Consider the following 52,365-nt stretch of genomic DNA (forward strand, 5'->3'; position numbering starts at 1 on the left):
TCCCTCCCCCGCTCCGCGCCCCTGGTACCGCCGCCGACGGGTCCTGGCGTCCATCGCCGTCGTCGGCGCCCTGGTCGCCGCATTGCGCAGCACGTCGGCCCTGTCGGGCGAACGCTCCTCCGAGGCGGGCGCCTCCCGCACCCCCGGCTCGCGGACGACCGCCACCGGCGCACCCCACCGTTCGGCGACGTCGGCCACCACGTCCCCCTCCCTTTCCCGGAGCTCCGCCCCGCCCGCCACCGGCAGCGGTCCCACCACGGCTGCGAAGCAGACCACCGGCCTGCCCCTCACATGGAGCACCGACTCCCTGGTCTGGGACAAGGGCTGCGGCCACGACTACGTCATCGCCAAGCCGCCCGCTCAGGTACCTGCGCCGCCGGTGGAGCAGGATGCCCGGGCGTGGGCGGCGGCGCAGGGCGCGGTGCACGGGCAGCAGACGAGGGTGCAGATCTCGGTGCAGGGGCGGTCGTCCGCGGCCGTGGTCCTCGAGGCGCTCCACGTCCGCATCGTCAGCCGCGGCAACCCGGCCGCCGGGAGTGCGTACGCCATGGGCCAGGGCTGCGGGAGCGACCTCACGCCCCGCCGCTTCACCGTGAACCTCGACGTCGACCGGCCCGTCACCCGTCCGAAGGACGGCGCCGACGGTGAACACGTCGTCCCGGCCGCGCATTTCCCGTACCGCGTCTCTGCCGAGGACCCGGAAGTGCTGCTGGTCGACGCGATGACACGGACCCACGACGCCCGCTGGTACCTCGAACTCGACTGGTCCTCCCAGGGCCGCACCGGCACGATCCGCATCGACGACCACGGCCGCCCGTTCCGCACCACCGGCATCACGGCGATGCCGCACTACTGGTACGGCACGAACGACGCAGGCCGGCGTGCCTGGGTCCCCTACGACGGTTAGCGCTGTGACCGCATGGGTTCCCCGGGTCGTCAGCCGCAGTAGTCGCCGGACTTGGTGTCCGGGCCGGTGCCGGCGGTCGCGGCGAGGCGGACGCCGAGGAGACGCCCGGCGGAGTTCACCGTCACCTGAAGCGACGTCACGGCCCGCATGCTGTCGTCACGGTAGGGGTACGTCACGGTCCACATCCCGCCCGCGCCGTCGTCGGCACGGTCCACCGCGGGCCGCTTCGTGTCGGCCGTGGGGTAGTGCAGGGCCACGTACCGGTCCGCGGACCGCTCGGCGGCCGCCGCGTCGTGCACCGACCAGGAGGAGCCCGGGATGGGCTTCCCGACCGCCGCGGCCTCGGTCCGGGGGCCCGTCGACACGTCGACGCGGAACCGGTCCGGGTCGGGCCAGCTCATGAAGGCGACCCCGCTCGGTGCCAGCTCCGCCCACACCTCCTCGTTCACGCCGTCGATCCCGCACGGAGTGGTGTCCTGGACCCGGACGATCCTGACGTCGTCGCCCAGCGCCTTGCGCACCGCCTGCCCGATCACCGCCTGCTGTTCCGCCGACGCCTGCCTGCTCGGCTCGGCGTGGTCGACGACCCGCACGTCGACGACGGTCGTCAGCACGAGGGCCACGGCCAGGAACCCCGCGCCGGTGGCGGCCTGGAGCCCGCGGTGGCGCGTGGGCCAGGGCGAGAGCCGCGTACCGGCGAGGCGCAGCGACAGGACCCCGATGCCCGCGCCCACGACGGCGCCCACCACGTTGGTGGTGAAGTCACTGGTGTCGCAGTAACGGCCGATGACGGGAAGGCAGGCCTGGACGGTCTCGATCCCGCACGCCAGGAGGACGGACAGCAGCACAGGGGGCACCGGGCGGCGGGCCGCCCGCACACCGAAGAAGCCGATCGGCACGAACAGGGCGACGTTCATCCACCCCTGGGCCGTCCCGAACGCCTCCCACACGTCCTTGCTCACCGTGCATTTCACCGCGCCTGTACCGACGGGTCTGAGCCAAAGCGTCAGGAACAAGGCGGCCGTCGTGGTGGCCGCCCATGCCCCGTAGGTCCAGGGCCGGTCGGAACGGCCACGCAGGGCGACCGAGACGACTCCCAGCACGGCCGCGGAGACCAGGGTGACGAGGAGGAGGTACAACATGTGCCCTCCGAAGACGAGAGCGAACAATGCCGTGCCTTTCGAGCGCGAGGAGATCAGCCGACGGCGCGCGAATCGCGGCGCGTCGGCGATCACCATGGCTCCCGCAGGTCATGACCCCTGGTTCAACTCATGACCAAGCTGTAACAGCCCGCCCCTGCCGGCCCGGAAGATCACCGGTACAGGCTCCGGCCCGGCGTTCGGTCCTCCGGTTGAACGCCGTCTCCCACGGCTACGGCGTGGGCTCGGTCCCTTCCGGAAAACCCAACGCATCGAGGAGTGTGTCGAAGAGGTCCTCGACGAAGGTCCCCTCCGAGCGCAGTACCTCCTCGATCCGGGACTGCGGTGCCACGGCCGGGATGCCCGCCGCTGCGGCCCAGGCGAGAGCGCCTTCGGCGTCGGAAGGAACCTCCGCGTCGAGTTCCGCGCGTGTGCGGCTCACGGCCTCGTCGAACTCGGGAGTGTCCACCCACAGGAGCTGGTCCTCCAGGTCCTCGGGTTCCTCGGTGACGAGTGCCGCAGCAATGTGCAGGTTGAGCCACGCCTGCCAACGTCGCCCGTCGGTCCCCAGCCCCGTCACCAGGGCGACGCTGCTGTCGGATACGGACGCCACGCAGGCCGGTGCGCCGGTCCACTCGACGAGGGCGGGCAGATCGCCGTCCTCCCAGATCCCATCGTCGAACTGGAGGGTCTGCCAACCACCCGCTCGCGGCCACCACTCGTGCACCGCGTCCTTCAGCTCCCGGTCGATGCCGTCGAACACGGGCGCTTCCAGCAGCGGACGCTTGCTGCGGGCAAAGAGCAGGTGCCCGGAAAACCCCACGGGAACTCCTTCTTGGAGACGTTGCCCGCACCTTATGGGCTGCCACCGACACGGCAGGCTCGGGCCGGCTCGCGCCCCGTCCACCGCCGCTGCGACCCTTTGTGTGCGCAAACCTTTCCCGAACCGTCCGCGGCGATTTGCCGCCGCATTCCGCACCGCCGCACCACGCGTGGAACCCTGCGGTCGTGAACGACGACGAACCTCCGGTCGAACCGCTGGACGACGACATGCGCACCTGCGCCTTCTGCGGGCACCCGGTTCCTGAGGAATCGCTTGACGAGTACGACTGTCCCGTGTGCGGAGACCCGGAAGGGCGCGACGTACTGCTGTGAGGTCCTGGCGAGAACGACGCGCCGGCGCGGGGCCGAGTCCGCTGGGCGGCGACCGCATGCCAGGGCGCGGTGAAATGAAGATGCGGCAAGGTGAGGCGACGATGGTCGGCATGGCACCCGAGTCGAAGCCCGCGCCGCCCGCCGCGTCGACGCACCAGACCGCGCTCACCGATGGCGTGGCCTCGGTCTTCACATGGGACGAGAACGCGCGCATCGAGGTGCGCGACCTCGGACGCGAGATCGTCATCGAGGCGAACGCCGATGGGCTCAGAACCCTCGCACGCCATTTGCTCACGCTCGCCGGCAACGGCACCCCTGACGGTGCGCACCTGCACCTTGAGGCCGGAGTGGGGCTGGTGGAGGGATCCGTGGGTCTGGTCCTGGAGCGATGCGACGACGAGTGACGTCCGTGCGGGCTGATCCGGGGCGCTCGTCGTCACATGCCGGAAACATACGCGGCGACGATCCGCCAGTAGGGTCCCGGCATGCTCCTTTTCCACTTCACGCGGCCGGGGCTGTGGCCGCTGATTTTGGCAGACGCGGAGATCAGGGCGACCTGGCCGGAGGAGCTGGACGACGTACCGGAACTGGCGCGGTCCGTGCACCTGACGGCCGATCCGAGTCCGGGGTCGCTGCCGGGGGCCTTCCGGGACCGCACCGTGCGGTTCACGGTGGAGGTTCCCGCGCCGGAGGCGCAGCGGTGGCATGCGTGGGCGGGTACGAGGCTGCCCGCGGGGTCCGCGGAGGCGCTCGCGGCGTCCCGGTTCGACGGGCGTCCGGACGAGTGGTTCGTGCTGGAGCGGGCCATCCCGTCGGCGGAGTGGGTGTCGGTGATCGACCTCGGTGTGATGACGCCGCTCTGGCCGCGTCCGTAGGCCGTCCGTAGCCGCGTCGGCGGGCCGTCACCAGGTCGTGGGGCCGGCGCCGCGCCACTCGACGAGGTCGCTGTCGTACAGGTCGCCCAGGCGCATGCGGAGCCCGGCGCGGCGGGCCAGCGCGAGGACGTCCCGGGGTCCGTAGGCGAGGCCGAGGATCCTGCCGTCGCACCGCACGCGGCGGCCGCCGGTGCCCGAGGGCGGGTACACGATCACTCGGCATCGCACCGGCTCAGCGTGGCCCCGCAGGGGCGGGAACGCATCCTGGCGGAATGTCCGGGCGGAGTATCCGGGCGAGCGCCGCGGCCCCGCAGGGCGTACGAATGGAGGGACATCAAAGCGCCGGAGAGAGTGGCTGGGCATGCGCGTTGTCGTGGACCTCACCCGTTGCCAAGGCTATGCGCAGTGCGTGTTCCTTGCGCCGGACATGTTCGAACTGCACGGCGAGGAGGCGCTGCTGTACGACCCGGCGGTCCCGGGCGACCAGTACGAACGCGTGCGCCAGGCCGCCGCGGCGTGCCCGGTGCAGGCGATCCTGGTGGGCGAGGAGGTGAGCGCCGGTGTCCGCTGACCTCCTGGAGGGCCGGATCGTCATCGTCGGAGCGTCGCTGGCGGGCCTGCGGGCCGCGGAGACGCTGCGCGAGAAGGGCTTCACCGGTTCGCTGACCGTCGTCGGGGACGAGCCCCACCCGCCGTACGACCGGCCGCCGCTGTCCAAGGGGGTGCTGCTCGGCAAGGTGTCGGCGGACGCCACCGGGCTGCCGATGCGTCGTGATCCGGAGGCGGAGTGGCGGCTGGGGGTGCGCGCCACCGGGCTGGATCCGGTGGGGAAGCGGGTCCTGCTGGGCGACGGCTCGTCGCTGCCGTTCGACCGGCTGCTGATCACGACCGGGACGCGGGCGCGGCCCTGGCCGGTTCCGGAGGAGGCCGCCCTCGACGGGGTGTTCACGCTGCGCACCAGCGACGACGCCGCGCGTCTGGCCGAGCGGCTGGCCGCCGGGCCGCGCCGGGTGCTGGTGATCGGGGCGGGCTTCACCGGTTCGGAGATCGCGTCGGTCTGCCGCGAGCGCGGTCTGGAGGTGACGGTCACCGAACGCGGCCCGGCGCCGCTGGTGGGGGCGCTCGGCGGGACCTTGTCGAAGCTCGCGTCCGCCATGCAGCGGGCGCACGGTGTGGACCTGCGCTGCGGCGTGACCGTCACCTCGCTGCGCGGCAACGGCAGGTTCACCGGCGCGGACCTGTCGGACGGCACCCGTGTCGACGCGGACGTGTGCGTCGTCGCGATGGGCGCGGTCCGCAACGTCGAGTGGCTGGCGGAGTCCGGGCTGGCCGCCGGCCCGCGCGGGATCGCCTGCGACGCCGGGTGCCGGGCGTTCACCATGTACGGGATCGTCACGGACGACGTCTTCGTGGCCGGTGACGTCTCGCGCTTCCCGCACCCGCTGTACGAGTACCAGCTGCTCTCCCTCGAGCACTGGCGCAACGCGGTGGACCAGGCCGAGGTCGCCGCCCACAACATGGTCAGTCCGGGGCCGCTGCGGCGGCCGCACCTGGCGGTGCCGACGTTCTGGTCGAGCCAGTTCGGCTACAACATCAAGTCGGTGGGCGTCCCCACCTTCTCCGACCAGGTGGTCATCGCGCAGGGCTCGCTGGAGGAGCGCCGCCTGGTCATGGCGTACGGCTACCGCGGCCGGTTGACCGCCGCGGTCACGGTCAACATGGCCAAGTCGCTGGAGTACTACGAGCGCCTCATCGAGACGGCCGCCCCGTTCCCGCCCCCGCTGGGCGCGTCGGACCGCCGTACGGCGGCCGAGGTCGTCCTCCCCTCCGATGTGCCGGACCCGAGCCGGCTCTCGCACGGTCCCACGGTCGCGCTCACCGGGTACCTGCCGGACCGGCGGCTGGTCCTGGCGAGGCCCGCCGGGTGACCCACCCCCGCCCATCCACGAGGAGCCACCACGCATGACCGCCGAGACCCTGCTGGAACGGATCACGGATTACGCCAGCCGCCCCGACCCGTACCCGCTGTACGCGGAGCTCCGCGAGGCCGGGCCCGTGGTGCGGCAGACGGACGGCAGCTACCTGGTCGGCACGTACCACGAGATCGTCGGCCTGCTCCACGACCCGAGGCTCAGCGCGGACCCCCGCAACCGCACCACACCGGCCGCCCCGGCGGCGGAGGAGACGCAGCACCTGCCGTTCCTGCGGCTGGACGACCCCGAGCACCACCGGTTGCGCACGCTGGCCATGCGGCCGTTCGGCCCGCCCCACAACCCCGGCCGGGTCGACGCGATGCGCGGGGAGATCACCCGGATCACCGGGGAACTGGTCGAGGGGCTCCGGGGCCGCGACCACGTCGACATCGTCGACGACCTCGCCTACCCCCTGCCGGTCACGGTCATCTGCCGGATCCTCGGTGTGCCGCGCGAGGACGAGCCGCGGTTCCGGGAGTGGACCGACCTGCTCGTCGCCTCCGCCGACATCAGCCCCGGCGAGGACGCCGCCGCGCGGGCCGAGGCGGGTCGCAAGGGCCGGACGGAGATGGGCGCCTACCTGCTCGGCCTCGCGGAGCAGCGCCGCGGCCGGCCCACCGGCGATCTGCTCTCGGACTTCGTCAACGAACCGGATCCGGAGCTGCGGCTCACCGACGAGGAGCTGGCGATGACCGCGATCCTGCTCCTCATCGCGGGGCACGAGACGACGGTCAACCTGATCACCAACGGTGTGCTCACGCTGCTGCGCCACCCCGACCAGCTGGAGCGGCTGCGCCGGGAGCCGGAACTGCTGCCGGAGACGGTGGAGGAACTGCTGCGGTACGAGCCGCCGGTGCACCTGCGCGAGCGCATCCCCCTCGCCGACGTGGACATCGCGGGCACCGTCGTGCCGAATGGCACGTCCGTGATCCTCGCGCTCGCCTCGGGCAGCCGTGACCCCCTGCGGTTCCAGGATCCCGAACGCTTCGACCCCGCCCGCAAGGACAACGAGCACTTCGGCTTCGGCAGCGGCGTCCACCTCTGCTTCGGCGCACCCCTGGCGCGCATCGAGGCCCAGGCGGCGCTCGGCGCGCTGCTGCCCGGTCTGGGGACGGCGACCCTGCTGCAGGACCCGCCTCCCTACCGGCGCAACGCCATGCTGCGCGGGCCCCGTCACCTCTCCGTCAGGTTCTGATGCCCCTCGCTCGCCTCAGGCCTCGGTGGTGCGGTGGCGGGCCCGGAAGGCGGCTGCCTTGACGCGGTTCCCGCAGGTCCTCATCGCGCACCACTCACGCCGGCGGCCCCGGGAGCGGTCGAGGTAGACCTGGGTGCACTCCGGGCGGGCGCACTCGCGCAGCAGCGCCCCGTCCTCGCCGCCGATGATCTCGACGGCCTCGCGGGCGACGGCGGCGAGGCCTTGTGACGCCGAACCGGAGCGGCTCGTGCCGTCGGGGCCGAGCTGCGTCACCACGGGTGCCCGGGCCGCGTGGCGGTTCACCGCGGCGACCGCTCCGGCGGGCAGCGGTTCGCCGTCGAGCCGTGCCACGACCAGGGCATAGATCGACTCCCGCAGGTCCACGGCCGCCGCGAGGTCCGACGTGTCGGAGCCGGGCTCGCGGTCGAGCATCCGGGACTCGACGAACCAGGAGTCGAGGAGCTCGGGCGAGGCGAGCTTCTCCGTGGGCAGCGCATTGCGTCGTGCGCGCAGCGTGCCCAGGAAGTCGAGGGCGAGCGTCCCACAGGGGAAGGCATGGTTCACATCACCATCCTAACCGGTGATCCACGATTCGTCACTGGCTTGACAGGTGACTTCCCCCCGTGACACGGTCGTCACCGTTCAGAACGGTTACTCATGATGTGGGGGACGCCGCAATGGCTGTCGTACGTTTCCACCTGCTCTCCTCGCTCAGCCCGTCCGAGGCGCTCGCGGTGCTCACCGACTTCGGTCCCGCGCGGGCCCGGAACTGGCCCACCATCGACGCCGAGCACCTCACGGTGCACGCGATCGGCGACACCTGGGCCGAGGTGACCGAGGGCACCGCGTCCGCCTGGGAACGGGCGCGCTACGACTGGGACGCCGGGACGGGAAGGGTCGCCATCACCACGCACGACTCGAAGGTGTTCGGCCCCGGCGGCGGATGGATCTTCCAGCTGACCCCCGAGGGGGACGGCACACGGGTCGACGTCGAGCTCACCCGCACCCCCGGCACGCTCAAGGGCAAGGTGCTCGCCACGCTGCTCCCCGTCGCCGCCGCGTCCCTGCGCAAGTCCTACCGGCAGCCCTTCAAGGCGGCGTGATCACGCCGGCTCCGGCCCGGCGGCAGCTCAGGCCCTGCGGCGGCTCCGGCCCGGACCGGCGGCCCGATTGCGGGCGGCTGGCCCGATTCCGCCCCTCGAACTCACTGTCGAGATCCGGCTACCGTCCGTACACTGACAAGTTGCAGGCATGCGGGCAGTGTTGACCGGGGGGAGCCGCCATGTCCGAGCAACCGCACGGCACCGCGCACGGATACGGGTACGGATTCGTCATCCCGCCCATGCCCTCCACCCCGCCGCCCGCGCCGCCGGACGGGCTGCGCGCGGCGGCGGTGGGGCTGCTCAACCTCAGTGGCCTCGGCCTCGGTTACGCCCTGACCCGGCGCTGGGTGCTCATGGTCGTGTGCTGGTTCGCGACCGGCATCCTGCTGCTGGTGGCACTGCCCGCCGACCCCGACGGGGTGCCCGTGGGCCTTGTGGTCGTCTACCTGGTCCTCCTCCTGGCCGCGGCCGTCCACGGCGCCGCGGTCGGCCTGCGCACCCGGCTGGTGTGGCCCGCGGGCGCTCCCCTGGCGATCGCCCTCGGACTGGTGCTGCTGGCCGTGCCGGCCGGCGGCGTCGTGCTGTACGACATGGCCCGCGACGAGGCGAACGAGCAGGCGCTCCTGGACCGGCTCGAGCAGGCCGACCGGCTCGTGCGGGCCGGCGGGAGCAGACCCTTCGACGCGGCCCGGTCCGACTACGGCAAGGCCCTGCGCGAGTACCGGGACATCAGATCCGGCCACCCTGACTCCCGGGCCGCCGGCCGGGTACCCGACCGCCTGAAGACCTACTACACGACCGTCGGCGCCGCATACGAGCAGCAGGACTACTGCGCGGCGATACCGGCACTGACGTACCTGCGCACGGTCCCGGCCACCATGGGCCAGCAGACGCTCGGCGCGCTCGCCCAGTGGCCCGACGACCGCCTGGCCGCCTCCCTCTACGCGTGCGGGGCGCAGCGACTGGGCGACGAGGACGCCGGCTGGACGGAGGACTTCGGCGACCTCCTGGGCACCTTCCCCGACTCCGAGCAGGCCGCGAAGGTCGCGCCCGCCGTCGACTCGGCCGTGGACAAGGCCGCGAAGGACGTGAGCGGCTCCGACCCCTGCCCCGCCGTCGACCGGCTGCGCACCCTCGGCACCCAGGCCCGGGGCCTGAACGCGGGCGCCGGGGACGTCGGCGACGCCGTCGCGGCCTCCGCCGCCCGGGCCGGGAGGAGCGCCGACTCGGGGGTGTACGCCTGCGGGGTCGACCAGTACAAGGACGGCGACTTCGGCGAGGCGCGGGAGACGATGAACACGTTCGTCGCCGACAACAAGGGCGCGAAGAACCGCGCGCTGGCCAAGAAGTTCGCCATCGCGGCGGAGGTCGCGGACGAGATCCCCGCGGCGGGCAAGCGCCTGCCCACGCTGGCCTCCGGCGGCAGCATCTCGGTCACGATCAAGAACGACAGCCCCAACCCGATCACGGTGCTCTACACCGGGCCGGTGACCGGCAGCCTCACGCTCAAGGCCTGCCGCAGCTGCACCTCGTACTCCCTCCTGACACCCTCCCTGGCGGGGTTCAAGCCCTGCCAGGACAGCGGCACGAACTACCCCCAGCGCACCATCCGCCTGCCCGTCGGCACCACGTACTTCCTGCACAAGTCGACGTCGTCCGACGGATCGAGCCCGGCCTCCGACAAGGCCACGCTCAAGCCCGGCTACATCTACACCGAGTGCGCCTACACGACGAAGTCCTTCGGCTTCTGACCGTCCGGCGCCGGCCCTCGACCGCCCTCGTCCGCCCTCGTCCGGCTCGTCAGTCGGAACCGCCGCCTCCGCCGCCGCAACCGAAGCCGCCGGAGTGGTCGGTGTGGCCGGAATGGCCGGAATGGCCGGCACCGCCGTCGGCGCCGTGGCCCGTGTCGCCGTCGGGGTAGTCGGCGCGCCAGCGCAGGAACTCGTGCCTGCCGAACGGGAACAGGCCCTCGTCCGCGACCGCTCCCCGGCCGATCAGCCCCGCCTCAGCGGTGAAGGCCGGGACGAGCGCGGTCAGCGCCGGGTCGCCGTAGAGGGCGACCGCGAACAGGATGTCCTCCTCCGCGAGCCCTGCGGGACCCTGCGGCATCGGCGTACCCCGCCGCAGGTCCGCCAGGTACCGGCGGGCGGCCCGGGTCGGGCTGACGCGCACCAGGCGCAGCAGCCCCGCGCCGGCCAGTTCGGCCCGCATCCGGGACAGCGCCTTGCGCACGACGGCGCGCCCGAGCAGTTCCCTGATCCCCGCCGGGCGGTACAACCCGACGCGTATCGCCTTCTCCAGCGGGTGGCGGTGCGGCGGCGGGTTCGCCTGCTCCGGGGAGACCTCCCGGCGCAGGGTGCCCGGCCGGCCGGACTCCACGGCGCCGCGCAGGTGCAGCGCCACCACGGCGACCGTCACGGCGGCCCTCGGGCCCCCGCGCAGCAGCGCGATCTCGTGCGGTTCCAGCCGGACCGCCGTTCCCTCGTCCATGGCGCCACCCCCCGTGTGTCTGCCGGGTACGTGCCCATCGGCGGGGGTGGTCGAAGCCTGCCGGGGCGGGGTTCAGAGGGCGATTTGAGGGTGCCGTAGCGGACGTACGGCCGGTGGTGTAGGTGCGGCCGGCGGCCCTCCACCGGTACGGGGCGGGACTGCCGGGGCTGATGGTGCGAGTGTAAGGAAATGTGCCGGAGGAATTGCCTTGGGGCGCTCCCCTACGGCAGGCTGTCGCTCTAGTCAGGCCCTGTCATCCGCACACCCGTACGTACACGCGTACGGGGCAACGGAGTTGGCCGGTGGTCGCCGTGGGCGGTCCGAGCCGGTGGGAGGGGCACGATCGCGTCCGGGAGATCACCGAACGGGCCACGCTGGAAGGAAACCGTGTGAGCCGGATCTCGGTCCGGGGGATCGCGGTGGCTTCGGCCACGGCGGTCACCTCCGTGGGCGCCGTCGTCGGTGTCGCCTCGAGCAGCCAGGCGAGCGAGCAGCCCTTCGCCGCCTCCGAAGTCGACACCGTCCTGTCGGACATACCCGCCGGCCAGCGGGTCCAGCAGGCGTCCCTGACGCAGCAGGTGCAGGCGCAGTCCGACGCCGCCGACGTCGGCACCAGGAAGACCGCGGAGCAGGCCGCCCGCAAGCAGGCCGCCAAGGACGCCACCGCCCGCAAGGCGGCGGAGGAGAAGGCGGAGGCCGACCGCAAGGCCAAGGCCGCCGCCCGCGCGGCGCTGGTCGTGAAGGCCTCGTACACGGTCGCCGAGGTCCAGGACATGGCCCAGGCGATCATCGGTGACGCCTCGCAGTACCAGTGCTTCTCCAACATCGTCACCCACGAGAGCGGCTGGAACTACACCGCGACCAACTCCTCCTCCGGCGCCTACGGCCTCGTCCAGGCCCTGCCCGGCTCCAAGATGGCCTCCGCGGGCGCCGACTGGCGCACCAACCCCGGCACCCAGATCAAGTGGGGCCTCAAGTACATGGACAGCCGCTACGGCAGCCCCTGCGGTGCCTGGTCGTTCTGGCAGGCCAACAACTGGTACTAGGGTCCCGCCGCGAGGTCGGCTGCGGCCGCCGAAGTGGCGAGCGGCAGCAGAAGGCTGACGGTATACGTCCGTGCGGCCGATCGGCACGTTCGCCGTCTCGAACTCGTTGTGCTGCCAGCCCTGTCCCAGGCCGGCGATGACCCGGCCGCCGCTGAACCGGTCCAGGGTGGCGAGCCGACGAGCGAGCATCACGGGCACGTGCAGCGGCGCCACCAGGATCGCGGTGCCCAGCTTGATCCGCTCGGTCACGGAGGCAAGGTAACTCAGCGTCTCCAGCGGCTCGTACGTCGAGCCGTAGAACTCGGGCAGCATCTGGGGTTCGCCTCCCGTCCACAGCACGACCTTCTCCATCGGGCGGAGCAGGCGTTCGAACGTCCACAAGGCGGAGTAGCCGAGCCGTTCGGCCTCTTTGGCGACCTTGACGATCGTCTCCGGCGAGGTCTGCGGCCCGGCGGTGGGCAGTGCGAGACCGCGTTCCATGGGTCCTCCAACAGGTGGAATGCGTCAACGGGTTGTCAGGGATCGGCAGTCGGACGGGAGCAAGATCGCCGGGTACGTCGACGCCTGCGATGACGAAGAGGTCCGGCGTGTGCAGCCCGAGCGCGGGCGCGAGCCGCCGGATGCCGGTGCGCCGTCAGCCGTTCCAGCAGCACCTCGAAGGGCTCACCTGCCGTCGTCGGATGCGGAGGTGCCGGCGACGGCCGGTCCGAGGTCGGCGGGGAGGCGGGCGACCAGCGCGACCGCTTCTTCCGCGGTGGCCGCCTCGCCGATCACACCGTCCCCGAGGTGGAGGTGGTCCTTCACGCGATACGGATGGCCGTCGTACGCGGGGACGATGGCCACCTCCAACCGGGACGGGTGCCCGGTGCGGGCACTGAAGCCCAGTACCCAGTGGCTGGAGAACGCGAAGAGCTGCCGCAGCCGCGGCTCGGCACGGGCCGCCTGCACGAGGAGCCGGAAGCCGTCGAAGGCAGGCGCCTCCGCTGCCTGCTCGTGCAGCCTCCGCCACTGCAGCTCGACCTCGGCGGCCGGTCCGCGTTCATGGGCTTCGGCGCGCTCGCTGGGGTGGAGGAACGAAAACCGTTGGTGCAGTTCGCGGAATCCGGTGCCGTTCCCCCAGGCCTCCCCCACCCGCACCACGTCCTCGAGGTCGGCCGTGCTCCCCGAGATCAGCTCGACCCCCCGGCTCCATCCGGAGAACGTGAAACCGCGCTCCTTGGCGAACGTGTAGACGATCAGCGGATCGCGGTCGGGCACCGCGGTGGCGGCACGCGCTGGAGGACTACGCCACCGCCGTCACGCACGATCGTGAGATCGGCGCCGAGGCCGACCGCTGCCTGCTCCAGGGCGGCGGACAGGCCACCTGCGGCGATCAGGTCGGGATAGAGGTCGGGGTCCACGCGCCCAGTGTGGCGTCACCGCGCGGCGCGGGGAACACGGGGACGGCCCGTACGACTACGGACGGCCCCGGCCGGTGAGGGCCGGGCCGGGGTCGTGAGGTGGGCGTGGGGGTGGCGGTCAGCGCAGCGACGCGGGCAGGTCCTCGCGGTGGACGATGCCCATGCGCTGGGTGGCACGGGTGAGGGCCACGTACAGGTCGCTGGTGCCGAAACGTGCCGGTTCCACGACCAGGACGTGGTCGAACTCGAGCCCCTTGGCCTCGCGGGGGCCGAGCAGCACCACGGGCAGGGTGAGGTCGGGCTCGGCGCCGGCCGTGACCCCGTCGAGCGGGGCGGCGATCTCCTCGTGCAGCGCGCGCGGCGCGATCACCGCGAGGCGCCCCTCGTGGGGGGTCAGTTCCGCGACGGCCCGCGCCACCGCGCCGGCCAAGTCCGCGCCGGCGTGCCGCGTCCACGGCTTCTCGCCGGTGGAACGGACCGACCGGGGCGGCTCGAAGGCGGGGTCCTCGATGCGTACGACCTGCGCGGCCAGGTCCATGATCTCCGCGGGCGTACGGTAGTTGACGCCCAGCCGCACGTGCTCGAAGCGGTCGCCGACGTACGGCTCGAGGATCTTCTCCCAGGAGCCGACGCCCGCCTCCTCCGAGGTCTGCGCCGGATCGCCGACCAGGGTCAGCGAACGGGTCGGGGACCGTCGCATCAGCAGGCGCCACGCCATCGGCGACAGCTCCTGCGCCTCGTCGACGATGATGTGCCCGAACGCCCACGTACGGTCGGCGGCGGCCCGCTCGGCGGCGCTGCGGTGGTCGGCCTCCTCCTGCCGGTCGGCCATCCGCTCGGCGTCGATGATGTCGTGGGCGGCCAGGACCTCGGACTCCGCGTCCTCGAACTCGTACGACTCCGAACCGCGCGACACCTCCAGGACGCCCTGGGCGTAGGCGATCTGTTCCTGGCGTTCGGCCTCGGCCGCGGCCCGCGCGGCGCTGTCGTCGACGCCGAGCAGTTCGGCGGCCTCGTCCAGGAGCGGCACGTCGGCCGGGGTCCATTCGCCGTCGTCCGGGGCGCGGCGGATCGCCCGGGCGTCCTCGTCCGGCAGGTACGCCGGCTCGGCGAGGTAGCCGGTGAGGAACTCCTGCGGGGTGAGCATCGGCCACAGCTCCGCCACGGCGGCCCGCACCCCCGCGCTGGCGGCGACGCCCTTGCCGAGCTGCGCGAGGTCGTCCGGGCCGAGGAAGTTGGGGCCGCCGTACGGGTCCGCGCCGATGCGGTCGGCGAGCTGCGCGGTGAGGGCGTCGATGACGTGGAAGGCGAAGTACGGCCGGGCGAGGTTGTGCGGCAGGCGCGTCTCGCGGGCGGCGTCCCGGGCCTGGTAGGCGATCTCCCAGTCCAGGACGAGTTCGCCGTCGTCGTGCGGGATGACGATCGGCGCACCGGGCTCGGGCAGCACCTGGCGGTCGCGCAAGGCGAGGGCGAGCGCCTCGGCCATCTCCGCGCCGCCCTTGACGGCCGCCGCGCGCGGGGTGTCGGTGCCGCGGGCGTGGACGCCGGGGAAGAGTTCGGCCTGCGTGGCGAGCATGACGCCGGTCTCGCCGAGGGCGGGCAGCACCTCGCCGATGTACCGGAGGAAGGCCGGGTTGGGACCCACGATCAGGACCGCGCGCTTGGCCAGCAGCTCACGGTGCTCGTACAGCAGGAAGGCCGCCCGGTGCAGCGCGACCGCGGTCTTGCCGGTGCCGGGGCCGCCCTCGACGACGAGGACGCCGCGGTGCGGGGCGCGGATGATGCGGTCCTGGTCGGCCTGGATGGTCCGCACGATGTCGGCCATGCGGCCGGTGCGGGCCGAGTTGAGGGCGGCGAGCAGCACGGCGTCGCCGGTGCGGTCCTCGAAGCCGCTGCGGTCGTCGTCCTCGAGGTCGAGGATCTCGTCGTGCAGCTCGGTGACCCGGCGGCCCTGCGTGGTGATGTGCCGGCGCCGGCGCAGACCCATGGGCGTGTGCCCGGTGGCGACGTAGAACGGCCGGGCGACCGGTGCACGCCAGTCGATCAGGAGCGGGGTGTGGTCGGTGTCGTCCTCACGGATCCCGATGCGGCCGATGTGGTGCGCGGCACCGTCCTGCAGGTCGATCCGGCCGAAGCACAGCGAGCCGTCGACCGCGTTGAGGGCCGCCAGCAGACCGGAACGCTCGGCGACGAGGACGTCGCGTTCGAGACGGGCCTGCATGCCGTTGCCCACCGGGGTCAGCGCGTCCTCGACGCGCCGGGTGGCGACCCCGCGCAGCGTGTCGACCCGCCCGTAGAGCCGGTCGATGAATTCCTGCTCCTTCTGCAGTTCGACTCTTTCGCGAGTTGACACATTCGCTCCCTGTCGGATATGGTGATTCCAGTGGCCCCCGGTGAGGGGCCGTTTCTGTGCGCGCACAGAAACACTCAATATACGTGAGGAAATCCCCGTACCGCAATTGCGGTACGGGGATTTCCTGCGTTCGGGGCGGGGCCTGGGCCTCGGCGCTGCGACGGTGCCGGGACGCCCCTCCGGCGGGCTGCGGCGCGGGGGCAAAAAAGAAAAGGAAAGGAGCTCGTCCGCTCCAATCCGTTCCCAACGTATAGCGCACCGGGGGCCTTGCGGCAAGCCCCTGGGGGTGCCGCAGAATCGCCCGCCGTAACCGGAATTCGGGGCGTGGGGAGGCATGAAGTGCGTGCGCTGTTGTCGACGTACGGGCCACGGGGGGACATCGAACCGCTGGTGGCGACCGGGACGCCGCCTGCCGCGGCCGGCGCGGTGACCGGCACCCGGGAGCCGTGGGATCCGGACGGGCGGGCTCACCCCGCCCCGGGACCGCGGCGGGGTGCCCCTATGATCAACGCCCGCTGGACGAACGATCGAAGCGGGGGGCGGACGATGACCTACCGGCGTGCGGCGATACCGGTCCTGACCGGGGGGTTGCTGCTCACGGCGCTGTTGTGGTGGGCGGGGTCGAGCGCGCACGCGCTGAACCTGCCGGGCACCGTCGACGTGATCGGCGGCCGGGCGGCCGCGGAACTCGGCACATGGCTGACGCCCTGGTCGTACGACCCGCCGGGCTGGGGGCAGCCAGCCGGCGCGCCGACGGGCGGCACCGACTACCTCACGCTGTACAGGACCGGGCTGCAGATCCGGTTCGCCGCGGTGTTCGCGTCCTTCGTGCCCGGGGCGCTGCTCCTGCTGCGCAGGCTGCCCCCGGTGCACGGCCGGTGGCCCGCCACGCTGCTCGCGGTGTGGGCGTGGGGCCTGGTGGCCGGAACGCTGGCGGTCACCGTCTCCGCGCCGTGGCTGATCGCCTCGCACGGGCACGGCAGCTACCGCTTCCTGCCCCAGCTGGCCTCGGTGATCACCACCGGGCGGCAGGCCGTCGCGGTGGCCGCGCTGCTCGCGGCGGCGGTGACGGTGCTCACGGCGCGCATCACGGCCAAGGGCGCGGACCCGCTCCCCCAGGCGGTCGTCCCGGCGCGTGCGGGCCGGCTGGCCGCGACCGTCGGGACGGCGGTGATCGCGGTGTCCCTCGTGGTGCTCTCGTACCAGTCGGTCGCCGCCGCCCTCCAGACCTACTCCCCCGGCATCGGCCTGCTCTCCGAACCGGGCGACCTGCTGCGCCAGTGGCTGCTCCTCGGCGCCTGGACGACCCCGTCCGGCGGGCCGCTGACCGGCTGGCTCCTGGCCCGCGCCGCCGACGTGCTGCTGCTCGCCGTGGTGTGGTGGATGCTGCGCCGGCTGCCCGTGCTGCTGACACGGGCCACGTTCCCCGCGATGGCGGTCTGCGCGGTCTGCGCGACCGTGCTCGGGCTGATCGCCTCGCAATTGCTGCGGGTCGCCGTGGACGGGGCCGGTCTGCACTGGGGGCTGCTGTACCTCTCCGCCAGTCTGGGCATCGGGGTCCCGGCCGCGCTGACCTTCGGCCTCGCGGCGGGCGTGGCGGCCGCCACCACGCTCCGGGTCGCCGAGCGCCGCGCGGCGGGGGGTGCCTGACACCATGGCCGACCACCACGTCGCCGCCCTGGCGTATCTGTCCTGGAATCCCTCCGCGCCGGCGGACGTCCTGCTGCGGCTGCTCAGGCACGACGACCGGGCGATCAAACGGAACGTCGCCCAGCGCAGGGGTCTGCCGCTGGAAGTGGTCGACGCGATCCTGACGGACCCGGACCCGGCGCTACGGGCATGCTTCGCCGAGAGCGAGAACGCGGACCCGGCCCAGCGGGCCCGCCTCCTCGACGATCCGTCGCCGCGGGTCATCCTGGGCCTGGCCATCGGCCCGACGCCGTACAGGAAACGCGTGGACCCCCTGCCCGACTGGGCGTACGAACGTCTCCTCGCCCACCCGGACGGGAGGATCCGCTGCGAGACCGTCATCTCGCGCCTCGTGCCCGGCCACCTCCTGGCGCGACTGGCGGACCATGCGGACGGCCCCCTGCGCCAGGCGGCCTGCCGCGCGTGGGACTCCCTGACCGACGACGCCAAGGAGGCGCTGCTCCACGACGACGACCTCGATGTGCGACGCGCCGCCGCAATGCGCGTCTGTCATCAGGACGCAGAACGCACGGCCTGGCTCGTGGAGAGCCTTACGAACCCCTGGGACCGGGCCACGGTGCTCCGCGGCGGGCTGCTCAGCCGTGAGCTCGCCGAACGCCTGGTCACCGGCGACCGCCCGGCGTCCGTCGCCGCCAACCCCTCCCTCCCTCCGGACCTCGTCGCGCGGTTGGCCACCCACCCGGATCCGCACGTGCGGCTGGTCGTCTCCGCCAGGCCGGAGCTGACGGAGCGGGAACGCGCGGCCGTCGACTACACCGTGGGCCCCGAGGACCGCCTGGACGTGCTGGACTGGGTGCGGGAGGCGCGGGACGACCCGGAGGTCCTGCGGCGATGTGCGACCTCCGCGCACACATGGCTGCGCCGCAGCGCCGCCGTGTGCCCCGGCCTGGAGCCCGAGTACGTCGAACTGCTGTCCCGGGACGAGGACTTCGCCGTGCGGCTCCTGCTGTGCGAGTTCCACCCGGAACCGCCGCCGGAAACCCTGCTGGACCTCTACCTCAACGGCACCCACCGCGCGGTCATGTGGTTCGCCAACCACCCGCGGTTCCCCGCCGCGGGCCTCGCGGAGCGCTTCGCGGACTCGGCGGACCCCGAGGAAGGTCGTCTCGCGTTGACCGACCCGGACCTGCCCGTGCGGACCCTGGAGGAGTTCGCCCGCGACCCCGACCGGCGATGGGCTGCGGCCCGCCACCCGCGGCTGCCCGTACCGCTGATCCGCGAACTGCTCGACGACCCCGGCACGACCCATCACGCCGCCGGCAACCCCGGTCTGCCCGCCGAGGACATGCACCGGCTCCTGGACGGCGCCGGGGTCCCCGACTAGCCGGACGACGCCCTTGGCGACCGGGCGCTACGCCCGGTCGCCAAGGGGGACTTCACTGCGGCCGCCTGGGAAGCGGAGCTAGAGCGCGCCGCGCTTCACCCGGCGGAGCAGGAGGAATCCCGCGATCGCCAGGACCGCTCCGAGGCCGGCCGGCCACAGGTTGGTCCCGGTGTCGGCCAGACCGCCGTTGATCGCCTGCTGGTTGGCCTGTCCCGCGGGGCTCGGGGCGAACCCGCCGGGGGCGGGGGACTGCCCGGGCGCCGTCGACTGCTGGCCGCCCTGCTCCTCGCCCTGCTCTTCGCCCTGCTGCCCGCCCTGCTCCTCGCCGTGGTGCTGGTGGCCGCCGGCGGGCGGGTTGGCGGTGTCGTCCTGGCCCGCCGTAGGCGTGGTGTCGGCCTTGGGCGTCACCGTGACGGGAGCGTCGGGGGTGTCGCCGCCTCCGTTCTGGTCGTCGTCCGGGTTGTCCGCCGGGGGCTCCTCGGCGCCGGGGTCGTCGTTCCCGCCGTTACCGGGTTCTTCGGCGCCGGGGTCGTCGTTCCCGCCGTTACCGGGTTCTTCGGCGCCGGGGTCGTCGTTGCCCCCGTTGCCGGGCTCCTCCGTACCCGGGTTGTCGTTCCCGCCGTTGCCGGGCTCCTCCGTACCGGGGTCGTCGTTCCCGCCGTTGCCGGGCTCCTCCGCACCGTCGCCGCCGGCGCCACAGGTGCGGCCCTGGTTGATGCAGTCGGCCACCTCCTGCATCAGGCCCTCGTCGAAGATGTTGATGAAGTCGCCGTGGTCGGTGATCGGCTTGTGCAGGTTCTCGGGGAAGGAGTCCACCGCGAACAACGGCACCGTCTTGCCGCCGTCCTGGACGCTCGGCGCCTGGACGTCGTACACGATGCGCTGGACGAGCTGCGGAATGGCCTTGAAGCCCTGCGGGCAGTTGCCGCCCGCGTCGGCGAAGGCCACGTGGGTGCGGTGGTTGGCGCTGTCGACGTTCTGGCCGTCCCAGCAGCTCTGGAACCGGAAGGTGCGGACCACGTCGCTGCCGTCGGGGCAGAGCGGGTACTTGTCCTTCAGCTGCCGGTCCTCCAGACCCGTGCAGCTCCAGGAGGCGTTGGCGTTGGCCGGCCCGTTGACGAAGGCCTTCGCGTCGCCCGTGATGATGCGCAGCAGGCGCGGCATGGGCGTGACCTTGCTGACGGGGTTGCCGACGAACGTGAGCGTGACCTCCTTGGGGGTCACGATCTTCCCGGCGTTGCCCTCGGTGCCGCCGCCGGGCGCCCCGGCGTCCCGCTCCACGGTGCCGTCCTGCACGCGCAGCACGGGCCAGTAGTACGACGACTTGTCGCCCTGGTCCTTGCAGCTCGTCTCCGCCTTGGCGAGGTCGTCGATGGTGGCGAGTCCGTTGTTGGACTGGTTGCCGATGTAGTCGTGGAAGTGGTGGGCGCCGTTGGTCACTCCGGGGGCGACGATGATGTTGTCGGAGTTGAACAGGCCGCCTGCGTTGACACCGCACTCGGACGAGAACGTGCCGGAAGAGGCGTCCGACGGCTGCGGGCCGCGCGGCGCGTTCGGGTTCACGCTCATGATGTCGGCGAAGTCCGCCACGACGGGGCCGTTGCCGCCCTGTCCGCCGCCCTGCCCGGCCGGGGCGCCCTGGCCGTTCTGGCCGCCGTCACCCGTGGACGGCTGCGGGCTGCCTTCCTGACCCTCCTGACCCTGCTGGCCCTCCTGACCTTCCTGGGCATCGGTGGAGCGGACCGTGCAGCCCGCGAGGCCCTCGACACCCTGCGGGGGGTCCCCCACGCGGTCGATGGCTTGCAGGATGCGCGCGATCGTCGCGGCGCGCTTGTCCTTCAGCGGGCCCAGGACCGCGTTGTCCACGAAACCGGGGTCCTGCTGCTGGGCTGCCGACGTCTCCTTCAGCCTCTGGTAGGCCTCGGCTATCTGCTGGTCCAGAAGGGCGAGTTCCTTGTCGACGTCCTCCTTCGCCTGCTCGGGCACGGAGGTGAGCTCCGTGCCGACGTCCGGACAGTCGACCGTGATCGCCTGGCCCGCGGAGGTCGTCTGGGCCGTCTGACCCGACGAGTCCCCCTCGGTCGCCGAGGCGAACACGTTCGCCGTCACCAGGACACCGCCTCCCAGCATCAGGGCGACGGCTACAAAGGTGCCACTACGTGTGCCGGTAGCACGTCTGCGCGAATTGCGTACCAAGGAAACCCTCCTGCGCGCCTGATGATTGGCGGCCTGAACACGACAAGCCGTCCACACATACGGACACCACCCCCGGAGTGTTCAACCGCCCCGGGAATTCACAGGAGTTACCGGTCAAGGCCGTGGCCGCCCAGGCCGGGCCCGGTGGCGCCACGCCACCGGGCCCGGCCGGCGGGAGCGCCTCACCAGGTGTGGGCCACGTCGATCACCAGGCGGTCGGAGAGCTGGAACACCCGGAACGGCAGCCGGGCCCGCACACCGAGCCCCACCTGCGTGTCACCCTCGAAGCTCGACGCGAACCTCGCGTCCCTGAAGGTCCGGTAGCCGGTCAGGTCGACGCCCGGCAGCGTCCGCCCCGCGCGGCCCGGGTACGTCGCGGCGCCGGTCTGCGGGTCGTACGAGGGGGCGGCCACCCGGATCTCGATGATCGCCCCGCCGGAGACCGGTATGACCCGCCCCGAGCCGTCCTGGTGGACGGCGTCGACGTACTGCACGGTGTAGCCGATCGCGACCGTGCCGGCGGTGGGCACGTCGAACACCACACGGTCGTAGCACTCGTGGCTGCCGGTCCTGATGTCGGTCAGTGACCCGAGGTCGGCGTCGGTCCCGGACTTCGGGAGGCTGCCCCAGCCCGTCGGGCACGCCGCCGCGGGCGCCGCGGCCACCGCGGGCACTGCCACGGCCACCCCCGCACCAGCCATCACCAGGGCGGCCAGCACCGCCCCGTATCGTTTCGCACGCATGGTTCCCCCTTGCATTGCGGCTCTTGCCTGCTTTCCATGTACGACATGCCGGGCAAGGGTTTGGTTGTGCCGGGACGCCCGGGAACGCGCCGTCTCCCGGACGGTCCACGGGCCAGCCGTCTTCCGTCACCCGCCGGTGCTGGGGAACGCCGTCCTCAGGGCCTCCGTGACCGTGGTGAGGGTGGCGTCCGACGGTGCGCGCAGGCACACGTCGATGCGCACCTCGAAGGGCTTGCCGTACGCCGCCGAGCGGCCGTAACCCCAGGCGGGGATCTCCGTGTCGCCCCGCAGTACCTGGCAGCCCTTTCCCGCGGCCACCGGATCGCCCAGGGTGAGGGGCGTCGCCGGGCCGGCCTTGCCCGTCACGGTGGTACGGAACGTCATCAGCACCCCGTCCTCGCCGAGTTCCTCCAGCGGCTCGCAGGCGGGCTGCGCTTCCTCCGCCAGGTCGGGGCAGGAGTCGCGTGACGGGAGGCTCAGGAGCTGCGAGGCGACGAAGCCCGTCGCCGTGCCACGGTCGTCGACGGACAGGCTGTACCAGGTCCGCGGTACCCGCAGCGTCAGTCCGGTGCCGCTCAGGAGGCGGACCGTCGTGCGGTCCCCCGTGGCTCCCGGCGAGGGCGTCGCTGCGGGGAGGGCGTGCCGCTCTCCCGCCGCGTCGGCCGGAGGCCGTGCCTCGCCCGGTGGCCGCAGCCCCGGTACGAGGGTCGCGCAGGCCACGACGGCGACCACCGCCGTGACCGCGCCGGCGGCTGCCACGCGGCGCCGCCGGCGCCGCTGCACACGCCACCTGATCCGCGTCATGCGGTCGGCGGGGCCGGCGGTCTGCGGCACCGCGTCATGCAGAAGGCGGCGCAGCGCCTGTTCCGTCTCGTGCCACTGCTCGTCAGGTGCGGCGCGCATGGTCCTCACTCCCCTCCACGGGACGGCGGCCCGGCCCCGACTCCCGCACCGTGCAGGCCCCCTGCCATCGCGCTCCCGTCCCGGTTGAACTCCTCACTCCTGTTCCAACCGGGTGGGGCGCCGTTCGGTTGCCCGGGGAACACCCGCCGCCGACCAGGCCTCCCTCCCCGAACCGTGATGTGCGTCACACCGCTGGAAACGGCTCATCCCTGAGCGGTGGTCCACCGGGTTGAGGACGTCAACGGGGCGCATCGCCCCGCCGTGACACCTTTCGAACGAAGTGACGGAACGACATGCCTCCCACACCCACCACGCGTGCACTGCGGCCGGCCGCGGCCGCCGTTGTCCTCGCGCTCGCCCTCGCGCTCGCCGGATGCACCCAGGACGACGGCGGTACCGCCGCATCCGCCGGCTCCTCCTCCGACGGCCACACGCCGCCCTCGCGGGCCGCCGTCAACGGTGAACTGGCGATCCCCGAGGGGGCCGACGAGGGGACCAGACAGCAATACGTGTCGCAGAACACCATTGCCGCCTGCATGCGGAAGAAGGGCTTCACCTACACGCCGCACGTGTCGGGCGTGGAAACCGCCGCCATCCCGGTCGACGGTCAGGATTACGAACTGGCCAAGAAGTACCGCGACAAGTACGGCTTCGGCTTCTTCGCGGCCGCCGTCTACCCGGACGACCCCGGCGTCCCCGGCAGCAAGGCCCACGAGGCCCGGGAGATGATCAACCCGGACGAGGCCTACCTCGACGCACTGTCCCCGGCCCAGCGGAAGGCCTACGACACGGCGATGGGCACCGCGAAGCAACTCGCGAGCGGGAAGAAGGTGATGCTTCCGGGATGTGTGAAGGAGGGGATCGAGAAGGCCTACGGGCCGGAGAAGTCCCAGGCCGAACTCGACCGTGAGCACGCCGCGAACGAGGAGCGGGACCGCGCCGCGAAGCAGGCCCTCAACGGGGACCCACGGTTGATCTCCCTGGCGCAGCGGTTCGCGTCCTGCCTGCGCGACGAGGGCATCGCGGTGACGACGACCCAGCCGACCGCCATCGGGGACATGGTGAAGTTCGCGACGGCCCAGCAGACCCCGCAGGACGGCGTCCAGAAGATGGACCAGGACACGGCGCGGGCCAAGCTCACCCAGGAGATCACCATCGCCCGCAAGGACCTGGAGTGCGGCAAGGAGTTCCGCGCCGCGTACTTCCCCAAGCTCGCCAAGCACCCCCTCTACGGGATCACCGGATGAGCCGGCGTCTGCCGAGCGGCCCGAACGGGCGCGGCAAGCAGGTCGGGATGATCGTGGGCGTGGTCGCGCTCGTCGGCGCGGGCGGCTGGTTCGCCGGTACCCAGATGCAGTCGCCCGCCGACGCCGCCGCCTCGCGCCGGCCGCCTGAGGCCGGTCCCGTCACCGTCGCCGTGGAACGCCGGAAACTGACCGCGAGCGTGATCGCGCAGGGCGGCGTGGAGTTCGGGGCACCGCACGGGGTGTCGCTTTCCGGATCCGTCGGGTCCGCGGGCGGTTCCGGGGACGGCGAGGCGACCCAGCGGGTCACCAGGCTTCCGCAAGCCGGTGCCACACTGCGCGAGGGCAGCGTCCTGATGCAGGTGAACGGCCGTCCGGTGTTCGTGCTGCGCGGCTCGGTCCCGATGTACCGGGCCCTCGGCCCCAGCAGTTCGGGCGACGACGTCAGGCAGTTGCAGAGCGCGCTGCGCAGGATCGGGCACGATCCGGGAGCCGTCAGCGGGGACTACCGGCAGGGCACCGCGTCGGCGGTGACCCGCTGGTACCAGGGCAAGGGGTTCACGCCGCAGCAGCCGGGCGTCGCCGACCAGCAGCAGCTGGGCGACCTGGAGGCCGCCGTCACCGACGCGCAGCTCGCGGTCCTCGCGGCGCAGGGCCGCGGAGCCGAAGGCGGGGGCGAGGGCGGGGGCGAGGGCGGCAAGGGAGGTTCCGGCACGGCGGGCCCGCCGGCCTCCGGCGAGGCGTCGGCTCTCGAACTGCGCTCCGCGCGGCAGCGGCTGGACCGGGCCAACGCGGCGCTCAGCGCGTTCACCGCCACGTACGGCACCAAGGTCCCGGCGGGCGAGGTCGTCTTCCTGCCCGATCTGCCGGTCCGGGTCGACAAGGTCAAGGTGCGCCTGGGTGACACCCCGGACGGCGAGGTCGCCACCGTGACGAGCTCCGACGTGGTGGTGCGGGCCGTCGTGCCCGGAGCCGACGGCTCCGCGCTGCGCGAGGGCATGACCGCACGGATCGAGACGGCGGACGGCACCCGTGTGCGCGGCGTCGTCGCGCAGGTGGGCGGCGCCGGGAACCAGGCGGACACCGGAAAGGACGGCGACGGCACCGGCGCGGACGCGAAGGACGAGGGCGGGGCCGAACCCGGTGCCGATGCCGGCGCGGAGCCGGGCGCCGACCCGTCCGCTCCGGTCCAGCTGGTGATCTCCGTACCCGAACCCGGCCCGTTGAAGGACCAGTCGGGCGGCACCGCCAAGGTGACCATCGAGGTGGGCGCCTCGAAGGGCGCCGTCCTGGTGGTGCCCGTGGCCGCGGTCCACACCAGCGCCGACGGCAAGGCCCGGGTACGGGTGGACCGCGACGGCGCGGTGGTGAACGTGCCCGTCACCGTGGGCCTCTCGGCCGCCGGGCAGGTCGAGGTCAATGCGGACGGCGGCTCGCTGGACGAGGGCGACCAGGTGGTGGTCGGACGGTGAGGCACAGACCCGTACCGCCTGGCCCGGCCCCTGAGCAGGCGCCGGATCCGGACACCGTGATCCGGCTCACCGGCCTGAGCCGGGTGTTCGACACCGACCCACCCGTGCACGCCCTGCGCGACGTGCACCTGGAAGTCAGGAGAGGGGAACACCTGTCGATCGTCGGCCCCTCCGGCTCGGGGAAGTCCACGCTGCTCAACACCCTGGGCCTGCTGGACCGGCCCACGTCGGGCAGCTACTGGCTCGACGGGGTCCTCACCAACGCCCTGGGCGATCCCGAGCGGACCGCGCTGCGCGGCAGCCGCATCGGCTTCGTGTTCCAGTCCTTCCACCTGCTGCCGTACCGCACCGTGGACGAGAACGTCATGCTCGCCGAGACCTACCGGACCCCTCGCCCGGGCCGTGCGCGCCGCACCCGCGCCGAGCGCGCCCGGACCGCACTGACGCGGGTCGGACTCGGGCACCGCTTCGGCTTCCTGCCGGGCCGCCTGTCTGGTGGCGAACGGCAGCGGGTGGCCATCGCCCGGGCCCTGATGGGCGAGCCCGCCCTTCTGTTGTGCGACGAGCCGACGGGCAACCTCGACAGCGAGAACACCGAGTCGGTGCTCGCGCTCTTCGACGAACTGCAGGCCCAGGGCATGACGTTGCTGGTGATCACCCACGACGACGCCGTGAGCGGACGGGCCGGCCGGCGGGTGCGGATCCGCGACGGCATGCTCCGGCAGGAGGGCGCATGAGGCCCGGCATCCGTGGCGTGCGGCGCCGCGCCGCCCACGAACGCCCCTTCATGGACCCGCGGGACCTGTGGTCGGAGTCCCTGGCCGGAGTGCTGGCCCGCCCGGTCCGTTCCGCGCTGACGACCTTGGGTACGGTGCTGGGCATCGGCACGCTGGTCATCACGATCGGCGTGGCGTCGACGGCGGCGAACCAGATCGTCGGCCGGTTCGACGCCCTCACCGCCACCTCGGTGACGGTCGTGGTGCCGTCCCCACCACCGGGGTCCGCCGATCCGCCGCTGGTGGACTGGCCGGGTGTCGGAGCGGTCGAGCGCCTCGCGGGTGTGGAGTCGGCCGCCGCACTGTCCGATTCCGACGGCAGCGCGAACGTCCAGGTCCGGGCGAACGACGTGGTCGCCCCCGGCGCGCTGACCGAGCAGACCTTGGCGGTCGTCGCCGCCACCCCGGCGCTGCCGGAGGCGGTCCGCGGCACGATGGCCACCGGCCGGTTCTTCGACACCGGTGACATCGCACGTCACGACCGGGTCGCCGTCCTCGGCGACCAGGCGGCCCGGGTGCTGGGCATCGACGACGTACGCGACGCCCCCGCCGTCTTCTTCAAGGGGCAGTCGTACACGGTGATCGGCGTGCTCGGCGGGTTCCAACGCGAGCAGCGCCTGTCCGCCTCGGTGATCCTGCCCCCGACCACGGCGGCGGACCGGATGGGCATGGACAACGTGACCCGGGTCCTGGTCAACACCTCCCTCGGCGCGGCCCGGCAGGTCGCCCGGCAGGCGCCGGTCGCCCTGTCCCCCGGACACGAGGAGGCGCTCACCGTGACCGCCCCGCCGGACCTGTCCAAGGCCAGGAAGGGCGTCCAGGGCGACGTCAACGGCCTGTTCCTGGTCCTCGGGCTGGTCTCGCTGGTCGTGGGCGCCATCGGCATCGCCAACGTCACCCTCGTCACCGTGATGGAACGCGTCGGCGAGATCGGACTGCGCCGGGCCCTGGGCGCGTCCCGGCGCCAGGTGGCCGGGCAGTTCCTGGCGGAGTCCACCACCATCGGCCTCCTCGGCGGCGTCGTGGGCGCGGCCCTGGGCGTGGTGGTCGTCGTCGGCGTGGCCGCCGTGAAGGACTGGACGCCCGTCCTGGACCTCCGCCTCGCCCTGGGCGCCCCGGTCGCCGGCGCCATGGTCGGCCTCCTCGCCGGCCTCTACCCCGCCCTGCGCGCCGCCCGGATGGAACCCGTGGACGCCCTCCGCGCCCCGTCCTGACCCCGCGCCGCCGCGGGGCCCCGGGCGGACGGCGCGTCCGCCCGGGCCCGCGGTGCCCGTCGGCCGCCGCGTAGCCTGGTCCCATGGTGCAGAGGAAGGCCAGGAGCGCCTGCAGGGCGTAGAGGTACTCGCCCTCCTCGCCGTCGAAGGGCTGCGCCACCAGGTGCTGCCGGGTCACCCGGCGCATGTCGTCGAGCTCTGCCGCGTAGTGCGCGCGGACGTGTCCCGGCTCGTGGAGTTGCCCCGTAGGCGTGTTCGAGGCGTGACCAGTCGATGGGCATGCCCGTCATCATCGCAGCCGCCCCCCCGCCCCGCCGTCCGGAGTGCCGGACGGCGGGGCGGGGGGCGGCGCGCTCGATCCCCGCTCAGGCCCCGCTCATTCCTCCGTCGGTCCGAGGTCGGGGGTGTCCCGCAGGTCGACGGTCGCGCGGGCGGTGGCGTGCAGTTCGAGGACGACGAGTTCGTTCGTGCCGGGCCGCAGGACCGGGCCGGGGACGTAGAGGCGCCGCTGGGGGCCGCGGGACCAGTGGCGGCCCAGGGCGAAGCCGTTGATCCAGGCGTTGCCCTTGGTCCAGCCGGTGAGGTCCAGGTAGGTGTCCGCGGGCTGCTCCACCTCGAACACCCCGCGGTGGAACGCCGGCCCCACCGGCTGCGGGCCGCCGGTGGTGAAGGTCAGGCCCGACAGGTCGTCCAGGGGCAGGGGCCTGCTGCTCCAGCCGGTCAGTTCGGTGCCGTTGGCGGTGACCGTGCCGGTGAGGCCCTTGCGGTCGTGGATGCCCTCCCCGTAGTTGACGCGGCCCTGGTTCTCGACGAGGACGGTCAGGGTCGCGCCGCAGGCCGGCACGGTGACGGTCAGGGCACCTTCGTGCAGTTCGCGTTCGAGGACGCCGACGGCGGCGCCGTCGAGGAAGACCTGTGCCCGGTCCGCGATCGCGGCGAAGTGCAGCAGGGTGGGGCCCGGCTCGCGCAGGGCGGTCTCGTACACGACGAAGCCGAAGTCCTGGCCGAGTTCCTCCATGGTCAGCGGACGCGGCCCGGTCACCGCCTGGCCGAGGCGGCCGGCGGAGCCGAGCAGCGGGGCGTTCGCGGTGAGCCGGACGCCGAGGAGGTTGAGCTTCTTGGACGGCTCGGGCAGCGGCTCGTCGGGGACGGTGGTGTGCCGGGCGAGGACGTCGCGGAAGGCGAGGTACTTGGGGGTGATGTCGCCGGCCTCGTCCAGGGGCGCGTCGTAGTCGTAGGAGGTGATGGTGGGGCGGTAGGTGTGCTTGTCGTTGGCGCCGTTGGTGAAGCCGAAGTTGGTGCCGCCGTGGAACATGTACAGGTTGACGCTCGCACCGGCCGACAGCATCTCGTCCAGGTCGGCGGCGGCCGACGCGGCGTCACGGACGACGTGTACACCGCCCCAGCGGTCGAACCAGCCGTTCCAGAACTCGGTGCACATCAGCGGCCCGTCGCCCTGGTGCTCGCGCAGCGCGGCCAGGCCCTGTGCGGGGCGGCTGCCGAAGTTGACGGTGCCGAGGACGCCCGGGATGCTGCCGCGGGCGAGGTCGGCGGGCTGGTCACAGGTGAACAGCGGCACGTCCACACCGCCTTGGCGCAGCTTGTCCTGAAGGTGCGTCAGGTATGCGGGGTCCTCGCCGTAGGCGCCGTACTCGTTCTCGACCTGCACCGCCAGGACGGGCCCTCCGTTGGTGGCGAGGTAGGGGACGACCAGCGGCAGCAGCCGGTCCAGGTAGTCGTCCACGGCGGTCAGGTAGCGCGGGTCGGCGGTGCGCAGCCGGATGCCGGGCGTGGCGAGCAGCCAGGACGGCAGTCCGCCGCCCTCCCACTCGGCGCAGATGTACGGGCCGGGGCGCAGCAGCACGTGCAGGCCCTCGGCCTGTGCGAGTTCCAGGAAGGCCGGCAGGTCCAGGCCGTCCTCAGTGCGGAAGGTGTGCGGCCGCGGCTGGTGCAGGTTCCACGGCACGTAGGTGTCGACGGTGTTGAGTCCGAGCAGCCGTGCCTTGCGCAGCCGGTCACGCCACTGGCCGGGGTGGACGCGGAAGTAGTGCAGGCCACCGGAGATGACGCGGAACGGCTCGCCGCCGAGGCGGAATTCGTTCCCTTCGATCCGCAGTACGGGCATGGGCCGTGCTCCTCCAGTGGAGTCGAGTTCTGGTGCGTGTGGTGCATGCGGTGCGGTCACGGGGTGTTCGCCGGTGTCCGGCGGGGACGCCCCGTGACGGAATGTTTGCGTTGCCATCGCGACGATGCGGTGACCACGGGGAAACCGTCGGGGGTTCGGCCTCAGCGACCGCGCGGCGGCGGCGCGGTGCTGCTGCGCACGACCAGGCTGGTGGGCACCAGCGTGGTGCCCCGCTCCGCCTCGTCCTTGCGGATCTGCCGCAGCACCCCGTCGACGCAGCGTCGGCCGACCTCGGCGAAGTCCTGGTGGATCGTCGTCAGCGGCGGCATGTACGAGGCGGCCTCGGGGATGTCGTCGAAGCCCACCACGCTGACGTCCTCCGGCACCCGACGGCCCTGCTCGCGCAGCGCACGCAACAGCCCGAGCGCCATCTGGTCGTTGGCCACGAACACCGCCGAACAGCCCGGGTCCTGCGCGATGCGCAGCCCGGCCCGGTAACCCGACTCCGCGGACCAGTCCCCGCGCAGCAGCGGCGGCACCTCGCGCCCCGCCGACTCCAACGCCGCCCGCCAGGCACCCACCCGGCGCTCCGCGGCGAACGACTCCTTCGGGCCGGCGATGTGCCACACCGTGCCGTGACCGAGACCCAGCAGGTGTTCCACGGCCGCCCGGGCGCCGCTGGCCTGGTCGGTGTCGACCACGCAGTAGCGGTCCCCGGCGTCGGAGTCCACCACCACCACCGGCGCGGTCGGCGGCAGGGCCACCGTCATCGCGTCCAGCAGATGGACCTCCATGATCATGACGACCCCGTCCACCGCCAGCTCCCCGAGCCGGGTGAACGCGCCCTGGACCCCGTCCTGCGTGGGCACGGTGACCGGCAGCAGCGTCGTGGCGTAACCCTCCCGGGCCGCGGACGAGGCCACGGCCTCCAGCGTGCGCATGTTGCCGGTGCTGGAGAGGTTGAACAAGATGACGCCGATGGTGCGGAACTCGCCCCGCTTGAGGGCCCGGGCCGCGCTGTTGGGCCGGTAGCCGAGCTCCTTCATCGCGGCCAGCACCTGCTGCCGGGTCTCCTCCAGCACCCCGGGGAAACCGTTGGAGACCCGGGAGACGGTCTGCGCCGAGACGCCCGCCAGCTTGGCCACGTCGGCCATCGACGCACCGCGCCGCCGCCGCTGCGCACCCGCCGCCGAGCTCTGTCCGGTCCCGTCCACGTGCGTCGTACACCTCATACGTTTCACTGCCGTTGGTGGTCAGAAGTCTAGGGGGGCCGAGCTGCGCGGACCGGCGGTCCGCGGGCCCCCCGGGCCGGCGCCGGCGCTCCCTCGAAGAGGGCCGCCGGGCCGGCCGCGGATCGCGAGGGGGCGTCAGCCGCCGACGCTGAAGCCCTGGTCCTTGCCGTACTTGACCGAGGCGTCCTGCCAGGTGCCCAGCGCGTCGGGCAGCGGCGTGGAGGACACGTACGCCTTGCCGACGGTGTCGTTGAAGATCGAGTTGGCGTACACCTGGTACGGCAGGTACGACCAGCCCTTGACGACGTCCGCCGCCGACTTCGCGAAGATCTCGTTGGCCTTCTGGCCGCCGAAGTAGGGGAACGAAGTGTCCAGGAACGCCCGGGAGTTCAGGTCCGCCGTCGTGGCCGGGAAGGCACCGCCCTTGATGCGGGCCTGGACACCGGCGTCCTTGTTCGCGTACTTGATGAAGGCGTAGGCCAGCGGCTTGTCCTTGGCCGCCTCCATCACCGCCAGCGAACTGCCGCCGTTCTCCGCGCTGGCGCTCTGGCCCGCCTGCCACTGCGGCAGCGCCGCGGCACGCCAGTCACCGGACGCCGAGGGGACACCGGAGACGAAGTTGGCGGGCATCCAGGCACCGGTCGACAGCGTGGCGATCGTCCCGTCGGCCAGGCCCTTGTACCACTGGTCGCTCCAGGACGCGATCGGCGCGAGGAGCTTCTCGGAGATCAGCTTCTGCCAGACCTCCGTGAACTGCTTGGTGCCCGCGTCACCGAAGTCGACGTCCACCTTCGTGCCGTCCACCGTGTACGGGTGACCGCCGGCCTGCCAGATCAAGCTGGTGACGAAGCCGGCGTCACCGGTGTCGTTGGTGATGTACGCCTTCGGGTCCGCCTTGTGCAGCGCGCGGGCCGCGGTCAGGTACTCGTCCCAGGTCGTGGGCACCGCGATCTTGTACTTGTCGAGGACCTTCTTGTTGTAGAACATCGCCATCGGCCCTGAGTCCATGGGCAGCGCGTACACCCCGCCGTTGACGGCCACGGAGTTCCACGGGCCCGGCGAGTACGCCTTGGACAGGTCCTTGGCGCCGTAAGGGCTGAGGTCGGCGACGGACTTGCCGAGCGCGAACTGGCTCAGCGCGTAGTACTCGATCTGCGCCACGTCCGGCGCCCCGGAACCGGCCTGCACCGCGTTCTGCAGCGCGGTGTACTGGTCGTTGCCCGTGCCCGCGTTGACCAGCTTCACCTTGACCTTCGGGTACGTGGCCTGGAAGTCGGTGACCACCTGCTTCAGCGTCGGCTCCCACGCCCACACCGTCAGGCTGCCGCCCTTGTCCAGCGCCGCCTCGACGCTGCCCGCGTCCGCGGCCTTGGCACCCGAGCCGGAGTCGTCGGAGGAACCGCAGGCGGTCAGGGACAGCGCCGCCGCACAGAGCACCGCGATCGCCTGCGCCGAACGGCGCAGTGGCTTGTTCGTCATCGCATCTCACTTCGTTGTGGTGATGGTCTGCGGCACCGCCCGCCGCCACGGCACGGGTGTGCCGGGCGCAGGACCGCAGGGGGAGGTGGGTACGGCGCCGCCGCGGCGCCGGTGATCACTCCTTGACGCTGCCGGCGGCGAGCCCGGACTGCCAGAAGCGCTGCAGGAGGAGGAAGGCCGCGACCAGCGGCACGATGGTCAGCAGCGAGCCGGTGACCACCAGGTTGAACACCGGCTGCCCGCCCGCGGTGGCGGCTTGGGCATTCCAGGCGTTGAGCCCCAGGGTGAGGGGGTACCAGTCAGGGTCCTTGATCATGATCAGCGGCAGGAAGTAGTTGTTCCACGTCGCGACCACGGTGAAGAGCAGCACGGTGACGATGCCGGGTCCCAGCAGCGGCAGGCTGATCCTGAAGAAGGTGCGGATCTCACCCGAACCGTCGACCCTGGCGGCCTCCAGCAGCTCGTCGGGGATCGCCTCGGAGGCGAAGACCCACATCAGGTAGAGGCCGAACGGCGAGATGAGCGAGGGCACGATCACCGCCCACGGGGTGTTGGTCAGGCCCATCTTGCTGAACATCAGGAACGTGGGCACGGCCAGCGCGGCACCCGGCACGGCGACCGCGCCGATCACCACCGCGAAGACCGCGCGCTTGCCGGGGAAGTCGAACTTCGCCAGGCCGTAGCCGCCCAGGACGGCCAGGAACGTCGCGCCCCCGGCGCCGACCGCCACGTACAGCAGCGTGTTGAGCAGCCACCGGACGAAGATGTGGTCGTCGTAGGTGAGGGTCTGCCGGATGTTGTCCCAGAGCGCGAAGTCACCGCTGAACCACAGCCCGAAGGAGTCCAGCAGGCTCTTCTGGGTCTTGGTCGCGCTGATCACCAGCCAGGCCAGCGGGACCAGGGTGTAGACCGCCACCAGCGCGGTCAGGACGGTGAGCAGGATGCTGCGCCGGGGCCGGTCGGAAGAGTGCCGCCGGCCCGCCGGGCGCTCGGACGGTGCGGCGCCGCGGCGCTCGCGCTGCGGGGCCGTAACGGCCGCCTGGGTGCTCGACTGGGCCATCGTCAGGCCTCCTTGCGCATGCCACGCAGCTGCACGACGTAGGCGATGATCATCGTGACGACCCCCATGACGATCGCGACGGTCGCCGCGTAGTTGTGCTGCTGCCCGGAGAAGGACAGCGAGAAGGTGTAGAGGTTCGGCGTGAAGTACGTCGTGATGGCGTTGGGCGCCAGCGGCTTGAGGATGCTGGGCTCGTTGAACAGCTGGAAGCTGCCGATGATCGAGAAGATCGTCGCGATGACCAGGGCCCCGCGGATCGCCGGGATCTTGATGGAGGTGACGATCCGCAGCCGGCTCGCGCCGTCGATCTCGGCCGCCTCGTACAGGGACCGCGGCACGACGTGCAGCGCCGAGTAGAAGATCAGCATGTTGTAGCCGACGAACTCCCAGGTCACGATGTTGCCGATGCTCGCCAGCACCAGGCCGGGCGACAGGGGGTTCGGCAGGGAGGCGCCGAAGGTGTCGTTGATGTCGGCGACCAGGCCGAAGCGGTCCCCGTACATGAAGCCCCACATCAGCGTCGCCACGACCGCCGGGACCGCGTAGGGCAGGAAGATCGTGATCCGGAAGAACCTCCGGCCGTGCAGCCGCCCGCTGTCCAGCGCGAGGGCGACCAGCAGCGCGATGCCCAGCATGACCGGCACCTGGACGACGAGGAACAGCGCGACGCGGCCGAGGCCGGACCAGAACTGGCCGTCCTGGAAGGCCTGGACGTAGTTGTCCAGGCCGACGAAGGAGGTCCCGCCGATGAGGCGGTCGCGGAACAGGCTCAGGTAGATCGAGTAGCCTATCGGCGCCAGGAAGACCAGTGCGAAGACGATCATGAACGGTGCCACGAAGCCCCATCCCAGCCAGCGCCGGCCCCGGCGTCCTCGGGGAGGAGCGGCCCGGCCGGTGCCCGGTGGCGGCGGTATGGCAGCCATGATCCCATCCTTCACATCGTCGTGCGGGGTCCCGCCACATCGGGCGGGTCCGGGATGGTTGCGCAAACATCAGTGACCGCAGTCGGCGCACGTTTACGCAAACATTTGATGGACGCGATGTTGGCACCGGCCATCAGGACACGTCAAGGGCCCTCACGCGGTTCCTCCCCGACACCACCCCGCCAGGCCGTCCCCGCACGTCAACAGCCCTTCAGCCGGACCCACTTGCCCACCGCCGGCCCGCACAGCAGACCGGCGGCACACACGCTCACTCCGTACGCAGCCCGTCCGCCCGCATCATCCGCCACAACGGCGGAAGGCTCAGCACCGTCACCACCAGGACCGCCACCGCACCGATCCCGGCATACGGCAGGAACACCCACCAGTCCCGCACCGGCTTCACCACGACGCCCAGCATCGCCCGCCCCAGGACCAGCCCTCCCACGATCGCGACGACCGTACCCGCCAGCACCGGCACCGCCGTCTGCCACAGCACCGACCACGCCAACGTCCTGCGCCGCGTACCGAAGGCCACCAGCACCGACAGCAGACGCCGACGCTCCCTCAACTGCTCGATCTGCGCCACCAGCATCCCCGCCGCGATCAGCGCGACCGTCAAGGTCCCGCCGACCCGCAGACCCGTCTGCACACTCGAGTACTGCCGGTCCCGCTGCACGTTCACCAGCCCGCCCACCCGCAGCATCGGATCCACCCGCGCCGCGGCATTGCGCAGGTACTCCGCCGCATCCGGAACCCCGCGGTCGATCGCGACGGACGCGAACGTCGACGCCTGCGGCAACCGGTGCCCCGCCAGCGCCCCCGGAGTGACCAGGATGCCGTCATGGACCTCGCCCACCGGATCCCGGACCGCCACCACCGCCCGAGCCGTCACCGGCAACGTCCACAACTCGCCGTCCGAAACACCCTCCGAAACGGCGTCGAGATCGATCCGCCCACCCGGCCGGGCAGCCTCATCGGTGAGGAGGTTCGCCTCCCGCGCCCGCCGCGACGCACCCGGCCGGTGAGCCACGAACGCGTCACCGTCACGGCACGAGGACAACGAGGCCAGCGACCGCAACGTCGCACAACTGCCCACCGTCAACATGGTGACGGACCCCGGCCCACCACCCGCATCCGGACGACTCACATACGCCTCGACCGTCGCGACCACCCGCCGCACGCCCTTGACCTGACGGAACTCCCCGGCCATCCGCTCCGCCAGGACCGGATCGCCCACGCCCTCCGAAGCCGCGGCAACCCGGAAATCCGCACGGACGACATCGGCAGAGGCGGAAGACCCACGCCCCGCCTTCGGAGCGGACGGCGAGGCGAAGTCCTCCTGCATGCCGCCGAAGACCATCTGCAGCGCGATCGCACCGGCCACCGCCACGGTGATGCCGCTCACCGCCCGCGACGCCGTCCCACTGCTCAACTGCAACCGGCGCACCGCGAGCTGCCACGCGACCGGCCCCCCGCGCAGCCGCCTCACCACGGCCTCCACCAGCCACGGCAACAGCCCGGTCAACCCCACCAGGACCAGCACCGCACCCAGCGCGACCGGATACACACCACCCGACCCCAACTCCCCGTCCGCCGACCCCGTCAGCATCAGCACGCCGACACCGACCACCGGACTCACCAGCCGCCACCACAACCGACGCGGCCGCAACGTGGCATGCCGCACGACCCCCAACGGCTCGATCGCCACCGAACGCAGCGCCGACAGGGTGACCACCACCGCCCCCACCAGGATCGCCACCACGATCAGACCCACCAACAGCAGGTCAGGGGCGACATCGGCAGGAAAAGCACTCACACCCCACAGCCGCACCGACCCCGCCAGCCGGCGCGCCCCCAGGAACACCCCCGTACCGACCAGCAGACCCAGCACGGCGCCGAACAGCGCCTCACCCGCCGCGATCCGCCGGGTCATCCCGACATCCGCACCGACCAGCCGCAACGCGGCCAGCCTGCGGTCCCTGCGGTCCCCGCCGAACCGGACGGCCGTACCGATGAAGACGCCCACCGGAACCAGCAGGACGACACAGATCAAAGCGACCAGGACCACCAGCCGCGGATCGAACCGCCCGGAGCCGGGATCATGGCCGTACCCTGCGGACCTGATCGCACCCCCGCTCCTGGTGAGCGTGGCACTCCCCGCGTAGAAGCGCAGCTCCCCCGGTTCGAGCAGACCCCGGTCCGCGATCGTCCCGGTGATCCGGTAACCGAGCCGCTCCTTGAGCAGCGCGCCGGACGACGAGCCCAGCAGCTCGCGCAGAGCGGGCGAGACCGCCATCTCCCCCGGCCCGGGAATCCGCGCCACACCCGGCGGCGGCGGAGCACCGGGACCGTCCGGGCGCAGCAACTGCCCGCCGACGGCCTCGCCACGGTACTCGGTGCTCGCGTCGTACCAGAGGAACGTCGTGTCCGCGCGCCGCACCGACACCTCGCTCTCGACGTTCGGCGTCTCACGCGCGTGCCCGCGCTCCGCGCGGGCGTCGAGGACGTTCGGCACCGCGGCGGCGAGGAACAGCAGGGCCACCCCGAGCCCGACGCCCACCGCGGTCAGCGCCGTGCGGATCCACCCCTCGCGGCCCCCGGAGCCCGCCAGCCGCGCGCCGAGCCACAGATCTCGCAGCGCCGAACGGAACCGCCCCGGCGCGGCCCCGGCACCGTCACGGTTCATGCGGGGCCCCCTGGGCACGGTACGCCGTCGTGCATGACGGCTCGGCGGTTGCGGGACGCGGCCTGGGGCGGGGGCGGCGCGAGCGGGAGTCGGAGCGGGTCGAAGAACATGCAGTGAATATACACGCTGTCTATACACTCGATGTCTACCCACAAGGTGTCATCACAGTGTGCCCGCCGCTCTCCTTCACCGTCTTCACCGGTACGGCATATTGCCTGGTCAGAGCAGTTCTGTAGAGTCCACCGGCCGATCCCGCGCACAGTGGCAGGAGTGTCGACACTGGTGGCGGCGAGGTGCGTCACCGGGCTCGCAGGTGGACCCCAGGCCGGACCCCGGGAGCCGAGGGACCTGGGGACGAGGAATTCTCGACCCTCGCATTACTTACGGCGGACAGGCTCCCCTGCCACCCCGTTTCCCTTGCGGAAACCGGCAGGTGGCGCGCCGTTCCCCCACGCCGCCGGCGTGACCGGGCCGAAGGCGCGCGGGCCCGGCTCAATCATGTGGACTGGTCAAGATCTCCTGCCGTAATGTCCTCCTGCCCGCCGCTCGACGGGCACGTCTCCATGTTGTGTCCCTGGGGGGATTCCATGTCGCTCAACCCTGTCGGGCCGCCGCCCGGCGCCCCGTACCCCGTACCCGTCGGGCCTCCGGCGACCACCGCCGTGCTCCGTTCGCCGCTGGGTCTGGCGACCGCGGTGACGGTGCTGCTGTCGCTGGTGATCGCGGTCGATGTGCTCGCCATCGCCGCGGAGGCCGCTCGCTACTCCCTCATGGGCACGGCGGTCGCGGACGAGCTCGCCACCGTCGACCCGTCCGCGCTGAACCGCTCGGACCTGTGGACGGGTAGCGCCGCCGTACTGCAACTCTTCGCCCTGGTGGCGACGGCCGTCGTCTTCATCGTCTGGTTCCACCGGGTCCGCTCCAACGGCGAGGTGTTCGCCCCCAACGGGTTCGAGAAGGGCCGCGGGTGGGCGATCGGCGGCTGGTTCATCCCCATCGGCAACCTCTGGATCCCCTCCAAGGTCGCCCGTGAGACCTGGGTCGCGAGCTCCCAGACGACGCAGGACGGCCGCCTGCGGCCCGCCGACTCGGGCCCGGTCGCCTACTGGTGGGCGGCGTGGATAGCCTCCTCCGTGCTGGGCCGGCTCTCGGGGGGCCTGTTCGACGAGAGCTCGGGCTACGCGGACGACCTCCGCGACGCCGCCGGCTTCGCCATCGCCGTGGACGGCGTGGACATCCTCGCCGCTGTCCTCGCCATCCTGTTCGTCCGCAAGCTGACGGCCATGCAGCACCGCAAGGCCACGGAAGGCCCGTTCGCCCTGTCCTGACCCGGGCCGCGCCCTCGTCGGGCGGGGGCGTCGGGCGCGTGCGGGTGGCGTGTCAGCGTGCGGTCAGCGCCCTGTCAGCGGGGGCGGGCAGTGTGCGGGCATGGACACCGTCACCGCGAAGCGATCCGCCCCTCCCGCCGCCGCCCGTCATCCCCGCGCCGCGGGCCCCGTGCCTTCCGCCCCGGCCGCGTTCCTGCGCTTCGCCGTATGCGGCGGCGGTGTGGGGCTGGCGTCCTCCGGCGTGCTGATGGCGCTGTCGGGACCGGTGCCGTTCGCCCTGGCGAACGCGGTGGTGACGGTGGCCTCGACGGTGCTGGCCACCGAGTTGCACGCGCGCTTCACCTTCGGCGGGGGCCGCGCCGGGTGGCGGGCGCACCTGGAGTCGGCGCTGACGGTCGTGGTCTGCTACCTGTTCACCACGGCCGCGATGCTGCTCCTGCAGGCGGTGTGCGCCGCCCCCGGCGTACTGCTGCGGCAGTCGGTCTACTTGGCGGCCTCCGCGCTGGCCGGGGTGGGCCGCTTCTTGCTGCTCCGCGCGGTGGTCTTCGCCGGGCGGGGCGGCTCCGCCGCGTCGGTGTGGCGCAGCGACGCGGCGTACATCTCGTCGGGGTCGAGCCGGCGCAGCTCCTCGGCGATGAGCTCGGCGGTCGACCGGACCTTCAGCGCGAGGTGCCGGCTGGGCTGCCCGGGGATGGAGAGGTTCGCCAGCGGGCCCTCGGGGCGGTCGATGTGGATGTCGCCGTCCGCGGTGGTCAGCCGGACCGCGGTGACGACCGGGCCGTCGGTGACGACGCGCTCGACGGGCACGCGCAGCCGGTTGCCGAGCCAACGGGCGAGGAGTTCGGCGCTGGGGTTGTCGGCCTCGCTCTCGACGGCGGCCGAGACGACCGTGGCCCGGGCCTGGTCGAGCGCGGCGGCGAGCATGGACCGCCAGGGCGTGAGCCGGGTCCAGGAGAGGTCGGTGTCGCCGGGGGTGTAACCGGAGGCACGGGTCTTCAGCTCCTCCAGCGGATGCTCGACGGCGTACGCGTCGGTGATCCGGCGCTGCGCCAGCGCGCCGAGGGGGTCGGCGGCGGGGTTGGCGGGTGCGTCGACCGGCCACCACACCACCACGGGGGCGTCGGGCAGCAGCAGCGGCAGGACCACGCTGTGGGCGTGATCGGCGAGTTCGCCGTGGAGGCGGAGCAGGACGGTCTCGCCGGTGCCGGACTCGCCGCCGACGCGCACCTCGGCGTCGAGGCGGGCGCTGCGCCGGTCGCGGGGGGACCGGCCGGGGCGCTTGATGACGACCAGGATGCGCGAGGGGTGCTCGCGCGAGGCGTCGGAGGCGGCCTTGAGGGCGTCGTAGTGGTTGCCCTCGTCGGTGACGATGACGAGGGTCAGCACCATGCCGACGGCCGGACTGCCGATGGCCCTGCGCGCCTTGATCAGCGCCGAATTGATCTTGCTTGAGGTCGTCTCGGTGAGATCGATGTTCATGGCCGGCGCCAGCTCCTGCCGTCTCGTGCGAGCATCTCGTCCGCCGCCTTCGGACCCCAGGTACCGGCGGTGTACTGCTCGGGCTTGCCGTGCCGGTCCCAGTACTCCTCGATCGGGTCGAGGATCCGCCACGACTCCTCCACTTCCTGCGGTCGCGGGAAGAGGTTGGCGTCGCCGAGCAGGACGTCCAGGATCAGCCGTTCGTAGGCCTCCGGGCTGGACTCGGTGAAGGACTCGCCGTAGGCGAAGTCCATCGTCACGTCCCGGATCTCCATCGAGGTGCCCGGCACCTTGGAACCGAACCTGATCGTCACGCCCTCGTCCGGCTGGACCCGGATGACCAGGGCGTTCTGCCCGAGCTCCTCGGTCGCGGTGTTGTCGAACGGGGAGTGCGGGGCGCGCTGGAAGACGACCGCGATCTCGGTGACGCGGCGCCCCAGGCGCTTGCCGGTACGCAGGTAGAAGGGGACCCCGGCCCAGCGGCGGTTGTCGATGGCCAGCTTGATGGCGGCGTAGGTGTCGGTCTTGGACTTGGCGTCGATGCCGTCCTCCTCCAGGTACCCGAGCACCTCCTCCCCGCCCTGCCAGCCGTGCGCGTACTGCCCGCGCACCGTGTGTGCGCCCAGGTCGTCGGGGTGCCGGACGGCCTGGAGGACCTTGAGCTTCTCCTGCACCAGCGACTTGGCGTCGAAGGAGGCGGGCTCCTCCATCGCGGTCAGCGCGAGGAGTTGGAGCAGGTGGTTCTGGATGACGTCGCGCGCGGCGCCGATGCCGTCGTAGTAGCCCGCGCGGCCGCCGATGCCGATGTCCTCGGCCATCGTGATCTGCACGTGGTCGACGTAGGAACGGTTCCACAACGGCTCGAACATCGTGTTGGCGAACCGCAGCGCCAGGATGTTCTGGACCGTCTCCTTGCCCAGGTAGTGGTCGATCCGGAAGACCTCGGCGGGCGGGAAGACCTCGTGGACCACCCGGTTGAGCTCCTGGGCGCTGGCCAGGTCGTGACCGAAGGGCTTCTCGATGACGGCCCGCCGCCAGGAACCCTCGGGCGGGTCGGACAGCCCGTGCTTCTTCAGCTGCTGGACCACGCTCGGGAAGAACTTGGGCGGCACCGAGAGGTAGAAGGCGAAGTTGCCGCTGGTGCCCCGGGCCTTGTCCAGTTCCTCCACGGTCGCACGGAGGGCGTCGAAGGCGTCGTCGTCGCCGAAGTCGCCGGGCACGAAGCGCATTCCGGCGGCCAGCTCCGTCCAGACCTCCTCGCGGAAGGGGGTGCGCGCGTGCTCCTTGACCGCGTCGTGGACGACCTGCGCGAAGTCCTCGTCCGCCCAGTCGCGGCGCGCGAAGCCGACGAGCGAGAAGCCCGGCGGCAGCAGCCCGCGGTTGGCCAGGTCGTACACGGCAGGCATCAGCTTCTTGCGGGACAGGTCGCCCGTCACACCGAAGATCACCAGCCCGGACGGTCCCGCGATGCGCGGCAGCCGCCGGTCGGATGGATCGCGCAGCGGATTGTTCCAGCTGTCGGTTTCCGTCATGGGTCCACTTCTCTTCATCGTGGGTGCGGCGGTGGTCGTGGCGCGCCCGGGGGTCATGCGGCGCCGAAGAGTTCCAGGAGCGCGTCCTGGCCGAACATGCGGGCGGTGTCGATGGCCGAGGGGGTGCCGGCGGCGGGGTCGGCGCCGCCGTCGACGAGGACGCGGACCACCTCGTCCTCGCCCTTGAAGACGGCACCGGCCAGCGGCGTCTGGCCGCGGTCGTTGGCGCGGTCGGGGTCGGCACCGTGCTGCAGGAGCGCGGCCACGGTGGCGGCGTGACCGTGGTACGCGGCCAGCATGAGGAGGGTGTCGCCCTTGTCGTTGGTGAGGTCGGCCGGCACGCCGGCGTCCACGTACGCCGTCAGGGTCTCCGTGCCTCCCCGGCGGGCGAGGTCGAAGAGTTCGGCGGCGAGTCGCAGGACTTCGGGGTCCTGGGCCGGGTCGTTCTGCGGGGTCGGCTCGCTCATCGTTCCTCACTAGGCGTGGCTGCTCGCCGTGCGCGGGCGGGACCGCTTGTGATCCACCCTAAGCGGCCCCCAGCGCCCCGGCCTTGCCGGGCGTGCTGCCGGTGCGCGCCGGCTCGGGGGGCGCGGACCGCACGAGAAGCCATGGCCGAAGCTTAACGATTTTGATCACTCGAACGGGCGACTTCGCTGCTCCGTCGGCGGGGCCTGCCACATGACACGCCGGACGACCGGCGAGGATCACCCCGGAAGAAACAGTTCAGCGAAGCTGAACAGGTGAACTTCCCTATAAATCACCCATTTGCCTCTTTTCAGAACATATTACTATCTGTAATTCTGGAACAACTCATGGTGACAGTCCCCATCACACAGGAGTAGCCCCCATGATCCTGTCCATCTCAGGCGTCGTCCTGCTCGGCATCATCGTCTTCCTGTTCTTCCGCAAGGACGGACTCAAGGCGTCCCACGCGCTCGTCTGCGCCCTCTTCGGCTTCTACCTCGCGGGCACCGCCATCGCCCCGAGCATCAAGGCCGGCGGGGCGAGCCTGGCGAGCCTCCTGGGCGGGATCAAGTTCTAGTACGGCCGTCCCGCACGGCCGATCCACCGGGCCCGGCGCCGCTCCGCACCGGGCCCTTCCCGTTCCGTTCCGTCGTACCGTCCCCGCAACGATCCTCTGGAGCTCCCCGTGGTCCGGCGTCCCCTCTCCGCCCTCCTGAGCAGCCGCCCCTCGCTCACCCGCGGCCGTGAGCTCGCGCGGGCCGCCGTCGACAGCACCACGGACGTCCTCCACCCGCTCTTCGTCATCGCGCGCGGGCTGCGCCGCCAGGCCGGCTGGGCGCGCGATTGGTGGGGCAGCACGCCCAAGGACCGGCGCGGACCGGCGCTGATGGCCTCCGTGGGAGCCGGCTTCCTCGTCCTGGTGCTGCTGCCCTACGGTGCCTACCTGATGTTCGCCGCCTGGATGGGTTCCGCCGGCTGGATGGGCCGGGACCGCACACCCGCCCCGACCGGACCGAGCGGCGCGGAGAGCGACCGGCTCACCGCGCTGTACGAGGCCCTGGTGCCGTACCTGTCCGTCGCCGACGACCCCAGCCCGATCTACGCCCACGACGGCAGCTGGGAGAACGCCTTCGGCGACTACGCCTTCGAGGACGGGCGGCTGGTCCGCCTGCACCTCAAGTACCCCGCCTACTTCACCGACGGCGAGGCCACGGCCAGGGCCCGCGTCGAGCACGTGCTGCACGCCAAGGTGGGGCGCGGCCGCGAGTACCGCTTCGAGTGGAACGAGGAGGAGAACCACCTCACCCTCACCGCACTCCCCCCACTGCCCACGGGCATCGCCGCACAGCGTTTCGTCACCTCCCCGGGCGAAACGGTGCTCGGCTTCACCGACGCCGAGGCGGTGCAGCGCACCGTCCCGGTCGAGGACGGCGAGGAGGTCAGGGACGCGCCCCCGGTCGTGTGGCGCACCGGCCCGCGCTCCACCGAGCCGCACCTGCTCGCCCTCGGCCAGCCCGGCACGGGCACCACCACGCTGCTGCGCTCCATCGCGCTCCAGGTGCTGCCGGAGGGCGACCTCGTGGTCGTGGACGGCAGCGGGACCGGCGAGTACGCGTGCCTGACCGGACGGCCCGGGGTGATGGCCGTCGAGAGCGGCCTCGCGGGCACGCTGGCCACCCTGGAGTGGGCGGCGCACGAGACCGAGCGCCGTCTGATCGCCGTCAACCGGGCCCGGCAGGCGGGGCGTACCGCCCCCGACGACGTACGGCGCCCCTTGTGGATCCTCGTCGACCGGCCGACCGTGCTCAGCCAGCTCGCGCACGCCGAGAGCCGCCCCGACCCGCAGGAGCTGCTGGACATCCCGCTGCGGCACGGCCGGGCGGCCGGGGTGACCGTCGTCGTCGCCGACCACCTCGACGGCGCCGAGGCGCTCTCCCCGGTCGTCATCGCCCAGACCAGGGCCCGGGTGCTGCTGGGCGCGGTCACCGCGGAACAGACCCAGGCGGTGCTCGGCGCGCCGCAGTGCTCCACGTCCGCCGCCGAGGTGCCGCCGGGCCGCGGCTACGTGCGGCTGGGCTCGGGGCCGGTGCTCCGGGTGCAGGTGCCGGCGACCCCGGACCCCTTCGACGAGGACGCCAGCGACGGGCACCGCCAGGCGGTCATGGCGCTGCTGCCGCCCGCGGACGTCCCCCCGGGGACGCAGGCACGGGAGGCGGAGGCCGCGCAGGCTCCCGGGGCGGTCCGGGTCTCCGGGCCCTCGGGCGCGGTCCGGCCGGCCGGCGACCCGGCGCTCGAGCACTGAGCCGGACCGTCGCCGCGCGGGTCAGCGTCGCGGCAGTTCGTGCAGCCGCACCTGGGTCAGCGCGCCTCCGGCCGCCTCGGCGGTGAGGTAGGTGCCGTACGGCTGACGCCTGCGGTCGGTCGGCGATCCGGGGTTGAGCAGCCGCAGCCCGCCCGGCGCCGTGCTGTCCCAGGGGATGTGGCTGTGCCCGAAGACCAGGACGTCCAGGTCGGGGAAGCGCTCCTCGCAGCGGCGTTCGCGCCCCTGGGCCGGGCCGCTGTCGTGCACCACGCCGAAGCGCAGCCCGCCCAGCTCCGCCCGGGCGACCTCGGGCAGCCGCGCGCGCAGGTCTGCGCCGTCGTTGTTGCCGTACACGCCGATCACCCGGCGGGACCGCGCCTGCAGCAGGTCGAGGGTCGCCGCGTCGACCCAGTCGCCGGCGTGGAGGACGGCGTCGGCCTCGGAAATCCGGTCGAGTAGTTCGGCCGGAAGCTCCTTGGCACGTTTGGGCAGGTGTGTATCGGACATCACAAGAAGACGCACACGTCCACGCTATCCGCGCGGGGGGACGGGAGCGGCGCCCGGCACGGCGGCCGGAAGGGAGGCCGACGTCGCGGTGTGCCGCAAGGCGGCGTGGCCGGTGGGGCGACCCCGCGGCCGCCGGGACCGCGGCCTCAGCCATGAAGGGCCCACACGTCATGTGCGGTGACACGACCCCCACCCGCTCGGCGGAACTCGTGCAGCCGGCGGAGCCCGCCTACGTGGGCGCCGCGCGGCACTTCACGTCCGAGTTGCTGGGCCTGTGGGGACTGACCGCGGAGGACCGCATCGCCGCCGAGCTGATCGTCGACGAGCTCGCGGCGAACGCCGCGCGCCACGGCAGGGCGCAGATGTCGGTCCGGCTGTGCATGCACGACGACGGCCTGGTCATCACCGTCACCGACAGCGGCGCGGCCCGGCACCACGACGGGACCTCCCTGGACAGCACCCCGCCGGACGAGCACGGCCGCGGCCTGGAGATCGTGCGCCGGCTGGCCGGGTCCACGTGCATCCACGACGACGAGCGCGGCCGCCGCGTGGTCACCACGCGGCACCTCGCCCCGCTCCAGCGGCCCGTCGCGGGGGTCACCAGCCCGGCGTCGTAGGCGCACGCGCATGGGCGACAATGACGGACCGGAGGCGACCGGGCCGGCCCAACGTCCCCGGGAGGCGGGCCACATGGGTGTCCGCGCCGGTCGCGCCGGACGCCGGCCCGCACCCCGAGGAACGAGAGTGACGCCCCGCGTGAACCCGCACAAGCCCTCCGGGACCTCCCCCGCCGTCCCGCCGCACCGCGTCCTCGTGCTGCTGTTCGACGGGCTGCAGCTGATGGACGTGACCGGTCCGCTGGACGTGTACGCGGCGGCGAACGAGTACGGCGCCCACTACACGATGAGGACCGTCTCGCCGGACGGCGGGCCCGTGACCACCACCGCGGGGCTGCGGCTCATGCCGGACCTGTCGCTGGACGAGGTGGACTTCCCGGTCGACACCCTCGTCATCCCCGGGCGTCCCGACTGGTGGGCGGCGGTCTCCGACCCCGCGCTCGTGGCGGGCATCACCCGGCTCGCGGACCGCTCCCGCACCGTCGCCTCGGTCTGCGCCGGCGCTTTCCCACTGGCCGCGACCGGGCTGCTGGACGGACGGCGGGCGGCGACGCACTGGCGGCTGGCGGGCGACCTCGCCGCCCGCTACCCGAAGGTGGAGGTGGACGACGACGCGATCTTCGTACGGGACGGCCGGTTCATCACCTCGGCGGGCATCAGCGCCGGGATCGACCTGACCCTGTCCCTGGTCGAGTCCGACCTCGGGCCGGACATCGCCCGCAAGGCCGCCAAGTTCCTGGTGGTCTTCATGGCGCGGCCCGGCGGTCAGTCGCAGTTCAGCGTGCGGCAGAGCCCGAGGCACCCCGCGCACTCGGTGTTGCGCGGGGTGCTCGACCAGGTGGCCGCCGATCCCTCGGGGGACCACGGCCTGCCCGCGCTGGCGGCGCGGGCGGGGGTGAGTTCACGTCATCTGACCCGGCTGTTCCGCTCCGAGACCGGCGGCACGGCCTCGGAGTACGTGGAACGCGTCCGCGTCGAGGCCGCCCAGGCGCTGCTGGAGGCGGGCGACGACGCCCTCGACGTGGTCGCCCGGCGCAGCGGTTTCGGGTCGGAGGAGACAATGCGCCGGGCGTTCCGGCGCCGTCTGGGCGTCAGCCCGGGGGCGTACCGCGACCGCTTCCGCACCACCCGGCCGCGCGGCACCCGGGAGGGGTGAGCGGGCCGGCCCGCCCCGGCCGCACGCCCAGCCCCACACGACCGGCCCGTGGGCGAGGTCCAGCGAGCGCGGCAGCGCGTTCGTGCCGTAGGCGAGGACCGCTGAGGCCGCCCAGGCAGGTGCCCGGTGACGGGCGAGCAGTCGAAGGGCGCCTTCGCCGGGCCTCCTCCGCCGTGCTGTCGCGCAGGGCGACGCCTGCATGCGGACGTCCTCCCACCACGAGCGCTGCGACCACCGCAGCGCCGCCTGGGCGCGCTCGGTCTCCGGGGCGTCGGGTGCGAGGCCGGGTCACTCCGCCCAGGGGGACTGCAGGATGGTGTCCACGAAGTTCCCGCGGACGAAGCCCGGTACGAAGCGCTCCAGGACGTCGGCCTTGACGTTGCCGAACGCCGTGCCGGGGCGCGGCGCGATGCCGTGGGTGAACTCCTTGAGGATGTTGTTCTTGAAGTCGGGCCGCGGGTGGACGGCGACGACCGCCTCGCGCTCCTCCGGCGTGATCTCGTCGTACCCGATGCCGAGGACGTCGACCTCGACGCCCGAGGTGACCAGGGCGATCTCGGGTGCCATGTGCCACGGGATCTCCGGCGTGGTGTGCAGGGCGATCGCCTCCCACACCACCCGCGCGCGGTCCTCGGGGACGTCGTGCTCCAGCAGGAAGCGGCGGGCCTCGTCGGCGCCGTCGATCTCGAAGCGCTGGTCGGTACGGGCGTAGGTGTCGGTCAGTCCGAGGTCGTGGAACAGAGCGCCGACGTACAGCAGCTCGGGGTCGAAGTCCCACCCGCGGTTGCGGCCGCGCATCGACGCCCAGAAGTACACCCGGCGGGAGTGGTGGAAGACCACCGGGTCGGCGGCCTTGCGCACCAGTTCGGTCGCCTCCGTCACGAGCAGGGTGCCGGGCACCTCGATGTCCGCGATGATTTCAGCCACGTCGAATCTCCTGACAGGTTTCCGGTTCCGGCGGCGTCCGGGCGGGCCGCCCGGTGCCGTTGGATCCATCGTCGGACGCGGCGGCGGTCCCCGCCGGATGCCGGACGGACGCGCGACCCTCGGATCGGGACACGCGTCCGGCCGGCCGTACCCGGCGGGGCGGTGGGGGTCAGGACGCGTCGGCGAGTTCCGCGATGACCTGCGCGTGGCACGGCTCGGGCAGGCACCAGCAGCCCAGCCTGCGGCCGCGCAGCGCGGGCAGCATCGCGAGCAGGTCGGGGCGGCCCAGCAGGTGTTCGCGGTACTTGTCGAGGACCTCCTGGCGGGTGCCGTCCCGCCCCGGGCGGTAGGGGCTGGCCAGCGGGGAGCCGGCCAGGTGCCAGCCGCCGCGGTGCGTCGGGCGGCCCACGTAGACGACGTCCGCGTACGCGGGGTCGTCGCGGTGGCCCTTGAGGTTCACGACGGTGGTGCGTGGCTCGGTCTCGCTCATGACCTGTTCCTTCCCACGGTCCGGGGCGCCGATGGGCGTCAGGGCAGCTTGGCCGCCAGGACGTCCACCGGGCGGATGTCCGGCGGCGAGCCGAGCGTCGTCTTCGCCGCCTCTGCCAGGGCGGCGGCGATGCGGCCCGACAGGTGGCCCGCGCGGCCGGCCTCGTCCTCGAAGGTGTCGAAGACCCCGAAGGTGGTGGCGTCCTCGCGGAAGGCGAACCAGGTGACGGTGTGCTCCTCCTCCCGGGCCGCCGCCAGCGCGTCGCGCAGCATGGCCGCGACCTCCTCCGCGTGCTCGGGCCTGGCCTCGATACGTGCCAGCAGGCCGATCTTCGTCATCGTGTGCTCCGTCTCGGTGGTCGTGCGGTGGTGGACGTCGTCCGGCCGGACACCGGAAACCTATGCCGCGCCGCACCCCTCCCCCCAGCGTCGGAAACGACGCGTTGGATACCGTTTCCGTCATGGACGTGGCAGTGGTGGCGTACGACGGTGTGTTCGACTCCGGTCTCTCGGCGGTCCTCGACGTCCTCGAGGCGGCCAACGCGATGCGCGGCGAGCTCCCGCAGCCGCCGCCCGCCTGGAACGTGACGACGGTCGGCCCGCGCCGCCGGGTCCGCACCGGCGCCGGGCACACGGTGGCGGCGGCACCGGCCGGCGAGGCCGCGGGGGCGGACCTGCTGCTCGTCCCGGCACTCGCGGAGCGCCGGCCGGACGCCCTCGTGGAGCGCGTCTCGGGGCCCGGCACGGCCGCCGTGCGCCGTCTGGTGGCGGCCACGCGCGAGCGCGGCGGACCCGTCGCCTCGGCCTGCACGGGCACCTTCCTGCTCGCCGAGTCCGGGGTGCTGGACGGACGGCGCGCCACGACCAGCTGGTGGCTGGCCCCGGTCTTCCGGCAGCGCTACCCGGCCGTCACGGTCGACGAGACCCGCATGGTGACCAGTTGCGACGGCGTCACGACGGCGGGCGCGGCCTTCGGCCACGTCGACCTGGCGTTGGCGGTGGTGCGCATGTCCAGCCCGGCACTGGCCGATCTGGTCGCCCGCTACCTGGTCGTGGACGAGCGCCCGTCGCAGTCGGCGTACACCATCCCGAGCGCCCTGGCCCAGGCCGATCCGACGGTGGCCGGCTTCGAGCGCTGGGTGCGGCTGCGTCTGGAGGAGCCCATCAGCATCGCCGAGGCGGCCCGCGCCCTGGGGGTCGGCGAGCGGACCCTGCAGCGGGCCGTGCGGCGGGTCCTGGGCGTGTCCCCGGTCCGTTTCGTGCAGGACCTGCGCGTCGAGCAGGCCACGCACCTGCTGCGCACCACCGACCTCCCCGTCGAGGTCGTCGCCCGCCGCGTGGGCTACGAGCACGCCAACACCCTGCGCGTCCTGCTCCGCGACCGCACGGGCACGACGGCCGCGGCCCTGCGCGGCCGATGAGCCCTGTGATCCCGGCAGGCCCCGTCGTCGCGACAGACAATGGGCGCGCGCCTTCCCCCCGGACGCCTGTACGGTGCGGAGCCGTGGGAACGGACATCTACGGCGGCATCGAGTTCCGCCATCCGCTGGCAGGCACGGAGTTCTACGAGGGCGAACCCTGGGTCGACGCGATGGACCTGTGGCCGCTGTACGACGAGGTCGACTATCCCTCCTTCGGCTACCTCTTCGGGGTGCGCAACACCCTCGGGTTCCGCCCCCTCGCGGCGGGCCGGGGCCTGCCGGAGGACCTGTCCGGCCGCTTCCGCGAGGGGCTCGCGCCGTGGGTGGAGTCCGGGGCCATGGACGGGGCCGGCTGGGTCACCTGGGCCGAGCTCGCCGCCGCCGACCGGGCTGCCGTCCCCGAGCACTTCGTGGGCCGGGTGACGTGGTGGCGGCCGTCGCGGCCGGGACCGCCCGACCGGTGTTTCGTACCGGCCGTGTGGCCACCGGACGTGGTCGCGGCCTTGGGGCCGCGGCCGCCCGAACTGGACGGCGCCACGGGCGGGTTCACCTGGAGCGGTCCGGCGGGGGAATGCCGTTACGAGCCGCTGACCGCGGGCCTGGTCCTGGGCGAGGGCACGCACTGGCCCCATGTCTTCGCCGTGATGGAGGCCCTCGCGGGCCGCTTCGGCCCGGACGGCGTCCGGCTGGTGGCCGCCTTCGACTGAGCCGGGCCGTCCTACGCTGAGGGTGTGATCACCAAGCCGCGCGCCCGGGGCGCCTCCGCGGCCGCAGCCGTGGCCTGGTCGCTGCTGACCGTGTTCCTGCTGGCGGTGACCGCCTTCACCGCGGCCCACGGCGCGTACGAGACCGGGGTGATCGGCCGCGAGGTGCGGGTGCTGCTGACCGAGTGCGAGCAGCGTCCCGAACGCGGCCGCGCCCCCATGCAGTGCACGGGCGTGCCGCTGGGGGCCGTCACGGGCCGGGATCCGTCACCGGAGCCGGTGAAGGTGCGCCACGCGGGCAGCCCGGGGCAGGTGGTGGGCGTGGTGCGGACGGCGTGGGGGACGCACATGGCCACGGACCGCCGTCCCGGGGCGCGGGCGACGGCGGTCCTGGCGACGATGGTGCCGCTCACCGTCGCCGTGCTGTGCGGCTGCGCCGCCGCCCGGCGGGCGGTCCCGGACAGGGGGTGTCAGGGACGGACGTAGCGCAGGACGCCGAGCATGGCGTCGGCGGGGAGTTCCTCGCCCGGGTCGGCGACGCAGGCGTCGAGGCCCTTGCGCAGGGCGGCCGCGTCGAGCCCCGCACCGATCATCACCAGTCGGGTGGCGCGGGACTCGCCCCGGGACCAGGCGGACGGCAGGAAGCGCAGGAAGCCGCCGACGGAGTGCAGGCTGTACTTCTGCTCGTGGGCCGGGGCGGCGAAGCGCAGGAAGCCCTTCATCCGGTACAGGCCCGCGGGCCTGCCGTCGAGGAACTCCATCAGCCGGCGCGGGTGCAGCGGCGCCTCGGAGGTGAACTCCACGCTGTCGTACGCCGCGTGGAGATGGCCGGTGTGGTCGCCGTCCGCGTGGTGATCGTGCCCGTCGTCCGCGTACAGCTCGTCGAACGACAGCTGGCGGGCGGCCGTGCCGTCGGCCGCGCGCGGCCGGGGCTCGAAGAGCAGGGCGGGGTCCACCCGGCCGTGGGCGGCCTCGACCAGCGGCGTTCCGGGGGCCACGGCGGCCAGTGCCTCGCGGACCCGTTCACGGCCGGCGGCGCCGACGCGGTCGGTCTTGTTGAGGACGACGAGGTCGGCGGCCCGCACATGGCGGTCGAGTTCGGGGTGCCGGGCGCGTACCGCCTCGTACTCGGCGGCGTCGACGACCTCGACCAGCCCGCCGTAGGTGATGGCGGTGTCGGTGCTGGCCAGCAGCAGCCGGATCATGCCCTGGGGCTCGGCGAGACCGCTCGCCTCGATGACGATGACGTCGATGCGGGCCTGCGGACGCGACAGCCTGGCGAGCATGTCGTCCATCTCCGTGGCGTCCACGGCACAGCACAGGCAGCCGTTGTCGAGGGCGACCATGGAGTCGACCTGGCCGGCGACGGAGAGCGCGTCGATGTTGATGCTGCCGAAGTCGTTGACGATCGCGCCGATGCGGGTACCGCCGCTGTTGCGCAGGAGGTGGTTGAGGAGCGTGGTCTTTCCCGAGCCCAGGAATCCCGCGATGACGACGACCGGAATCCGTTGCTTGGCCAAGGCTTCCTCTCCGGGTACGGGCTGCCGGCCCCTCATCGTAAGCCCCGCGCACCCCGAGGTGCTTCGTGCGGGTGAACCGGCGCCCGGCGCAGAACCGCGGCGGGGGCCGCGCGGTCTTCCGAGGCGTCCACGGGGATGGCTCTACGACGGAGGAGGCGCCCATGGCGGAGCAGGAGGCGGACCGCGGCACGGTCCTGGTGTGCATCGCCGCGGAGGACGAGGAGACGGCGTACCGCATCGTCGACCTGATCTCCGGGCGGCACCCGGCGACGGCACCACAGCTGCGGCGCACCCACGAGGGCACGGTCGCGTGCGCGCTGCGGGCCCAGACGCTCCGGGTGCTGGGCGACGGCTGACAAGGTTCGGCGGGCCGGTCCGCCGGCCCGCCGAGCACCGAGTAACGTGCCGGGTGCTAACCGAACTCGCCCTCGCGCACACCCTCCCGGAACGCCGTCCACTCCTGCGCGGTGAAGCGCAGGGGCGGCAGGTCCCTGTTCTCGGAATCACGGATGGCGACGGCTCCACCGCCGAGGTCCGCCACCTCGACGCACTCCGGCAGGTAGCCGCTCTTGCTGCTCTTGACCCAGCGCGCTTCCCTCAGGTCCCGCGCGTAGAGATCGGCCTTTCTCGCTTGCATGAGAACCTCCGTTCGAGGTTCGTGCGGATGTTCCCTCCCCACCCTCACTCCGACCCCTGCCCGCGCGCAACCATGGGCGTGCGGCCGCCGCCCCGGGCAGCGGACGCCGTCGGCGGTCCCGGGCTTGGCGGGCCCGCTCACCGGGGCGGTCGATCGGCCTCGGCGGGCCGGCCCGTCAAGCGGGGTGGGACGCGATGAGCCCTAGCCGAACTCGCCGTCGCGCACACCCTCCCGGAACGCCGCCCACTCCTGCGCGGTGAAGCGCAGCGGTGGCAGGTCCGTGTTGTTCGAGTCGCGGATCGCGACGGCTCCGCCGGCCAGCTCCGCAACCTCCACGCAGTCCGTCCGGTAGGGGCTCTTGCTGCTCTTGACCCAGCGCGCTTCCGTCAGGTCACGCGCGTACAGTTCGGTCTTCCTCGCTTGCATGAGAAGCTCCGTTCGATGTTCGTGCGGATGTTCCCTAACCACCCTCACTCCGACCCCTGCCCGCCCGCAACCATGGGCGTCGTGCCGCCGCACCGGGCAGCGGACGCCGGCGGCGGTCCAGGGCTTGGCGGG

Annotated in this window: 51 protein-coding genes and 2 pseudogenes; 25 read left to right on the plus strand and 28 right to left on the minus strand. The window is 72.7% G+C overall.

The annotated features are described in order from the left end of the window. Positions 1-907 (plus strand): annotated as a pseudogene (locus tag PV350_RS11005) (transcriptional regulator); the annotation flags it as partial. Positions 908-936: 29 nt separating this feature from the next. On the opposite strand, the gene PV350_RS11010 reads toward PV350_RS11005, so the two are convergent. Next, positions 937-2,049 (minus strand): VanZ family protein, encoded by a 1,113-nt coding sequence (locus PV350_RS11010; protein WP_500333507.1) that lies wholly within the window; start codon positions 2,047-2,049, stop codon positions 937-939. A 229-nt stretch (positions 2,050-2,278) separates the two neighbouring features. Continuing rightward, a complete protein-coding gene (locus PV350_RS11015) occupies positions 2,279-2,869 on the minus strand; it encodes a hypothetical protein (protein WP_499510261.1) in 591 nt (196 codons plus the stop codon). A 185-nt stretch (positions 2,870-3,054) separates the two neighbouring features. On the opposite strand from PV350_RS11015, the gene PV350_RS11020 reads away from it, so the two are divergent. From PV350_RS11020 to PV350_RS11030, 3 genes are all read left to right on the plus strand, one after another. Further along, positions 3,055-3,201, plus strand: a complete 147-nt coding sequence (locus PV350_RS11020) for a hypothetical protein (protein WP_499510262.1) — start codon at positions 3,055-3,057, stop codon at positions 3,199-3,201. Between the two features lie 101 nt (positions 3,202-3,302). Next, positions 3,303-3,605 (plus strand): Imm32 family immunity protein, encoded by a 303-nt coding sequence (locus PV350_RS11025; protein WP_500333508.1) that lies wholly within the window; start codon positions 3,303-3,305, stop codon positions 3,603-3,605. An 81-nt stretch (positions 3,606-3,686) separates the two neighbouring features. Next, positions 3,687-4,076: a hypothetical protein gene (locus PV350_RS11030; protein WP_499510264.1), complete on the plus strand. Its 390-nt coding sequence runs from the start codon at positions 3,687-3,689 to the stop codon at positions 4,074-4,076. A 27-nt stretch (positions 4,077-4,103) separates the two neighbouring features. Here PV350_RS11030 and PV350_RS11035 read toward each other — a convergent pair whose 3' ends face one another. Next, positions 4,104-4,304, minus strand: coding sequence for a hypothetical protein (locus tag PV350_RS11035; RefSeq protein ID WP_499510265.1), 201 nt, complete (start codon positions 4,302-4,304; stop codon positions 4,104-4,106). 133 nt (positions 4,305-4,437) lie between these two features. Here PV350_RS11035 and PV350_RS11040 point away from each other — a divergent pair, with 133 nt between their 5' ends. From PV350_RS11040 to PV350_RS11050, 3 genes are read left to right on the plus strand one after another with little or no spacing between them, the layout of a single operon-like run. Continuing rightward, positions 4,438-4,647, plus strand: coding sequence for a ferredoxin (locus PV350_RS11040; RefSeq protein ID WP_499510266.1), 210 nt, complete (start codon positions 4,438-4,440; stop codon positions 4,645-4,647). Further along, complete coding sequence (locus PV350_RS11045) at positions 4,637-6,004, plus strand: NAD(P)/FAD-dependent oxidoreductase (RefSeq protein WP_499510267.1); 1,368 nt, start codon at positions 4,637-4,639, stop codon at positions 6,002-6,004. The genes PV350_RS11040 and PV350_RS11045 overlap by 11 nt, the downstream gene beginning before the upstream one ends. A 34-nt stretch (positions 6,005-6,038) precedes the next feature. Continuing rightward, a complete protein-coding gene (locus PV350_RS11050; RefSeq protein ID WP_500333509.1) occupies positions 6,039-7,244 on the plus strand; it encodes a cytochrome P450 in 1,206 nt (401 codons plus the stop codon). A gap of 15 nt (positions 7,245-7,259) precedes the next feature. On the opposite strand, the gene PV350_RS11055 is transcribed toward PV350_RS11050, so the two are convergent. Next, a complete protein-coding gene (locus PV350_RS11055) occupies positions 7,260-7,808 on the minus strand; it encodes a CGNR zinc finger domain-containing protein (protein WP_499510269.1) in 549 nt (182 codons plus the stop codon). Between the two features lie 113 nt (positions 7,809-7,921). Here PV350_RS11055 and PV350_RS11060 point away from each other — a divergent pair, with 113 nt between their 5' ends. Next, positions 7,922-8,347 carry an SRPBCC family protein gene (locus tag PV350_RS11060; RefSeq protein WP_499510270.1) on the plus strand — a complete coding sequence of 142 codons (426 nt, stop codon included), beginning with the start codon at positions 7,922-7,924 and terminating at the stop codon, positions 8,345-8,347. Between the two features lie 179 nt (positions 8,348-8,526). Beyond that, on the plus strand, positions 8,527-10,098 hold the full coding sequence (locus PV350_RS11065; RefSeq protein ID WP_500333510.1) for a hypothetical protein: 1,572 nt from the start codon (positions 8,527-8,529) through the stop codon (positions 10,096-10,098). 49 nt (positions 10,099-10,147) lie between these two features. Here the strand turns inward: PV350_RS11065 and PV350_RS11070 are convergent, their stop codons facing one another. Beyond that, the gene (locus PV350_RS11070; protein ID WP_500333511.1) at positions 10,148-10,837 is read right to left on the minus strand and encodes a TIGR04222 domain-containing membrane protein; all 690 of its coding nucleotides are present in this window, start codon (positions 10,835-10,837) and stop codon (positions 10,148-10,150) included. A 389-nt stretch (positions 10,838-11,226) separates the two neighbouring features. On the opposite strand from PV350_RS11070, the gene PV350_RS11075 reads away from it, so the two are divergent. Then, a complete protein-coding gene (locus tag PV350_RS11075) occupies positions 11,227-11,883 on the plus strand; it encodes an aggregation-promoting factor C-terminal-like domain-containing protein (protein ID WP_500333512.1) in 657 nt (218 codons plus the stop codon). Positions 11,884-11,970: 87 nt separating this feature from the next. Here PV350_RS11075 and PV350_RS11080 read toward each other — a convergent pair. From PV350_RS11080 to PV350_RS11095, 4 genes and pseudogenes are all read right to left on the minus strand, one after another. Beyond that, a pseudogene (locus PV350_RS11080) lies at positions 11,971-12,363 on the minus strand (LLM class flavin-dependent oxidoreductase); the annotation flags it as partial. Positions 12,364-12,546: 183 nt separating this feature from the next. Next, complete coding sequence (locus PV350_RS11085; RefSeq protein ID WP_500333513.1) at positions 12,547-13,140, minus strand: DUF6193 family natural product biosynthesis protein; 594 nt, start codon at positions 13,138-13,140, stop codon at positions 12,547-12,549. After that, positions 13,119-13,283 carry a hypothetical protein gene (locus PV350_RS11090; protein WP_499510275.1) on the minus strand — a complete coding sequence of 55 codons (165 nt, stop codon included), beginning with the start codon at positions 13,281-13,283 and terminating at the stop codon, positions 13,119-13,121. The genes PV350_RS11085 and PV350_RS11090 overlap by 22 nt, the downstream gene beginning before the upstream one ends. A 118-nt stretch (positions 13,284-13,401) precedes the next feature. Next, positions 13,402-15,612, minus strand: coding sequence for a HelD family protein (locus tag PV350_RS11095; RefSeq protein WP_500333534.1), 2,211 nt, complete (start codon positions 15,610-15,612; stop codon positions 13,402-13,404). A 570-nt stretch (positions 15,613-16,182) separates the two neighbouring features. Between PV350_RS11095 and PV350_RS11100 the strand changes: the two genes are divergently transcribed. Both PV350_RS11100 and PV350_RS11105 read left to right on the plus strand, forming a co-directional pair. Further along, the gene (locus PV350_RS11100) at positions 16,183-17,286 is read left to right on the plus strand and encodes a hypothetical protein (RefSeq protein ID WP_499510276.1); all 1,104 of its coding nucleotides are present in this window, start codon (positions 16,183-16,185) and stop codon (positions 17,284-17,286) included. Between the two features lie 4 nt (positions 17,287-17,290). Then, a complete protein-coding gene (locus tag PV350_RS11105; protein ID WP_499510277.1) occupies positions 17,291-18,670 on the plus strand; it encodes a hypothetical protein in 1,380 nt (459 codons plus the stop codon). 78 nt (positions 18,671-18,748) lie between these two features. Here PV350_RS11105 and PV350_RS11110 read toward each other — a convergent pair whose 3' ends face one another. The 3 genes from PV350_RS11110 to PV350_RS11120 all read right to left on the minus strand — a co-directional run bounded on the left by PV350_RS11110 (position 18,749) and on the right by PV350_RS11120 (position 22,512). Then, the gene (locus tag PV350_RS11110) at positions 18,749-20,800 is read right to left on the minus strand and encodes a DUF1996 domain-containing protein (protein ID WP_500333514.1); all 2,052 of its coding nucleotides are present in this window, start codon (positions 20,798-20,800) and stop codon (positions 18,749-18,751) included. Between the two features lie 248 nt (positions 20,801-21,048). Then, entirely contained in the window at positions 21,049-21,609 is a 561-nt protein-coding gene (locus PV350_RS11115) for an AMIN-like domain-containing (lipo)protein (protein ID WP_500333515.1), read from the minus strand. A 126-nt stretch (positions 21,610-21,735) separates the two neighbouring features. Next, complete coding sequence (locus PV350_RS11120) at positions 21,736-22,512, minus strand: hypothetical protein (RefSeq protein WP_500333516.1); 777 nt, start codon at positions 22,510-22,512, stop codon at positions 21,736-21,738. A gap of 293 nt (positions 22,513-22,805) precedes the next feature. Between PV350_RS11120 and PV350_RS11125 the strand changes: the two genes are divergently transcribed. The 4 genes from PV350_RS11125 to PV350_RS11140 are packed head-to-tail and all read left to right on the plus strand — an operon-like array spanning position 22,806 to position 27,218. Beyond that, positions 22,806-23,759 (plus strand): hypothetical protein, encoded by a 954-nt coding sequence (locus PV350_RS11125; RefSeq protein ID WP_500333517.1) that lies wholly within the window; start codon positions 22,806-22,808, stop codon positions 23,757-23,759. Continuing rightward, positions 23,756-25,228, plus strand: a complete 1,473-nt coding sequence (locus PV350_RS11130) for a peptidoglycan-binding protein (RefSeq protein WP_500333518.1) — start codon at positions 23,756-23,758, stop codon at positions 25,226-25,228. Before PV350_RS11125 ends, PV350_RS11130 begins: the two co-directional genes overlap by 4 nt. Before the next feature lie 56 nt (positions 25,229-25,284). Next, on the plus strand, positions 25,285-25,965 hold the full coding sequence (locus PV350_RS11135) for an ABC transporter ATP-binding protein (protein ID WP_499510283.1): 681 nt from the start codon (positions 25,285-25,287) through the stop codon (positions 25,963-25,965). Continuing rightward, a complete protein-coding gene (locus PV350_RS11140) occupies positions 25,962-27,218 on the plus strand; it encodes an ABC transporter permease (protein WP_499510284.1) in 1,257 nt (418 codons plus the stop codon). The genes PV350_RS11135 and PV350_RS11140 overlap by 4 nt, the downstream gene beginning before the upstream one ends. A 376-nt stretch (positions 27,219-27,594) precedes the next feature. Here PV350_RS11140 and PV350_RS11145 read toward each other — a convergent pair whose 3' ends face one another. The 6 genes from PV350_RS11145 to PV350_RS11170 all read right to left on the minus strand — a co-directional run bounded on the left by PV350_RS11145 (position 27,595) and on the right by PV350_RS11170 (position 36,723). Continuing rightward, a complete protein-coding gene (locus PV350_RS11145) occupies positions 27,595-29,343 on the minus strand; it encodes a glycoside hydrolase family 35 protein (RefSeq protein ID WP_500333520.1) in 1,749 nt (582 codons plus the stop codon). A 161-nt stretch (positions 29,344-29,504) separates the two neighbouring features. Beyond that, positions 29,505-30,557, minus strand: coding sequence for a LacI family DNA-binding transcriptional regulator (locus PV350_RS11150; protein ID WP_499510286.1), 1,053 nt, complete (start codon positions 30,555-30,557; stop codon positions 29,505-29,507). Positions 30,558-30,710: 153 nt separating this feature from the next. Beyond that, positions 30,711-32,054, minus strand: a complete 1,344-nt coding sequence (locus PV350_RS11155; protein WP_500333522.1) for an ABC transporter substrate-binding protein — start codon at positions 32,052-32,054, stop codon at positions 30,711-30,713. A 115-nt stretch (positions 32,055-32,169) separates the two neighbouring features. Beyond that, positions 32,170-33,114, minus strand: coding sequence for a carbohydrate ABC transporter permease (locus PV350_RS11160; protein ID WP_499510288.1), 945 nt, complete (start codon positions 33,112-33,114; stop codon positions 32,170-32,172). Between the two features lie 2 nt (positions 33,115-33,116). Next, entirely contained in the window at positions 33,117-34,037 is a 921-nt protein-coding gene (locus PV350_RS11165) for a carbohydrate ABC transporter permease (RefSeq protein WP_499510289.1), read from the minus strand. A gap of 268 nt (positions 34,038-34,305) precedes the next feature. Then, positions 34,306-36,723, minus strand: coding sequence for an FtsX-like permease family protein (locus tag PV350_RS11170; RefSeq protein ID WP_499516746.1), 2,418 nt, complete (start codon positions 36,721-36,723; stop codon positions 34,306-34,308). A 587-nt stretch (positions 36,724-37,310) separates the two neighbouring features. Here PV350_RS11170 and PV350_RS11175 point away from each other — a divergent pair. After that, entirely contained in the window at positions 37,311-38,051 is a 741-nt protein-coding gene (locus PV350_RS11175) for a DUF4328 domain-containing protein (RefSeq protein WP_499510290.1), read from the plus strand. A 483-nt stretch (positions 38,052-38,534) separates the two neighbouring features. On the opposite strand, the gene opcA is transcribed toward PV350_RS11175, so the two are convergent. Genes opcA through PV350_RS11190 form a run of 3 tightly spaced genes read right to left on the minus strand, consistent with a single transcriptional unit; the run spans position 38,535 to position 41,529 of the window. Continuing rightward, a complete protein-coding gene (gene opcA / locus PV350_RS11180) occupies positions 38,535-39,530 on the minus strand; it encodes a glucose-6-phosphate dehydrogenase assembly protein OpcA (RefSeq protein ID WP_499510291.1) in 996 nt (331 codons plus the stop codon). Beyond that, positions 39,527-41,080, minus strand: coding sequence for a glucose-6-phosphate dehydrogenase (zwf, locus tag PV350_RS11185; RefSeq protein WP_499516747.1), 1,554 nt, complete (start codon positions 41,078-41,080; stop codon positions 39,527-39,529). Before zwf ends, opcA begins: the two co-directional genes overlap by 4 nt. A 35-nt stretch (positions 41,081-41,115) precedes the next feature. Further along, positions 41,116-41,529 carry an ankyrin repeat domain-containing protein gene (locus tag PV350_RS11190; protein ID WP_499510292.1) on the minus strand — a complete coding sequence of 138 codons (414 nt, stop codon included), beginning with the start codon at positions 41,527-41,529 and terminating at the stop codon, positions 41,116-41,118. A 380-nt stretch (positions 41,530-41,909) separates the two neighbouring features. Between PV350_RS11190 and PV350_RS11195 the strand changes: the two genes are divergently transcribed. Both PV350_RS11195 and PV350_RS11200 read left to right on the plus strand, forming a co-directional pair. Continuing rightward, positions 41,910-42,104, plus strand: coding sequence for a hypothetical protein (locus PV350_RS11195; RefSeq protein WP_018534760.1), 195 nt, complete (start codon positions 41,910-41,912; stop codon positions 42,102-42,104). Between the two features lie 108 nt (positions 42,105-42,212). Then, positions 42,213-43,829, plus strand: coding sequence for a hypothetical protein (locus tag PV350_RS11200; RefSeq protein WP_499510293.1), 1,617 nt, complete (start codon positions 42,213-42,215; stop codon positions 43,827-43,829). 21 nt (positions 43,830-43,850) lie between these two features. On the opposite strand, the gene PV350_RS11205 is transcribed toward PV350_RS11200, so the two are convergent. Continuing rightward, positions 43,851-44,351, minus strand: coding sequence for a metallophosphoesterase family protein (locus tag PV350_RS11205; RefSeq protein WP_499510294.1), 501 nt, complete (start codon positions 44,349-44,351; stop codon positions 43,851-43,853). A 155-nt stretch (positions 44,352-44,506) separates the two neighbouring features. On the opposite strand from PV350_RS11205, the gene PV350_RS11210 reads away from it, so the two are divergent. Next, a complete protein-coding gene (locus tag PV350_RS11210) occupies positions 44,507-44,953 on the plus strand; it encodes an ATP-binding protein (RefSeq protein ID WP_499510295.1) in 447 nt (148 codons plus the stop codon). Positions 44,954-45,080: 127 nt separating this feature from the next. Then, positions 45,081-46,109 carry a GlxA family transcriptional regulator gene (locus PV350_RS11215; RefSeq protein WP_500333526.1) on the plus strand — a complete coding sequence of 343 codons (1,029 nt, stop codon included), beginning with the start codon at positions 45,081-45,083 and terminating at the stop codon, positions 46,107-46,109. Positions 46,110-46,397: 288 nt separating this feature from the next. Here PV350_RS11215 and PV350_RS11220 read toward each other — a convergent pair whose 3' ends face one another. The 3 genes from PV350_RS11220 to PV350_RS11230 all read right to left on the minus strand — a co-directional run bounded on the left by PV350_RS11220 (position 46,398) and on the right by PV350_RS11230 (position 47,864). Further along, on the minus strand, positions 46,398-47,036 hold the full coding sequence (locus PV350_RS11220; RefSeq protein ID WP_500333528.1) for an HD domain-containing protein: 639 nt from the start codon (positions 47,034-47,036) through the stop codon (positions 46,398-46,400). 169 nt (positions 47,037-47,205) lie between these two features. Then, positions 47,206-47,526, minus strand: a complete 321-nt coding sequence (locus PV350_RS11225; RefSeq protein WP_499510298.1) for a DUF4326 domain-containing protein — start codon at positions 47,524-47,526, stop codon at positions 47,206-47,208. A gap of 38 nt (positions 47,527-47,564) precedes the next feature. After that, positions 47,565-47,864, minus strand: a complete 300-nt coding sequence (locus PV350_RS11230; RefSeq protein ID WP_499510299.1) for a putative quinol monooxygenase — start codon at positions 47,862-47,864, stop codon at positions 47,565-47,567. A gap of 122 nt (positions 47,865-47,986) precedes the next feature. Between PV350_RS11230 and PV350_RS11235 the strand changes: the two genes are divergently transcribed. The 3 genes from PV350_RS11235 to PV350_RS11245 all read left to right on the plus strand — a co-directional run bounded on the left by PV350_RS11235 (position 47,987) and on the right by PV350_RS11245 (position 50,136). Further along, positions 47,987-48,946: a GlxA family transcriptional regulator gene (locus PV350_RS11235; protein ID WP_499510300.1), complete on the plus strand. Its 960-nt coding sequence runs from the start codon at positions 47,987-47,989 to the stop codon at positions 48,944-48,946. 83 nt (positions 48,947-49,029) lie between these two features. After that, the gene (locus PV350_RS11240; protein ID WP_500333531.1) at positions 49,030-49,653 is read left to right on the plus strand and encodes a hypothetical protein; all 624 of its coding nucleotides are present in this window, start codon (positions 49,030-49,032) and stop codon (positions 49,651-49,653) included. Between the two features lie 24 nt (positions 49,654-49,677). Continuing rightward, positions 49,678-50,136 (plus strand): hypothetical protein, encoded by a 459-nt coding sequence (locus tag PV350_RS11245; protein ID WP_499510302.1) that lies wholly within the window; start codon positions 49,678-49,680, stop codon positions 50,134-50,136. Here the strand turns inward: PV350_RS11245 and PV350_RS11250 are convergent. Beyond that, complete coding sequence (locus PV350_RS11250; protein WP_499510303.1) at positions 50,121-51,170, minus strand: CobW family GTP-binding protein; 1,050 nt, start codon at positions 51,168-51,170, stop codon at positions 50,121-50,123. The genes PV350_RS11245 and PV350_RS11250 overlap by 16 nt on opposite strands. Positions 51,171-51,331: 161 nt before the next feature. Here PV350_RS11250 and PV350_RS11255 point away from each other — a divergent pair, with 161 nt between their 5' ends. Then, a complete protein-coding gene (locus PV350_RS11255; protein WP_499510304.1) occupies positions 51,332-51,526 on the plus strand; it encodes a hypothetical protein in 195 nt (64 codons plus the stop codon). A gap of 56 nt (positions 51,527-51,582) precedes the next feature. Here PV350_RS11255 and PV350_RS11260 read toward each other — a convergent pair whose 3' ends face one another. Then, on the minus strand, positions 51,583-51,807 hold the full coding sequence (locus PV350_RS11260) for a DUF397 domain-containing protein (RefSeq protein WP_499510305.1): 225 nt from the start codon (positions 51,805-51,807) through the stop codon (positions 51,583-51,585). A 201-nt stretch (positions 51,808-52,008) separates the two neighbouring features. Next, the gene (locus PV350_RS11265) at positions 52,009-52,233 is read right to left on the minus strand and encodes a DUF397 domain-containing protein (protein WP_499510306.1); all 225 of its coding nucleotides are present in this window, start codon (positions 52,231-52,233) and stop codon (positions 52,009-52,011) included. Between the last annotated feature and the right edge of the window lie 132 nt (positions 52,234-52,365).

This window comes from Streptomyces sp. PA03-6a (genome assembly GCF_033792765.1).
GTDB lineage: Bacteria > Actinomycetota > Actinomycetes > Streptomycetales > Streptomycetaceae > Actinacidiphila.

Coding starts and splice junctions, on each gene's coding strand:
- PV350_RS11260 (WP_499510305.1), bottom strand. CDS start 51,807: ATGCAAGCGAGAAAGGCCGATCTCTACGCGCGGGACCTGAGGGAAGCG.
- PV350_RS11255 (WP_499510304.1), top strand. CDS start 51,332: ATGGCGGAGCAGGAGGCGGACCGCGGCACGGTCCTGGTGTGCATCGCC.
- PV350_RS11195 (WP_018534760.1), top strand. CDS start 41,910: ATGATCCTGTCCATCTCAGGCGTCGTCCTGCTCGGCATCATCGTCTTC.
- opcA (WP_499510291.1), bottom strand. CDS start 39,530: ATGAACATCGATCTCACCGAGACGACCTCAAGCAAGATCAATTCGGCG.
- PV350_RS11070 (WP_500333511.1), bottom strand. CDS start 10,837: ATGGACGAGGGAACGGCGGTCCGGCTGGAACCGCACGAGATCGCGCTG.
- zwf (WP_499516747.1), bottom strand. CDS start 41,080: ATGAAGAGAAGTGGACCCATGACGGAAACCGACAGCTGGAACAATCCG.
- PV350_RS11190 (WP_499510292.1), bottom strand. CDS start 41,529: ATGAGCGAGCCGACCCCGCAGAACGACCCGGCCCAGGACCCCGAAGTC.
- PV350_RS11065 (WP_500333510.1), top strand. CDS start 8,527: ATGTCCGAGCAACCGCACGGCACCGCGCACGGATACGGGTACGGATTC.
- PV350_RS11235 (WP_499510300.1), top strand. CDS start 47,987: ATGGACGTGGCAGTGGTGGCGTACGACGGTGTGTTCGACTCCGGTCTC.
- PV350_RS11120 (WP_500333516.1), bottom strand. CDS start 22,512: ATGCGCGCCGCACCTGACGAGCAGTGGCACGAGACGGAACAGGCGCTG.
- PV350_RS11175 (WP_499510290.1), top strand. CDS start 37,311: ATGTCGCTCAACCCTGTCGGGCCGCCGCCCGGCGCCCCGTACCCCGTA.
- PV350_RS11040 (WP_499510266.1), top strand. CDS start 4,438: ATGCGCGTTGTCGTGGACCTCACCCGTTGCCAAGGCTATGCGCAGTGC.
- PV350_RS11130 (WP_500333518.1), top strand. CDS start 23,756: ATGAGCCGGCGTCTGCCGAGCGGCCCGAACGGGCGCGGCAAGCAGGTC.
- PV350_RS11160 (WP_499510288.1), bottom strand. CDS start 33,114: ATGGCCCAGTCGAGCACCCAGGCGGCCGTTACGGCCCCGCAGCGCGAG.
- PV350_RS11115 (WP_500333515.1), bottom strand. CDS start 21,609: ATGCGTGCGAAACGATACGGGGCGGTGCTGGCCGCCCTGGTGATGGCT.
- PV350_RS11165 (WP_499510289.1), bottom strand. CDS start 34,037: ATGGCTGCCATACCGCCGCCACCGGGCACCGGCCGGGCCGCTCCTCCC.
- PV350_RS11155 (WP_500333522.1), bottom strand. CDS start 32,054: ATGACGAACAAGCCACTGCGCCGTTCGGCGCAGGCGATCGCGGTGCTC.
- PV350_RS11110 (WP_500333514.1), bottom strand. CDS start 20,800: ATGCTGGGAGGCGGTGTCCTGGTGACGGCGAACGTGTTCGCCTCGGCG.
- PV350_RS11265 (WP_499510306.1), bottom strand. CDS start 52,233: ATGCAAGCGAGGAAGACCGAACTGTACGCGCGTGACCTGACGGAAGCG.
- PV350_RS11105 (WP_499510277.1), top strand. CDS start 17,291: ATGGCCGACCACCACGTCGCCGCCCTGGCGTATCTGTCCTGGAATCCC.
- PV350_RS11030 (WP_499510264.1), top strand. CDS start 3,687: ATGCTCCTTTTCCACTTCACGCGGCCGGGGCTGTGGCCGCTGATTTTG.
- PV350_RS11230 (WP_499510299.1), bottom strand. CDS start 47,864: ATGACGAAGATCGGCCTGCTGGCACGTATCGAGGCCAGGCCCGAGCAC.
- PV350_RS11225 (WP_499510298.1), bottom strand. CDS start 47,526: ATGAGCGAGACCGAGCCACGCACCACCGTCGTGAACCTCAAGGGCCAC.
- PV350_RS11100 (WP_499510276.1), top strand. CDS start 16,183: ATGACCTACCGGCGTGCGGCGATACCGGTCCTGACCGGGGGGTTGCTG.
- PV350_RS11060 (WP_499510270.1), top strand. CDS start 7,922: ATGGCTGTCGTACGTTTCCACCTGCTCTCCTCGCTCAGCCCGTCCGAG.
- PV350_RS11140 (WP_499510284.1), top strand. CDS start 25,962: ATGAGGCCCGGCATCCGTGGCGTGCGGCGCCGCGCCGCCCACGAACGC.
- PV350_RS11025 (WP_500333508.1), top strand. CDS start 3,303: ATGGTCGGCATGGCACCCGAGTCGAAGCCCGCGCCGCCCGCCGCGTCG.
- PV350_RS11145 (WP_500333520.1), bottom strand. CDS start 29,343: ATGCCCGTACTGCGGATCGAAGGGAACGAATTCCGCCTCGGCGGCGAG.
- PV350_RS11170 (WP_499516746.1), bottom strand. CDS start 36,723: ATGAACCGTGACGGTGCCGGGGCCGCGCCGGGGCGGTTCCGTTCGGCG.
- PV350_RS11010 (WP_500333507.1), bottom strand. CDS start 2,049: ATGTTGTACCTCCTCCTCGTCACCCTGGTCTCCGCGGCCGTGCTGGGA.
- PV350_RS11050 (WP_500333509.1), top strand. CDS start 6,039: ATGACCGCCGAGACCCTGCTGGAACGGATCACGGATTACGCCAGCCGC.
- PV350_RS11210 (WP_499510295.1), top strand. CDS start 44,507: ATGTGCGGTGACACGACCCCCACCCGCTCGGCGGAACTCGTGCAGCCG.
- PV350_RS11125 (WP_500333517.1), top strand. CDS start 22,806: ATGCCTCCCACACCCACCACGCGTGCACTGCGGCCGGCCGCGGCCGCC.